We start from the raw sequence: 42,580 nt of genomic DNA on the forward strand, positions 1-42,580 counted from the left end.
CATAAAATCGTTGATGGCAAAAACATTAGAATTTACATTGAAATTTCCTTTTAAATTTTGTTCAGTAAACAAAAAGCCCATTAGGTTTTCAATATTTCCCGAAGCTGTAATATCTGTCTGCCCCGTGGTAAGTTTTAATTCAGGTACGCGAACATTACCCTGATTAAAATTCAATCTCGCATTAGCGATCTTTACCTCGTTAGGAATTTCTGGCGATTTATAACTGAAATTTCTAATGCTTGCCGTACCGCTACTTTTTACATTTTGATATTGTTCTTTTTCAATAGAATTCATATCAAATTGCGTGGTAACATCGGCGGTTAAGATTCCATTGAGATCTTGTTCCAGTTCCAGCGGATAAGCCTGGTCTAGGTTCGCTAAGTTTAAAGTCCCCTGCAGCGCCATATCAACTAACATATTTCCCATTAGGTTTTTTATGCTTCCGTTGGTGGCAAACCTGTCCTGGTCTATTCTAAAGGTTACATTATCAAAAGTGAGGTAAGTATCTTCAAGTATCCCGGTCTCGTTTAATATCTGGAGATCTATGTTGATGTCCTGAACACTTTTTGGTAGATCTGGATATTTAAAGGAGGCATTATCTGAGCTCACTTTAATATCCATTTTTGGAATATAGGTTTCGTCTACAATTCCCTGAATTTTCCCATTAACAATGAAATCTCCACTAGTTTCTACATTTTCAATGTTTTTTGCGTAGGTCGCAGGAATTACCGCTAAAAAGTTTTTAAAGTCTGAAGAAGGCGTTTGGAAACTTAGATCTATCTCGTTATTATCTTCATTCACCTGCACAAACCCTTCAAATGTTAACGGCAACTGATTGATAATTGCTTCGTTCTCAAGGAAAGTATAACGCATATTTTCCAGATCCATCTGGATCACGGCATCAAGGGAAACCTTGTTTCGGTTCAGGTAATTTGTTCCATCGTAATCTAGAGAAACCAGGGCGTTAGATTTAGTGTCCAGTTCGCTTTCAGCTAAAGAAAAATCTCCGGTTCCTTCGTGATGCAACTCTTCTACATCCAGTAACAGTTTCTGGCCTTCGTCTAAATATTTTACCCGGGAATTATTGATCTCGTAATGTTTAAGATCGAAACTAAATCCCGTGGAAGCGGAGTCGGAAGCTACAGCGGTAGTATCTTCAACTGCAATATCGTAATTGGCATTGCCAAGAGAGTCCACTTTAATATTTAGATAAGTGTTGTTGACTTTTATATTGTCTAAAATTTTAGGTTCATCGGCACCTTTAAATAATTCTTTAATAGACATTTCCAGTTGCGCTTCCTCCCCAATCGCAAGCGTATCGCCTTTAAAAGGTTCATTATTGATCACGCTGAAATTCTCAATTACCACCGTAGCTTGCGGGAAACTCCTAAAAAAGCTAAGGCTTATGTCGCTAAATTCAACCTGTGCATCCACACTCTCATTGGCCGTTTTTCGAACATAATCTTTTATTTGTGATTCAAACAAAAATGGAGCGGCAACCAGTATTACTACAATTACCAGCAATACAATTCCAATTATTTTTAATGCTTTTTTCATTTCTTAAAAATTTTTATTCCAATTTTAGATTAAACACAAGCTCCAAATTTTATCCTGTGAATTACCAATCTTTGGGTCCAGCAGCATGTTGGTTTCATTTCTATATTATTTAATTCAAACCAATTAAGCTGGTTTATTTAAATTAATCATATTTTAATTCTTCGCCTTGCTTCAATTTAAATCGCTTTCTAAAAGCAAAGACCGAAGCGTAGAGCAGCGGAGTATCCAGCGCGGCAACGATTACTTTAAATAAAAATCCGCTAAGTAAAAGTGCGCCAAATAAGTCCCATTCAATTTTATTAAAACTACAGAGCAAAAACAAGACCGAAAACGTATCTACAAACTGCGAGAGAAAGGTAGAAAAGTTATTCCGGAGCCATAAATGTTTTCCTTTGGTCAATCTTTTCCAAAAATGGAATAAGTGAATATCTATATACTGTGCCAATAAATAGGCAACCATTGAGGCAAAAACGGCAATAGTGGTAGCGCCAAAAACCTGTGTAAACAAAGCGTCGCCTATGGGAGACCATTCGGTAGCGGGCACGGCATCTGCAGTGTAAATTATCAACAAAGAAAAGAACGAAGCAAAAATTCCCGTGGTTACTACCTGGTTGGCTTTTTTCTTACCGTAAATCTCGCTAATAATATCGGTGATCAAAAAAGTAACCGGATACGGTAAAATTCCAACAGAAATTTCAAATGTATAGAGCCCAAAAAAATCCCAGCTAAAGAATTTCTGAAATATTAGGTTCGAAACAACCAATGAGGCGATAAAAAGCCCGGCCAATATTAAATATACGCGCTGTGCCGCAAGTTTGTCTTTCAGTAAAAGTTTAGCCAAATTTATTTTTTAAGTCTTCCTACAAAATTAGGGGTATGTGATTTTGTTTTACTTAATTTGCTGTGAAATTTACAGGATAAGCTTTAATAATTTTTCTTCAGTTAGTTTGAATTCCCCAAAAATAGTACATATCGCCCTGGGAAGCAATGTGGGCAACCGCTTTGAGCTTCTGCAAAATGCACTGCATAAATTATATTTAGAAATTGGCGAGGTGCAACAGGTATCGCAGGTTTATGAAACGCCCGCCTGGGGTTTTGAGGGCAATGCTTTTTTAAACGCCTGTATTGCCGTTTCTACCAGATTTTCTGCGGAAGAAATTCTTCGGAAATTATTAAAGATTGAAGCTGATGCCGGTCGAGTTCGCTCTGATGCTAAAAATTACCAAAACCGAAGCCTGGATCTGGATATTCTTCTTTTTGAAGATGAAATTTTAGAAACCTCAGATTTGATAGTGCCGCATCCTGCAATGCAAAACCGAAAATTTGTGTTGTTACCTTTGGCCGATATCGCTGCTAAGGAGCATCATCCTATTTTTCAAGTTTCTATTGAAAAATTACTGAAGCGGGTTGAGGACAATTCAGAAATAAAAGCGATTCCTGAAAAGCTAGAGATTCCTAAAAAAGCATTCAATTTAAATAACCTGAATTATATCGCGGTTGAAGGAAATATTGGTGCCGGGAAAACCAGCTTTTCTACCATGGTTTCCGAAGATTTTAATGCAAAACTCATTTTAGAAAGGTTTAAAGACAATCCGTTTTTACCAAAATTCTACGAGAACAAAGAGCGATATGCTTTTCCCTTGGAAATGTCTTTTCTGGCCGATCGCTATCAGCAACTTTCAGACGATTTAGCGCAATATGATCTTTTTAAAGATTTTGTGATCTCAGATTACGATGTTTTTAAGTCGCTTATTTTTGCTAAAATCACGCTGCTTGAAGACGAATATGCTTTATATCACAAGCTTTTTCATTTAATGTACAAGGAATTGGTAAAGCCAGATCTTTACATTTATCTCTACCAAAATACAGATCGACTATTGGAGAATATCAAGGCTCGCGGTCGTGATTACGAGCAGAATATTCAGCCAGATTATTTAGTGGAAATCAATAAAAGTTACCTGAATTTTATAAAGACCCAAACCAATATGAAGGTGCAGATTGTAGATATTTCCGGGAAAGACTTTGTAAATAACCGCCTGGATTATTTGTCGATTTTAGAAGAGATCAAAGCCTAATGATTTCCTAGAAGTAGGAAGTTCCTCTAGTGAGCCATATAAGATTGCTCACGATTATTGGTGGTTATTTTAGAAAATAGATCCCATAAAACCACGCCTACACTAACCGCAATATTTAGCGAATGTTTACTACCTAATTGCGGGATTTCAATAATTCCATCACTCGCCGAAACTACTTTTTGTTGTACTCCTTTTACCTCGTTACCAAAAACCACGGCGATTTTTTCACCCGGTTGGGCTTTAAAATCATTTAGCATCACCGAGCCTTCAGCTTGTTCAATTGAAAATACTTTTGTTTTCTCTCGTTGAAGTTTTTCCACTACCTCCAGCGTGTTTTCCGTATATTCCCAGTCTACGGTTTCAGTTGCGCCTAAAGCGGTTTTCTGAATATCTTTATGAGGTGGTTGTGCGGTAATTCCGCAGAGATAAATCTTTTCGATTAAAAAAGCATCGGCACTACGAAAAACCGAACCAATATTATTTAAGCTTCTAATATTGTCTAGAATCAGAATAATAGGTGTCTTCTCAGCTTTCTTGAATTCCTCAATAGATTTTCGGTCCAGTTCGCTGTTTTTTAATTTTCGGTTTTCCATAGCGGCAAAATTAATAAGAATGCGAGGAAATAAATTAATTTAAATCTAAAAAGACTGGAGTTGATAAGCAGGGATTTTTAATTCGAATCTTTCGTAATTACGGGTTTCATAGGTTATTTACATTTTAGTTTTATATTAGTAAATGATAAAATATTCCTCTAGTATGATATATAAAACTACTTCCCTGCTACTTTTTTTCTTCCTGTCTGTCACTCTTGCAGCCCAGGATATTAATAAAGAAGATACCCGTTTACTTTCAAAACCCGCGATGAGTGATTCTCAAATCGCTTTTATTTATGCCGAAGATCTTTGGGTGGCAAATAAAGATGGCTCTTCACCAAGAAGACTTACAGTAGATGATGGGATTGAATCCAATCCTGTTTTTTCACCAGACGGAAGTTTAATAGCTTTTAATGCAGAATATGATGGAAATACCGATGTATATGTGGTTCCTGCTAATGGTGGCGTGCCTGAGCGCCTTAGTTGGCACCCCGGGAGCGACCTGGTTCGTGGTTTTACACCAGATGGTTCTGCTGTACTATTTGGTTCTCAGCGTAGTGTTTTTACAAATAGATATATGAAACTCTTTGAGGTTTCAGTAAAGGGTGGCCAGGTTAAAGAACTGGAGATTCCAAATGCCTTTTGGGCAGATTATTCAGACGATGGAAAATACATTGCTTATACGCCACTTTTCGAAGCTTTTAATCAATGGAAATATTATCGTGGTGGTACTGCTTCTCGAATTTGGATCTTTGATACCAATGACCATTCTGTTACAGAAATTTCGAAACCGGAAGGTGGAAGCAACGATACCAGGCCTCAATGGCTGGGTGATAAAGTTTATTTCAGGAGTGACAGGAATGGAGAATTCAATTTGTACAGTTATGATATGAATTCCAAAGAGATTACTCAACTTACCAATTTTAAAGATTTCCCGGTTTTAGATCTTTCCGCAGGAAATGATGAAATCATTTTTGAGCAAGCCGGATACCTGCATACCTATAATCCGGAAACTAATACTACTGAAAAAATAGAGGTTGGGATCGCGACAGATCTTCTTGAACTGCGCCCAAGGTTTGTAAAGGGTGATGAATATATTCGTACCGCCTCCGTTTCGCCTACCGGTGCAAGGGTGGTAATGGATTTTAGAGGGGAAATAGTAACGGTGCCCGCTGAAAAAGGCGATGTGGTTAATATAACTGAAACCCCGGGGGTGCACGAACAAGACCCTGTATGGTCTCCAAATGGAAAATTCATCGCGTATGTTAGCGATGAAAGCGGAGAATATGCACTGCACGTTCAGGATCAAAGCGAACAAAAAGAGGCTAAAAAATTTAAACTTGAGGGTGCAGGTTTTTATGCTTATCCAAAGTGGTCGCCAGATAGTAAGAAAATAAGTTTTGTAGATAATGGGCGTAATCTTTATGTGTTAAACATAGATTCCGGAAAAGTGACAAAAGTTTCTCAGGATGAACGATATATACCGGGAGTTTTTAGGAACCTTTTTGGTAGTTGGTCTCACGATTCTAATTGGATTAGTTACACCATAGTAACAGGAACCAGCTTTGAACAGGCCTATGTGTATTCGCTTTCAGAAGATAAATCTTATGCAATTTCCGATGGTTTCTCCAGCGTTTCAAGTCCGGTTTTTGATCCAAGCGGAAAATATCTTTATATGTTAGCTTCTACAGATGCCGGGCCGGTGGTGAATTGGTTTGATCAGTCTAACCAGGATATGGAAATGACCAGTTCGATTTACCTGGTGACTTTACAGAAGGATGTAGAATCTCCATTTGCAAGAGAAAACGATGTTGAAAAGATTGAGCAGGCAGAAAAAGAGGAAGAGAAAAAGAAGAAGGCGGAAGAAGAGGATAAAGAAATCAAAGTTCCCGACTTGAAAATTGATTTCGAGGGAATAGAAAACAGGATCGTGGATGTACCGCTTCCTGCCGGCAAGTATGCTAACCTAAGTTCGCCAAAAGAAGGAAATCTCTATTATTTAGCTTATCCTCCTCACGAGCAAAACAAGGGAACTCTAAATCTGTACAATCTTAAAGAAAGGGAGAATAAGAAGATAATGCCTGCCACTTTTTACGAGATATCTGCCAATGGAAAAAAGATACTTTATAAGGCAGAAGAAAAATGGGGTCTCGTTGAAATTGATAAAATTGAAGAAAAGCGAACGCTTAATACCGGTGATATTCAGGTTAAAATTGATCCCGTAGCAGAATGGCCAAATATTTTTGATGAGGCCTGGCGAGTTAATCGAGACTACTTTTATGATCCCGGGATGCACGGCGTAGACTGGGATAAAATGAAAGAAAAATATCAGCCTTTTATAGGAGATGTTACTTCCCGAAGCGACCTCTACCGGGTGATGGAATGGATGTTTAGTGAACTTGGAGTTGGGCATCACAGGTTTTCCGGTAGAGGTGACAGGCTTCATTCTAAAGAATCTGTAAAAGGAGGTCTCTTGGGAGCAGATTTCAGTATAGAAGATGACAGGTATAGGTTTGAGAAAATCTATGGCGGGCTCAATTGGAACCCTAATTTGCGTTCTCCCCTTACCGAACCCGGAGTAGATGTGAAAGAAGGCGATTATCTATTGGCAGTAGATGGAGAAGAGCTAGAGGCTAGTGATAATATCTATAAGTTATTTGAAAATACGGCCGGGAAAATAGTGATGCTCACCGTGGGTCCTAATCCTAATATGAAGAATTCAAGAAAAATTAAAGTAACTCCGGTTGAAAATGAAATTGCTTTAAGAAACCGCGATTGGATAGAAGGCAATATTCAAAAAGTTCACGAAGCTACCGATGGCCGGGTTGCCTATGTTTATGTGCCAAATACTGCCACGGAGGGACATGAGTACTTCAAACGCTACTTCTTTCCGCAGGCGAACAAGCAGGCGATTATTGTAGATGAACGTTTTAATGGCGGTGGCCAACTGGCAGATTATGTTATAGATATTCTTAAAAAACCAGAGCAGGCACACTGGAGGTTTCGCTATGGAAAAGATCTAAAATCGCCAAGTGCTTCTATACAGGGGCCAAAAGTGATGATTACTGATGAAACTTCAGGTTCCGGTGGGGATTATCTGCCGTGGATGTTTAGAAAATTTGATCTTGGAACTATCGTTGGAAAAACTACCTGGGGCGGCCTGGTAGGCGTATTGGGTTATCCTGAATTTATAGATGGCGGCTCTGTTACCGCACCTAATGTTGCTTTTTATACCGAAGAAGGTTTTAGTGTAGAAAACGAAGGAGTAGCACCAGATGTTGAGGTGGAACAATGGCCGGAAGAAGTTCTTGAAGGAAGAGACCCTCAACTGGAAAAAGCCATTGAGATTGTGCTGAAACAGCTGGAGGCTAATCCGCCGGCAGAAGTGCCTTCCCCGGTATATCCTGATAAAACTGATAACTAATATTCTTTCGACTTAATTTAAATTTAGAAAGCGGGAATTTGAATTACCAGGTGCGCGTCTAAAAGTCTTATAAAAATGAATAAACTCACTTATTTCTTATTGCTAGCAATTACCCTGTCATCTTGCAAGAATAAGGAAGTCAAAGCCTACGATCTTGTTATTTATAATGCTCAAATTATAGATGTAGAGAGTGAAAGTCTAAGCAAAGGACAATCAATTTTTATTTCAGATGGTGAAATTGTTGAGGTTCGTGAAAGTATTGAGAATGAGAAATTTGTTGCCGATCGATTAATTGATGCCGAAGGAAAGTTTGTAATACCGGGACTATGGGATAACCACGTTCATTTTAGAGGGGGTGATACTTTGGTAGAAGAAAACAAAGACCTTCTACCACTTTTTTTAGCATACGGAATTACCACTGTACGCGATGCCGGTGGTGATATCACTCCGAGTGTAATGGAATGGAAAGATCAAATTGCTAATAGTGAATTAGATGGTCCCAGGATTTTTAGTTCGGGGCCCAAGCTGGATGGTGATAAACCGGCCTGGCCTGGGTCTATAAAAGTTTCAAATTCGAGCGATATTGGAGCTGCCTTAGATTCCCTGGAGAAATTAGATGTAGATTACGTAAAGACCTATGATGGAAATCTTTCCGCAGAAAATTATTACAATATCATTAAAGAAACTGAAAAACGTGGCCTAAAAATCACCGGCCATATGCCCATGAGCGCCGATTTCATGAAAGCGGTTTCGTTAGGTCTTGATGGTGCCGAGCATATGTATTATCCACTGAAAGCCTGTTCTCCTGCCGCCGACAGTCTTACTAAACCCGATCTTGGCTACGGAATGATAGAACCATTAATAGATACCTACGATCCCGAACTTGCAGCAGAGGTTTTTGCTAAAATGAGTCAAGAAAATGTATACGTAACCCCCACACTTTATATAGGTAAAACCTTGGCGGAAATTTTGGAAGTAGATCACAGGCAGGATTCATTGTTAAACTATATTGGTCCCGGAATTCAAAAAACCTACCAAGGTAGAATAGAAGGAGCAAAAAGAGCAAAAGCATCCGGTAGTAAGATGAGGGAAAAAATGGAAGAAATAAGTGTGCGAATGATTGAGCCAATGGAGAATGCGGGCGTTAAGCTTTTAGCAGGTTCAGATTGTGGGGCATTTAATTCTTATGTCTATCCCGGCGAATCTTTGCACGGGGAATTAAATGCCCTTTCTAAAGCAGGTTTAAGTAATGCCCAGGTATTAAAAAGCTCTATAATTAACGGCCCCGAATTTCTGGATCTTGGAGATAAATATGGAAGTGTGGAAGAAGGAAAAATAGCCGATCTCTTGCTTTTGGAAAATAATCCTCTTGAAAATTTGCAGAACCTAAAGGAAATCACAGCGGTAATAAAAAGCGGAAAGGTGTTTACCCGTGAAGATTTGGGAAAAATGCTTCAGGATATTCAATAATAGTTTCAGCTGCCCAATTTAGCATAGTTAATTAGTTAGGATATATTATTTTCGAAATTCAATTTTCAAGTATAAATAAGGGAAAAACCCCAGTTCGCAAATCATACAATCGCTTATCTTTAATAGGATAAAAATGGAATGTTATGATACAGGGTGGTCTTATAGGTTTGGTGTTTTTGCTTAGGATTAGCTTTAGCGATGATATAAGAGTGGTAGATATGGTTGTGAATAGCTATACCGAAGAATGTGTGGGAGAAAGGGAAGGAAATTGCTTACTCGTGCAGGAAGGAGACCATATAGGTACAGATAACTGGAGCCTTTTTTATTATGAGGACAGCATAGAAGGCTTTGATTATGAGCCCGGTTATATTTATCATTTAAAAGTGAAGAAGAAGAAAATAAAAAATCCGCCTATGGATGGTTCTTCAATTTCATATCGACTGGTAAGGATAATGTCTAAGGAAAAGGTTTAAATTGAAGATCTTCAGGGTTTCTTCTTTTTTATTACTACCATCTTTTTCAAATCTTAGCTAACTTGCAAAGAAAAAATAATTCTTGCCCAGATCTAAAAAGTCATTAGAAGCCAATAAAGTCAGTTTTAAAGGAAGTTTTGCATCCTTAAAATTTGTACCTAGATTTTTTAAGGAAATCAGGAAAGTAAACCCTTTGCTGTTTTACGCTAATGTATTGGCAAGGACCATTAACGCCATTTTACCGGTTGTTATCCTTATTGTAGGAAAATTGATTATTGATGAGGTGGTTTTACAAATTGCGGCCGAAGAAAAAGACCTTGATAGGTTATGGTTACTGGTAGCAGCAGAATTCGGTCTGGCTATTTTATCAGATCTAATGAGTAGGGCGATTAGTTTGACTGATGGTTTGTTGGGAGACCAATATAGCATAGATACTTCGGTTCGAATTATTAAGAAAACTTCAGAATTAAACCTTGATCAGTTAGAAGATTCTGAGTTTTATGATAAACTGGAACGAGCCCGGCAGCAAACCACCGGTAGGGTTGGGTTAATGTCTAATATTCTTACCCAGGCTGAGGATTTGGTGGTAATTTTCACTTTACTTGCTGGGGTAGTCGCCTTTGAACCCTGGCTAATAATTTTACTGGTGGTTTCCGTAGTTCCTACAATAATAAATGAAATCAAATTTAGTGGCACCAGTTATTCCCTGGCCAGAAGTTGGACCCAAGAACGTCGGGAACTGGATTATTTGCGCTATGTAGGCGCTAGTGATGTAACGGCAAAAGAGGTAAAACTCTTCGGACTTTCAGATTACCTGGCAAACCGATTTAAAAACCTTTCCGACACTTATTATTTAATGAGTAAAAAACTGGCAAAACAGCGCGCCGGTTGGGGTTCAGTTTTCAACGTGATTGGTACAGGAGCCTATTATGGTGCTTATCTTTTAATCGTTTTTAGAACCGTAGCGGGAATTTTTACACTTGGTGATCTTACTTTCCTATCGGGTTCTTTTAACAGACTTCGATCTAAATTGCAGGGCTTTTTTACCCGCTTTACCGCAATTACCGAAAGTGCACTCTACCTTCAGGATTATTTTGAATTTCTGGACCTTAAATATTCCGATGAAACTTCGGAAGAAAAATTACCGCTTCCAAAGAAAATTAAAAAAGGATTTGAATTTAAAAATGTCGGATTCAAATATCCTAAATCTGAAGCCTGGGTGGTTAGAAACATCAATTTTGAATTAAAAGCAGGAGAAAAACTGGCCTTTGTAGGAGAAAACGGCGCTGGGAAAACCACGCTGATAAAATTATTACTTCGGTTTTATGAACCTACTGAAGGTGAGATTCTACTCGATGATATTCCGGTTAAAGAATATAATCAATCCCAATATCAACAATACTTCGGGGTGATTTTTCAGGATTTTGTAAAGTTTGAATTAACGCTTCGTGAAAATATTGCCATGGGCGAAATTGAAGAAATCGGTAATCAAAATCGAATTGACAGCGCTGCGCAAAAAAGTCTGGCGAACGAGGTAATTTCTGATATGCCGCGAGGTTACGATCAGCAATTGGGGAAACGCTTTAAGCAGGGAAAAGATCTTTCGGGTGGGCAGTGGCAAAAAATTGCGATTGCCCGTGCCTATATGAAAGATGCAGAGGTTTTAATTTTAGACGAACCGACTTCGGCGCTAGATGCCCGCGCTGAAACCGAAGCTTTTGACCGATTTATTAAGCTTACTGAGGGGAAAACTGCGGTAATTATTTCGCATCGTTTCAGCACAGTAAGAATAGCCGATAGAATTATGGTTTTAAAAAACGGTGCCGTACTGGAAATTGGAACGCATCAAGAATTGATGCAAAATGATATGCTGTATGCCGAATTGTTCAACCTACAGGCGCAGGGATATCAATAAGAGATCTTTAAACAATGAGCTTAAATCATTACGCAATTTTTACACCCGATTTTTCTCTACTGGGAAAATGGCTACCGCAACTTTTGAAAGGAAATTCTCCAGAAGAATTAAAGGAATTGCAGGGAAAGAAAGGCCTGCTTTTTTCTGAATCGATTTTAAATAAATTTATTGAGGAAGATTATAAACACGGGAACTCTGCCTTGATTTTTAATGAAAATCGTTCCTTACGAACTTTTTCCAGTGGGGAGAAACGAAAAGCTTTGCTGCAATATTTACTTAGTCAGGAGCCTGATTTTCTGGTTTTAGACAATCCTTTTGATAGTCTTGATAAAACATCGGTATCTGATTTAAAATTGACCTTGCAGCATATTTCTAAAACAACTGTTATCATTCAGATTTTTAATCGAAAAGAAGATTTACTGCCTTTTGTAGATTTAATATTGAAAGTCGAAAACGAACAAGTTGTCGAAAGCTTTGAGGTTTCAGAATTCCAGGGGAATAATGAAAGCAATTTTTCAGAAGTAAATATTCCTCCAGCACCAGTAAAATTCCAGGACGTGCCAAATATATTGGTGAAAATGAAAAATGTCTCGGTTTCTTATGGGGGTAAACCGGTTTTAGAAAATATTAGCTGGGAAATTAAAAAAGGAGATTTTTGGCAACTTACTGGGCCCAATGGTGCAGGGAAAACTACTTTGCTTTCTATGATTTACGGCGATAATCCCAAAGCCTATGGCGTAGACTTATACTTATTCGGAAACAAAAAAGGCAGTGGTGTAAGTGTATGGGAGATTAAAAAGAAAATCGGGTATTTCTCGCCTGCGCTTACCGAACTTTTTCACCGAAGAAATACTGTTTTGGAGATGCTAATTTCAGGTTTGGTAGATAGCGTTGGTTTGTACCAAAAACCTGGAGATGCAGATATCAGGTTGGCTAAAGAATGGTTAAAAATCCTGAATTTGGAAGATAAATCAGCTAAGATTTTTACAGAATTATCTGAACTTCATAAAAGAATGGTTCTTATTGGCAGGGCGATGATTAAGCATCCGCCTTTACTTATTTTAGACGAACCCACAACCTCGCTAGACGATAAAAGTGCGCTGCAAATCACTTCGCTCATTAATTTAATCGTCAGGGAAAGTCCTACCGCGGTGATTTTTGTTTCGCATAGAAAAGAGAAAGGTCTGGAACCAAAGGCTATTTACCATCTAATTCCATCAGAAAATGGATCTAAAGGGGAAATACTTGTAGAATAATTGTGGAAAAAATTGAATAACTTCCAGAGATAATTTTCCTTTAAAATATGGGATTCTGTACTTTAGCGGGAAATAAAATTTAAAATTTTGGCAGCCAAGAAATCCCCTAAAGTTACCCCGTTAATGAAGCAGTACAATGCTATTAAAGCAAAGTATCCAGATGCTTTGCTCTTGTTTCGTGTGGGTGATTTCTATGAGACTTTTGGTGAAGACGCGGTAAAAACAGCTAGGATTTTAAATATTATTTGCACCAATAGGAACAATGGCAGCGAGCGTACCGAGCTTGCCGGATTTCCACATCATTCTTTAAACACCTATTTGCCAAAATTAGTAAAAGCCGGAGAACGGGTGGCCATTTGCGATCAATTAGAAGATCCTAAAATGACCAAAAACATTGTAAAACGTGGTGTGACCGAATTGGTGACTCCGGGTGTGGCTTTAAGCGATGAGGTGCTTCAGAGTAAATCGAATAATTTTTTATGCGCTATTCACTTCGGAAAGAAAATCTTTGGAGTTTCGTTTTTAGATGTTTCTACCGGTGAATTTTTAACGGCGCAAGGAAATTCAGAATATATAGATAAATTACTTCAGAATTTTAGCCCTAGTGAAGTCTTGATTCCGAAGAAAAATAAGAAGGATTTTAAGCAGATCTTCGGCGAAGATTTCCATACGTTCTACCAGGAAGACTGGGTGTTTAAACAGGATTTTGCTTACGAAACTTTAAATGAACATTTTCAGACCAAATCTTTAAAAGGTTTTGGAATCGAGCATTTGGAAGAAGGAATTATTGCTTCCGGTGCTATTTTACATTATTTAGCCGAAACCCAGCATCGAAAACTTCAGCATATAACCTCAGTAAACAGAATTGCAGAAGAGGAATATGTATGGATGGACCGGTTTACGATTAGGAACCTGGAGTTATATCATTCTAACGCCGCAAATGCGGTGACCTTATTGGATGTGATTGATAAAACTATTTCGCCGATGGGTGGAAGGCTTTTAAAGAGATGGCTTGCATTGCCTTTAAAGAATGCCGAGAAAGTAAAAAAGCGCCACGAAGTAGTTGGTTTTTTACTCGAAAATCCTTCAGTTTTAGCTGAAATTCAGCAAAACATTAAAAAGATAAGTGACCTGGAAAGGCTTATTTCTAAAGTTGCTACAGGGAAGGTAACTCCACGAGAGGTAATTCAGCTTAATCATTCTTTACAAGCCATAATTCCTATAAAAGAGCTCGCGCTGAAAAGTAAGAATGAAGCCATTAAAGTGATTGGCGATAATTTACACTCTTGCGAGGTTTTGCGAAGTAAAATTACTGAAAGTTTACACGAAGATGCACCGGTAAATATTTTAAAGGGGAATTGTATTGCTGAAGGTTTTTCGGAAGAACTGGATGAGCTTAGAAAAATAGCTTTTTCAGGAAAAGATTACCTCGATAATATGCTGAAACGCGAAACCCAAAATACCGGGATTTCTTCTTTGAAAATTGGTAGTAACAATGTTTACGGTTATTATATTGAAGTGCGCAACACGCATAAAGATAAAGTTCCCGATAGCTGGATTAGAAAGCAAACCCTGGTAAATGCCGAGCGGTATATTACCGAAGAATTAAAAGAATATGAAGCAAAGATCTTAGGAGCTGAAGAAAAGATCTTGCAGCTGGAACAGCAGCTTTTTAACAAGCTGGTAATTTGGATGAACGATTATATTCAGCCTGTGCAGCAAAACGCCCAACTTATTGCGCAGTTAGATTGCTTGTGCTCTTTTGCTGAGCAAGCTAAAGCTGAAAATTATTGCAAACCTGAAATTGAAGAACATCACGATTTAAATATTGAGGAAGGCCGGCACCCGGTTATTGAAAAGCAATTGCCTATTGGCGAATCTTATGTGACCAATAATGTTACTTTAGATCGCGAAAATCAGCAGGTAATTATGATCACCGGGCCAAATATGAGTGGTAAGTCGGCTATTTTAAGGCAAACCGCGCTTATTGTTTTAATGGCGCAAATGGGAAGTTTTGTACCTGCAAAAGCGGCAAATATAGGTTTGGTAGATAAAATTTTTACCCGGGTTGGCGCCAGCGATAATATTTCTATGGGTGAGTCTACTTTTATGGTAGAAATGAATGAGACCGCCAGTATTCTTAATAATATTTCTGACAGAAGTTTGGTGCTTCTAGACGAAATTGGCCGTGGTACCAGCACCTATGATGGTATTTCTATTGCCTGGGCTATAAGCGAATATTTGCACGAACATCCCGCGAAACCGAAAACACTTTTCGCTACGCATTACCACGAGCTTAATGAAATGTGCGATACTTTTGAGCGGATCAAAAATTTTAATGTTTCGGTAAAAGAATTGAAAGATAATGTGCTTTTTCTTCGGAAACTGGTGCCGGGAGGTAGTGAGCATAGCTTTGGGATTCACGTAGCCAAAATGGCCGGAATGCCACAGCAGGTTTTACACCGCGCAAATAAAATTCTGAAGAAACTGGAGAAATCCCATAAAATGGAAGATTCCAGTGAGCTTTTAAAGAAATCGGCCGAGGAAGAGATGCAGCTAAGTTTTTTCAATCTGGATGATCCTATTTTACAGGAATTAAAAGAGGAGGTCTTACATATAGATATTGATACGCTTACTCCCGTAGAGGCATTAATGAAGCTTAATGAGATTAAAAGGACACTGGTTGGTAAAGAAAAGGCTAAAGCCAAAGCTTAGGTAGTTTCCAGTCTTCGTTTATGGGTTTTAAGTAAAAAATAGGGGAATATATTATTAAGTATTGGTAAACAATGAGTTGTAGTTTGTAAACTTTCGACAAGAATTACTGAAGAAATTTTTTATTTCAAATTTTCCTTATTTTTTATAAAAAGCCTTTGACATTATAAGATTTATATTAAATTTGCATCCGCAATACGCTATTGCAGCCACGTTAAACGTGGAAGTTCTTTTAAACACGCGAAAATAGCTCAGTTGGTAGAGCGCCACCTTGCCAAGGTGGAGGTCGCGGGTTCGAATCCCGTTTTTCGCTCATACATAAAATTACCACGCTCGGGTGGTGGAATTGGTAGACACGTTGGACTTAAAATCCAATGGACAATGTGTCCGTACGGGTTCAAGTCCCGTCCCGAGTACTTAAAGCCTTGTTAATCTGTTGATTTTCAAGGCTTTTTTGTTTTATTCGTGATAGTTTCCCGACATCTTCCCGACATTTCATAATTTCCTTAGACTATAATTTTCTTTAAGGTTGTTTGGGGTATTTTGCTAAATTCCTGAAAACATCAAATTGTACCTAAGTCAAATAAGAGTAATAAAAACTTTGCTAATAAAAAATTTAAATTAAAACTAAGAGATCTCATAACCCGAAGGTCACTGGTTCGAGTCCAGTTCCCGCTACTAGCAATGACAAGGCTTTACAGAAATGTAAGGCCTTTTTTTATGGACTGGGTACAACATAGGTACAACATTTTTGGAAAGCCAAATTTGAATAGAAAATAATGTTAATTAACATTATTTGGGGATATTTCCTATCTCATTCGAAGTGTAACTTAGTAATTTGAAGGATTTGTATAATTCTCTATTTCATTAAATAGCTTATTAAAAAACAATGTTCTAATTCTTCAGTATAAGATCTTGGTAATTTTTTAATTGAAATTATTATCAAATTATGTGATAAACCTTTTGAAATCTGTTCCTATTCTTTTTGCACAATCTGTGCATTGATTTTTTTTTATCTTTGTAGTGTGAAAATTATCGCTGTCATATTATCTCTATATATATTCGGGCTTAACTTATTAGCCTGTAATGATAGTGACACTTCACAAGTGATTTCTGATTCAGAAGTAACAGTGGTTGCTACGCAGAATTTAGATATCGACTATTCACATGATAAAGTAGCAGATTTATGCCCTCCTTTTTGTAGTTGCCATTGCTGCCATGTGCATACAGTAGATTTCGGTTCTTCAAATTTCAAGGCTTTGATTATTGAAATTCCATCAAAAGCCTTTGTCCATTTTGACAGCTCAGTGGAAGAACCTATTCTTTCCTTTTTAGATCCTCCAAAAGTTTAATTCAGTTTTTTTAAAGGATAATTATATCCTTTTTTGACCAAATCCTGGTTCTCATACTAGATCCTTGGTCCTATTGATAGATTTTGTTAGGCACAAAATTATTATCAAGAATTTTAACTGAATTAAATTTTTATTTATATGATTAATAAGATAATCGCATTTTCCATTAATAATAAATTTATTATTGGACTACTTACCTTAGCGCTGATAGGGACGGGTATTTGGTCCATGATGACCGTCAACCTGGGATCGGTGCCAGATATTACTAACAATCAGGTTCAGGTGATCACCCAGTCGCCAAATCTTGCCACAGAAGATATTGAACAATTTGTAACCTATCCCGTAGAACTTTCGATGGGTAATTTACCTGGAGTTACAGAGATTCGCTCTATTTCACGGTTTGGACTTTCGGTAGTTACTATTGTTTTTAAAGATGATATGGGAACTTATCTCCCTCGTCAACTAGTACAGGAAAAACTTAATGAATTGGGAGAAACCATTCCCGATAAATTTGGAAGTCCTGCTATGGGACCTATTTCAACCGGATTGGGTCAAATTTATGAGTATACCATAAAGCCAAAGGAGGGATACGAAACTGAATATTCTCCCATGGAACTACGAACTATTCAGGACTGGATAATCAAGCGACAACTTACCTTGCTGGAAGGTGTGGTGGAAGTAAATTCTTTTGGAGGCTCCATAAAACAATATGAGGTAGCAATCAATCCTGAGAAATTAAACAGTATGGGTATAAGTATCTCTGAGGTTTATGAGGCGCTGGCCCGAAACAATGTGAATACCGGTGGAGCTTATATTGAGAAAAATAAAATGTCAAATTTTATTAGAGGTGAAGGTTTAATCCGTTCACTGGAGGATATAAGGAAAATTGCTATTACTACCGAAAATTCTATTCCGATAACTATTGGAGATGTTGCGGAAGATGTTCAGTTTGGAAATCAGGTACGCTACGGAGCTTTCACTCAAGACGGAGAGGAAGCCGTAGGCGGGATAATAATGATGTTAAAAGGCGCCAATCCCAATGCCGTAATTCAGGATGTTAAAGATAGGATGGCAGAAGTTGAAAAGTCACTTCCTGAAGGTTTGACCATAGAGCCAATTATTGATCGGAGTGAATTAATAGCACGAACAACCGATACTGTTAAAACAAATTTACTGGAAGGTGCATTGATAGTGATTTTTGCCCTGGTATTGTTATTAGGTAGTCTAAGAGGTGGACTTATTACTGCTACCACTATTCCCTTATCACTGCTTTTTGCTTTTATTTTAATGAAACAATTCAATGTCTGGGCCAATCTAATGAGTTTGGGCGCTATTGACTTTGGAATCATTATAGACGGTGCAGTGATTATCATCGAGGGAACCGTGTATGAAATACAAAAACGGATAAGATCTGGCAAGGTGAAATTCAATCAGGCTAAAATGGATGAAGTAGCCTATGATGCTGGGAGCACGATGATGAGTTCCGCATTTTTTGGACAGATTATAATTCTTATTGTATTCACGCCTATACTTTTTCTTACGGGGGTAGAAGGTAAAATGTTTAAGCCGATGGCGTACACTTTCGGTTTTGCCATGATAGGTGCTATTTTCTTATGCCTTACCTATGTCCCTATGATGTCTGCCCTATTTATGAAACCCATTCAGAATAAAAAGAACTGGTTTGGAAGGTTTGAACGCTGGCTGGAAAGGATAAGTGATAAGATAATTGGTGGAATACAAAGGGTATATATGCCTTTACTGAAAGGGGCATTAAAACTGAAGCTCATTGTTGTAGGTGCTGCTGCTGTTCTACTTGTATTAGCCGGTTTCCTTTTTTCCAGAATGGGAGGAGAATTTGTGCCTCAACTGGATGAAGGGGATATTGCAATGCAGGCTTTAATCAGACCAGGAAGTTCATTAACAGAGTCTATTGAAGTTTCCAAAAAAATAGAAAATATCCTTCTAGAAAATTTTCCTGAAATTAAAACAGCAACAGCAAGAATTGGAGTAGCGGACATCCCAACAGATCCAATGCCGATGGATATCGCAGATATGTACCTGATTCTTGAAAAAGATAAGGATAATTGGACAACCGCTGAAACTAAAGAAGGACTTATAGCGCAAATCAAGGAAAAACTCAATAAAGAACTTACTGGGGTAAACCTTGTGTTTACGCAACCTGTAGAATTAAGGTTCAACGAATTATTAGAGGGGGTTAGAGAAGATATTGCGGTTAAACTATATGGAGAGGACCTGGGGGTGTTGTCGGAAAAGGTACAGGAAATGGCTAATATTATCCAGACCGTACCTGGAGCAGGAGATGTTAATCCTGAACGAACATCTGGGCTGCCACAAATGACCGTGAAATTTAACCGTGATAAAATTGCTCAATATGGCCTGGATATCCAAAAAGCAAATGATTATATAAGTACTGCTTTTGCGGGAGGAACCGCAGGAGTCATTTTTGAAGGAGAAAAGCGATTCGATTTAGTAGTAAGATTTGATGAAGAACATAGAAAGAATATTGATGACTTGCGTGGAATGTATATCGATCTTCCCGACGGAACTCAGGTACCGATAAAAGAAATAGCAGATATCGAATATGTTCCGGGCCCTATGCAAATTTCGAGAGATGATACCTACAGAAGAACCTATGTGGGTGTAAATGCCCGGGGAAGGGATGTAGAGTCAGTCGTTAATGATATTCAGCAAAGATTAGATGAAGAATTAGAATTACCTCCCGGGTATTATATAACTTATGGGGGGGAATTCGAAAATCTTCAGAGTGCTAAGGACCGCTTGATAATTGTTGTACCCATTGCCCTTTTCTTGATATTTGTTCTTCTATATTTTGCCCTAAAATCGTTTTCCCAATCTGTCATGATCTATATAGCCATACCCCTCGCTGCCATTGGAGGTGTTTTTGCCCTTTGGTTGCGGGGAATGCCATTCAGTATTTCTGCTGGGGTAGGTTTTATTGTATTATTCGGGGTTGCAGTTTTAAACGGGCTGGTACTAATAAATAGATTCAATTCTTTAAAAGAAGAAGGAGTAACCAGTATAAAAGATAGAATTTTTACAGGAACCAAAGAACGAATACGACCTATTATGTTAACAGCAACAACAGATATTTTCGGTTTTTTACCAATGGCATTTTCCACATCAGCCGGTGCAGAAGTTCAACAACCACTTGCTACGGTGGTTATAGGTGGGATGCTTACAGCTACACTGCTTACGCTGGTTGTATTACCAGTACTATATACCCTTGTAGAAAGAAAACGAGAGAAAAAAGAACAGAATAAACTAGGTTCTTCCAATTCGCGATCTTTAGCTACGATTTTGATAATTGGCTTAGTTTTAGGCGGAACCTTTTCTGTAAATGCACAATCTGATGCAATGTCATCTGAATATTCACAACAGGATTCTTTACAAACAATTAGTTTGGAGGATGCAAAAGAAATGGCAATCAAAAATTTTCCACAGCTCCAAGCTGCCCAGCTCGAAATTGAAAGTGAGGAAGTATTGCGCAAAACCGCCTTTGATTTTGGAAACACCCAAATCTTTACAGGAAAAGAAGAAGTAGGAAATGGCTCTGATGGGATCTATACCCAAATTGGCGTCCAACAACAAGGCATCGATATTTTCGGAATAGTGCCCCGGTTAAAACTACAGAAAGAAAGGGTGGCACTTGCTGAAAATGCCTTAGAGCTATCTACTATTGAAATTGAACGTGAAGTAAGCAGGGCCTGGACATCTGTTTATACAAGTAAAAAGAGGTATCAGGTATATAAGAAAATGGATTCTATTTTCGAAGATATTGAAAGGGCGGCTAGAATCAGGTATGAGACAGAAGCTACCTCTAAACTGGAATATCTTGCCACCTCAAATCAGGGGAATGAGGTGAAAATACAGTTAGAACAAGCTTATCGAGATTACCTGAAATCAATACAGCGCTTAAACCTATGGTTTGTTAGTGACACAATTTACGATGTACCAGATTTGCCTGCTGAAGCATTGGATGAACCTTTAAACTTTCTGGTAGAGTCTCTTGAAAATCATCCCTTACTACAGGTTTCAGAACAAAGAATTGACGTGGCAAAAGCGGTTACCAGAGAACGAAAATCTGAATTTTTGCCCAAATTTCAGGGTCAATACGGTAGGCAGGAAATAGCCGGGCAATCGGGTTTCTTTCAATATCAAATAGGAATTCAAATTCCACTGTTTTTTGGGCCGGAATTAGGCCGTACCCAGGAAGCACAAGTGAATCGAAAGATTGCAGAGCAAAACTTTTACCAGGATAAACTCGAACTGGAAATCGCCTATAAAAATATGCGGGAAGACTACATCAAATGGAGAAACTCATGGAATTATTATAGGGATGAAGCGCTTCCTTTAGCACAGGAACAACAGGATGGGTCGGTATTAGCATTTAAGGAAGGTGCTATAGATTACGTAACCTTCCTTCAAAATATAAGAGATGCCATTAGAATCGAAGTAAATGCCTGGAGTGCTTTTAACGATTATCTCGACAGCCGTTACCAACTGGAATATTACCTTAAGAATTCAAATTAAAAATTAAAATAAGAAAATCGATATGAATACAAGATCAATAAATATTTTAATGCTTGCCTTAACGCTCAGCATATTCTTTGGATGTAAAGAAAATCCTGAGGAAGGGGATGACGCTTCCAGTGAAACTGCAACTACTAATACCGAAGAAGGTGAAAATCACGGTGAGGAAGGAGATGAAGAACACGGTGAAGAAGAAGGCGGGATGCGTTCAGTACATCTTTCAGAGATGAAATTCAATAGTTTGGGCATCAAAGTAGATACCTTACCTAAAAAAGCTTTGTCCGGTATTGTGGAAGCCAATGGCCAGTTAGAAGTGCCGCCACAATATGAAGCTACCGTTACGGCAATTTTAGGCGGTAATATAACTTCTATAAAGGTTATTGAGGGGGATAAGGTAAATAAAGGTCAGGTGTTGGCTTATCTTTCTCACCCAAATTTAACCAGAATGCAGTCTGATTATATTAATGCATATAGTAGGATGCAATTTTTGGAAAAGGAATTTGAAAGACAGAAACGTTTATATGAAGCAGAGGTAGGATCTGGAAAAACTTTTCAACAGACCCAATCCGATTACCAGTCTGTACAAGGTGAAGTACGGGGGTACGAATCACAATTACGCCAGTTAAACCTAAATGCTTCCCAGGTTAGAGACGGTGAATTATATGAATATATTCCGGTAGTAAGCCCAATTGGAGGTTATATAGAAAAAGTACTGGTGCAGATAGGACAGTATGTGGAGCCGCAAACCAGCATGTTTATGGTAGTTGATAATGAACATGTTCATGCCGATCTAATGGTTTTTGAAAAAGATATTTATAAGGTGAAAGAAGGCCAAAAGATTGCGTTTACACTGGAATCGGTTCCAGGCAGTAATTTAACCGGGGAAATTTATTCAGTGGGGAAACAATTTGAACAAAACCCCAAAGCGGTACATGTGCATGCAGAAATCGATAATAAAGAAGATTTTCTAATTCCGGGGATGTATATAAACGGAAAAATCAGGACGGGTGAAGAAGCTGTTCCTGCCTTACCGGAAGAAGCAATAATTGAAGAAGAAGGAAATCCCTACATCTTTACGGCCCAAAAACACCAGGAAGATGGTGAAACCGAGTGGGAATTGAAACCGGTGCAGGTAAGAACGGGAATAACTGAAGATGGTTGGGTTGAAATTAAACTGCTGGAGCCTCTGCCTGAAGGTACTTTGGTTGCTTATAATAATGCCTATTATCTGGTCTCTGAAATGCAGAAAAGCCAGACTTCCCATGGTCATTAAATTAAAAAAAATAGATGGATGGACTCTCTGTTAAATGTTTGTCTTGATTAAAATTCCAGAGGGTTCATCCTTAATACTAAATTAAAACCACAGTAATGAAAGAAATAAAAGCATTTATAAAGCCAAAACGGGTTCAAATAGTGATAGAATCCCTTAGCGAAAGCGGATTCAAAAGTATGACGCTGTCTCAGGGGGAAGGTACCGGAGCATTTAAAGCAAAAGGCGCATCACCTTCTTTAGATTTCCGTGTAACCGACAGCCCGGTGGTAAAGTTAGAACTGGTATGTCAAAATGAAGAAGCACAATCGGCTATCAATATCATCCTGGAAAACGGGAAAACACCGGATCCAGGTGATGGCATCATTTATTTGTCTGACATTGAAGATGCTTTCAAGATAAAAACCGGGGAATCCTTAAAGCGTTAAATTTTCTAAACCCTTTTACGCCCAATGGAAAAAATAGTAAAAAAGTTAGAAAGCAAAGGCATCCGCCCTACGGCAATGCGCCTGATGACCTATAAACGGTTGGCACAATTGAATGTGGCCATTAGTTTAGGCGACCTTGGGAAAGATTTCGAAAGCTCGGAAAGGAGTACGCTTTTCCGTACTATGAAGACATTTGAAGAAAAAGGAATTGTGCATCAAATTGAGGATGGCACCGGCATCATTAAATATGCCCTGTGTGAAGACAATTGTGAATGCGAGGTGGGTAACGACCTTCACTTACATTTTCATTGCAATAGTTGCGGGGAAACCGTGTGCCTTACAGAACATAAAATCCCTCAGATAAATCTGCCCGAAGGTTACGTGGCAGAGGATATTAATCTGGTGGCTAAGGGAGTCTGTGAGAAATGTAGCAATGACTTGGATTAAGTTTTTTGATTTAAAAAATTGGAACAATGATGAAAATTTATAAAAAAGAAAACAAGGTATATATGGTAGCTCAAAATAGATTGGATGCTACCGATTATGACAATTTGATATCTCAATTAAAAAACCATATACAGGCAAACCATAAAGTATACTGGTATATTGAAATGGAAAATTTTGAGGGGTGGACTGCAAGTGCGTATTGGAAGGGCATTGAACTGAAACTTCCGAATGAAGAACGCGTTAAAAAGGTTGCATTGGTGGGAATTACAAAATGGCAGGAACAGTTTACCGAAGTTTTGATACCCTTTACAAAGGCACATATTAAATTCTTTAGCCTTGAAGAAAAACATTTGGCCAAGGAATGGATGGAGAAAGGAAATCATTAAAAAAGTTAAATAAATTTAAACAGAAAGATTATGATGGACAACTGGAATTTTGGGGGAATGCACTGGATATGGTGGGGGCTTTGGATAATCCTCATCTTTTGGATATTCTTAATTCCTTATCCCACCCCGGGACAAAATAGACGGAAGGATAAGGCTATGGAAGCCCTGAGAGAACGATACGCCCGGGGCGAGATAAGCGATGAGGAATTTGAACAAAAGAAGAAAGTCCTTCAGGATAAGAAGAAGTAGTTATAAGGCACAGGCATCGAAAGCGATGGCACCTATGGCTTATAAAAGAAGGTAAAAATGAAAAAACGCAAAGTATTTGTTTTTATATTCATTGGATTAGCCCTTGGCTTATTTATAATACAGCCCCTGGTTATTTCACTCCACATGTATGACATGCAGGGAGGTAATGGCGAATGGTGGAAATCTCTGCTTGCTTCATATCAGCAGGAAGTTAGTTCATGGGATTTGGATCAAGCCATCATCAAATTGCTATTTGGACTGCTGGGCATTGCCTTGTCGCTTATGTTTATGGTCAGGCAAAGAATATTTCAATTGACCGGAAGAAGAGATAAGCTGGAGGAGATCAGGGAGCTGATTGCGGCAGGAGAAAACCAGCAAGTAGAATTTAAATCTACCTTGAGATGGGATTTGAGGCAGTTTAAACCGAATAAGGCTTTGGAGGACGTAATAGCAAAAACAATTGCCGGGTTTATGAACACCCAAGAAGGGCATTTAATTATCGGAATTGATGATGAAGGTAGTATTCTGGGGCTGGAACAGGATTGCGGTACTTTAAAAAAACCTGGCAAGGACGGGTTTGAGCAATATATAATGCAATTGGTGTCCCTCAAGTTCGGCACTCATTTTTGCCCTTTGGTTAAAGTGGCCTTTTACCAATTCGAAGAAAAGGATATCTGTTATGTAAGGGTTCACAAATCACAAAAACCTGTGTATTTGAATTTGGGCGATCGTTCGCATTTCTTTATCAGAACCGGGAACGGAACCCGCGAGTTGGATATGCCTGAGGCTCTGGAGTATTTGGAGATACACTTAAATTAATATAAACCCTATAAAATTGAAAAAATGATATAGGTATTGGACATAGAAAAAGAAAACTTGATTGCTGCTAAAATCAATGGTAGAATCACGAAGAAGGATATAAAAAACCCATCCGCTAATCCACAATATCATCGAAAAAAGTCATAAAATTTGTAGGCGAAAAAAATAGCAGGAATGGGTCGTTAAAGCTACTCATTTCTTTACCGGTTCAGAAGTCAAATATTTTGACCTTCAGGATAAGGAACAAGCAAAAAACTGGATACAAATAACTAAGGATATGAAAAAACTAAAAATCAAAATTCCCGTAATCCTTCCACAGGTACCTAATGAAAAAGACGCTTGTGTGGAAAGGCTAATTAAGGAACTGGAAGCCGAAAATGGCCTTGAAAAAGTCCACATAGCGGATGATCAGGAAGATACGGTGCCACAATTGTGCTTTCATTACGATCCGGATATAATTTCTATTGACCGCATTCAATCATTGGCAGAAAGAACCGGGGCTGAAATTACCGCGAAATATGGACATTTGCTTATAGAGGTTGAGGGGATTAGACATACCCGGCATGCAAGGACTATAGAAAAGAGTCTGTTGAATATCAATGGTGTTTTGGAAGCTTCCGCCAATGCCGGAGGAATGATCCGTTTAGAATATGATAAACGGGAAACAAGTTTTGATGAGATAACTACAAAGCTCGAAAAAGAAAACCTACAAGTTAAAAAAAGCTCCTCTGCTGAGAATAAGGGCTTTAAATCTGCCGAAAAGAATCCTCAAAATTTAAATAAAGAAAAGGTAAGGGATATAGAAGAACAAAAGCATAAAGATACTGATCTCCAGAATCATAGAGAAGCGGATAGCCACGGGGCCGGGGAAGAACATTCCCACGCCCACGGAGGTATTTTTGGGAAAAACACCGAACTTATTTTTGCTATTATTTGTGGTGCTCTTTTGGGTATTGGTTTTGGTTTGTCCTACGTAACATCAATACCGGAATGGGTCAGCTTATCCCTATACATAGGTGCCTACTTTTTTGGAGGTTACTTTACAGCAAAAGAAGCCATACAGACCGTAGCCAAAGGTGGATTTGAAATTGATTTTCTCATGTTGGTCGCAGCTATAGGAGCAGCTATTCTTGGGGAATGGGCTGAAGGAGCTTTGTTATTATTTCTCTTTAGCCTGGGGCATGCCTTGGAGCATTATGCAATGAACAAAGCACGAAAATCTATAGCTGCACTGGCAGAACTGGCGCCAAAAACAGCTTTGGTTAAGAAAAATGGTAAAACGGAAGAAGTTGGTATCGAAAAACTCAATATTGGGGATATCATTGTGGTGAAACCAAATAGTAAAATATCTGCAGATGGCGTAGTGGTAGATGGGCAGAGTAGTGTTAACCAGGCTCCAATAACCGGGGAGAGTGTACCGGTAGATAAAGTTCCCGTAGAAGATGTTGAGAAGGATTACTCAGAGGTAGATGATATTAAAGATGAAAACCGCGTTTTTGCCGGAACGATCAATGGGAACAATACTTTGGAGATTAAAGTTATCAAAGCAGCCAAAGATTCAACGCTTTCCCGATTGGTGAAACTGGTTAACGAAGCTCAGACTCAAAAATCGCCTACCCAGTTGCTCACCGATAAATTTGAAAAATATTTTGTGCCGTCCGTCCTTATTTTGGTCGGGATTCTTTTGTTTGCTTTTTTAGTTATTGACGAACCCTTTAGCGCCAGCTTTTACAGGGCGATGGCCGTATTAGTAGCTGCAAGTCCCTGTGCGTTGGCAATCTCGACCCCAAGTGCTGTATTAAGTGGAGTGGCCAGAGCTGCCCGTGGCGGGGTATTAATTAAAGGAGGGCGCCCTCTGGAGGACCTGGGGGTTATTACCGCCCTAGCCTTTGATAAAACCGGAACTCTAACGGAAGGAAAGCCAAAACTTACCCAAGTGGTGCCACTTGGGGATATTTCAGACAATGAACTTCTCAAAATAGCAGTAGCCGTGGAAGGTCTTAGTGATCACCCCCTGGCCAAAGCTGTAGTTCGTGATGGAAAAGAGCGTCTGGAAGGCGAGGAAATCCCAAATGCCTCTAATTTAGAGGCAGTTCTGGGTAAAGGGATTAAAGCATCATTTGGCAATGATAAAATCTATATAGGTAACCTCGACCTGTACGAAGGGCTTGATGAGAGTACACCTTCCGAAAAAATAGCTACGAAAGTGCGTGGTCTTGAAGGTGGTGGAAATACAACAATGCTTATACGAAAAAATGAAGAATATATAGGCATCATTGCATTAATGGATACCCCTCGTGAAGCCGCCAAGGGAACCCTTAAAAAATTAAAAGAAATAGGAATTAAACGAATGATCATGCTTACTGGTGATAACCAGAAGGTAGCAGACGCAGTAGCAGAAGAAATAGGATTGACCGATGCCTGGGGTAGTTTATTACCGGAAGAAAAAGTGGATGCTATAAAAGAATTAAAAGAAAAGGAATCCAAGGTGGCAATGGTGGGCGATGGCGTTAATGATGCCCCTGCCATGGCAAACAGCACTGTAGGAATAGCTATGGGTGCTGCGGGAAGTGATGTAGCCCTGGAAACGGCGGATATTGCGCTAATGGCCGATAAGTTGGAAACCCTGCCCTTTGCCATAGGTTTAAGCAGGAAGGCAAAGGCGATTATCAGGCAAAACCTTTGGGTTAGCCTTGGTATTGTGGCCCTGCTTATACCTTCAACCATATTCGGCTTGGCAAATATTGGAGTGGCGGTAGTAATCCATGAAGGTTCGACGCTTCTGGTGGTTTTTAATGCGTTAAGGCTTTTGGCTTATAAAAAAGATTAGATCCGGACTTAGACTGTTTTTCGAAAGAATATAAAATGACAAAAACGGAAAAAAAATTATCGTCAAAAGGGATACGTCCCACTGAAATGAGGTTGAAAATTTACAAATACCTCAAAAGGAAAACTTATGCAGTAAGTTTAAATGAAATGCAAAAAGTCTTTATCAATAAAAATATCAAAACAGCCAATAAGACCACTTTCTACAGGGCGATAAAGCTCTTTGAGAAAAAAAGCATGGTGCACCAAATTGACGATGGAACTGCTTTTGCAAAATATGCGATTTCCGATGAAAACGCCAAAGGTAAACACAGTACAGATTTACATATGCACTTTCATTGTACCAATTGTAAGAAAACAATCTGTTTACCAAATAAAATATCGGAAGAGAGTTTGCCAAACCAGTATGAGGTGAACGATGTGAACCTAGTTTTAAAAGGGATATGTAAAAACTGTAGTAAAAAATAATAGGTGGGAGTGCCTTAAGCCTGAATCCCAGCCCCCAATGGTCAAGCTTAAGGTTTTTTCCACCGTAACTAACTTAAAAAAATGTGAATATGGAAAAATTTGATGTAACTATAATAGGATCTGGCCCGGGCGGGTATGTAAGTGCGATCCGTTGCGCCCAATTAGGATTAAAAGTAGCCATTATTGAAAGGTACAACACGCTTGGCGGCACCTGCCTTAACGTGGGCTGTATCCCGTCAAAAGCCTGGTTGGAAGCCTCTGAGCATTATTACAAACTCAAGCATCAATTCGAAAATTTTGGGATTGATGTTAAAGAGGCCAATGTCGATATCCTGAAAATGAACCAAAGGGTTCAGGATGTGGTACAGGAAATCATCAATGGTGTTGATTATCTGATGAAAAAGAACAAGGTTGCCGTCTATCAAGGCCACGGCACCATCAAGGACAAAAACACGATTGAGATTAAGGGCGGGGACAAAACGGAAACCATAACAACCGATAAAATCATCATTGCCACAGGGTCCAAACCCGCTTCACTGCCCAATATTAAAATAGACAAAAAGCGTATCATCTCTTCCACCGAAGCCCTTGCCCTACAGGAAATCCCCAAGCACTTAATGGTCGTTGGGGGTGGCGTTATCGGTGTTGAGATAGGTTCCGTATTCGCCCGCCTGGGTTCAAAGGTTTCCATAGTAGAATATTTTGATAGCCTTATCGCCACTATGGACGGCGCACTGGGACATCAATTGCACCGTTCCCTTAGAAAACAGGGAATTGATTTTTATTTGGAACATAAGGTGACAAACGCAACGGCAACTGAGGATAAAGTAGAATTGAAAGCGGAAAATCTTTCCGATAAAGAAGAAATGAGTTTAGATGGCGATTACTGTCTTATGGCCATTGGCCGAAAACCATACACCGCCAGTTTAGGGCTTGAAAATATAGGAGTGGAAACCAATGAGAAAGGACAGATAACGGTAGATAAAAACCTTGAAACCAATGTCAAGGGTGTGTATGCCATTGGGGATGTAATCCGGGGGGCAATGCTTGCCCATAAAGCCAGTGAAGAAGGCGTTTTTGTAGCCGAAAGCATAGCAGGTCAAAAGCCACATATCAATTATTCCCTTATCCCAAATATCGTGTACACCCAGCCTGAGGTCGCCGGTGTAGGCTTGACGGAAGAAGAACTGAAGAAGACCAATAGAAGTATAAAAACGGGCTCTTTTCCCTATAAGGCAAACGCACGGGCGAAGATAAGTATGGATACGGATGGTTTTATCAAGGTAATCGCAGATAAGGAAACCGATGAGATATTGGGCGTGCATATGATAGGCCCTCGCATAGCAGACAGTTATACCGAAGCGGTGGTAGCGATGGAATTTAGGGCGGCTGCCGAGGATATTGCAAGAATGTCACACGGTCACCCCACATTTTCCGAGACCTTTAAGGAGGCCTGTCTGGCAGCTACCGAAGACAGGGCGTTGCATATTTAAAGTTGACCTAACAGTAAGTTCTTAAAAATTAAGACGCTACTGAGCTTTTTGAAATATTAAGGTTTAAGTAATGAACTCAAAAAACAGATAAGATAAAATGGGGCAATCAGTTCGAAATCAATCCACTATTGGGTATATCAGGGAAACGGCAACAAAGTTCCTCGACAGGGAAACAGCTGGGGGGATTTTTTTAATAATTGCTACTATAGTTGCCCTTCTTTTAGCTAATTCAAAGTGGGCAGGTGCCTATCATCATTTTCTTGGCGATGAATTGCTTTTTGAATTTTCCGAGCATCTTAGTTTTGGGCTAACAATTGAAGAATGGATCAATGATGGCCTAATGGCAATTTTCTTTTTGGTTGCCGGCCTTGAATTGAAGAGGGAGGTTATGGTGGGGGAATTATCTTCAATTAAAAAAGCCTCAGCCCCATTGTTGGCAGCTTTAGGTGGCATGGCAGTTCCGGCCCTCATTTTTATTAGCCTAAATTTAGGCACTGAAAATATAAAGGGTTGGGGCATCCCTATGGCTACCGATATCGCATATTCACTAGGGATTATTGGCCTACTGGGAAAAAATGTCCCCAGGCAGTTAAAAACATTTTTAATAGCCCTCGCTATTGCTGACGATATAGGTGCCATATTGGTGATAGCATTGTTTTATAGCAACGAGTTGAGCTGGATATACCTTGGATCGGGCATGGGGGCATTTGGGTTATTATTATTAATGAATTGGACTGGGATCAAAAATTTGATTTGGTATATTATTATTGGGATCATCTTATGGTATTGCTTCCTTAATTCGGGGATCCATCCAACTATTGCGGGAGTACTTTTTGCCATTACCATTCCAATAGTGCCCAAATTAGACAGTAAAATATTAAAAGAAAGGACCGCCACAAACGTTACTAATCTTGAGAAAACAGAGCTGGAAAAATTAAATCCTCTTCAGGATAAAAAACAACAAATAATTTTAAAAGCTATTAAAACAGATACTGAGAATTCAAGGCCTCCTTTGCTCAAACTGGAAAATTCCCTTGTTGATTTCAATGCTTTCTTTATCATTCCAATTTTTGCAGTCGCGAATGCGGGAGTAAAGCTCGATGTAAATTTAATTGAGGTTGTTTCCGGTTCTTTAGGGCTGGGGATCCTTTTGGGATTAGCTATTGGGAAAGTAACAGGGATTGGTATTTTTACATTGATCGGGCAAAAACTTGGAGTTTCCGAATTACATATTACACTAAACTGGAAACATATAATTGGAATTGGTATGATCGCGGGAATTGGCTTTACCATGTCCCTTTTTATTACCAATCTCGCATTTAATGATCAGGAATTGATTAAAATTTCGAAAATAAGCATTTTGATAGCTTCATTACTTGCAGCTATTGGCGGTGCGGTAATTCTCTTATTAACTTCCAATAAAGGAAGGAAAAATATAGTTAAGTGATATGGGAGAAATGAACAAAAGTACTTTTATAGTAAGTCAAATGGACTGTCCTTCAGAAGAACAGATGATCCGGATGAAATTGGAATCTTATGCTCAAGTGAAATATTTGGATTTTGATATACCCAATCGAAAACTTGAAGTATATCACCTTGAAGGGAATGAGGAAATCAAAGCCTCGATTTCAGAATTAAAATTAGGTGATAAATTTATGGGGACCGAAGAAGCCGAGCCTCCCGTAATAGAAGACCAATCCAAACAGAAAACAATCCTTTGGTGGGTCCTGGGGATAAATTTCGGCTTTTTCATTATCGAAATGACCACGGGGTGGATTTCTTCTTCTATGGGCCTAATTGCAGATTCTTTGGATATGCTGGCAGATTCGATAGTATATGCGCTAAGTTTATTTGCAGTAGGTGGTGCCATTTCCAGAAAAAAGAAGGTGGCAAAATTCAGCGGCTACTTTCAAATTGCATTGGCAACACTTGGTTTTGCAGAGGTATTAAGAAGGTTTTTTACAAGTAGTGAAACACCAATGTTCGAATGGATGATCATAGTTTCCATTTTAGCCTTACTGGGGAACCTTATTTCGCTCTGGTTGATAAATAAGGCCAAAAGTAAGGAGGCGCATATGCAGGCCAGTGCTATTTTTACGTCCAATGATATCATCGTAAACGGCGGGGTGATACTGGCCGGGGTGCTGGTCTATTTTCTGGATAGCAAATGGCCCGATTTGGTAATTGGCGGCATCGTTTTCACGTTTGTAATGCGGGGCGCCATAAGAATTTTAAAATTATCTAAATAATGCAAATATATGTTGCACAAGACGTTGGGCAAGAATAAGGAAATTATGAATAAAAGTAGTGTAGCATTATTAATTTTACTGTTGTTGGTAATAGACCAGGCCATAAAGATTTATGTGAAGACCCATTTTTATTATGGCGAGGAATATTTTGTGTTTGGCCTGGATTGGTTTCGCTTACATTTTTTGGAGAATGCCGGCATGGCCTGGGGCTTTAAATTTGGCGAAGGTTATCTGGCCAAATTTGTTTTAATACTATTTCGCTTCGTAGCCGTTATTTGGGGGACCTTTTATATCAAAAAGATGATACGTGAAGGATATGCAAAAGTCTTTATAATCTGTGCCGCATTTATATACGCAGGTGCATTGGGCAATTTGATTGACGGTGCATTTTACGGACTGATTTTTGAAAAAAGTGATCCCGCACTTCGCAATATTGCAGAAATATTCTCCTCAGGCGGTGGTTATGCCGGATTTTTAAATGGCAATGTGGTGGATATGTGGTACTTCCCTATTATTGATACAAGGCTTCCGGAATGGCTGCCATTATGGGGAGGTAATGAATTTACTTTTTTCGACCCTGTATTCAATACCGCAGATGTTTGGATTAGCACGGGAGTGATTTTACTCCTGATCTTTCAAAGCCAACAAAAAAAAGACCAGAAAATATCGGATAAGAAAAAGTTGAAATATACTGAAAGTAACAGGACAATTATAAAAATCGATTAGTTATGAACGCTTGGCTTTGGGTAGTAGTATTGGGATTGGCAGCTTGGGCTGCCCATTGGGGTGCTGATCAACTCCTTACCCCTTTAAAGATGCTGCGCAAACAATGGGGGCTTACTGCTTCTGCAGGGGCAGCTTTCCTGGCTATTGTAACAGCGAGCCCTGAAGTGGCGATAAATATTACGAGCGCCGCCCGTGGGGTATCTGATATCGGGTTGGGGAATTTGCTTGGTTCCAATATCATTTCCATTCCGCTCATGGTAACCATTGCATACTTTGCTTCCAGAAGAAAGTTTAAAAACAATAAGGAGCATCAAAAACATTTGGATGCCAACCTGCTGGCCCTGAACAAACGTTCCGTCTCGGTATTATCTATCCCCTATCTGGTAATTATCGGGTTGGTGGCTATATTAACGCTTCCCAAAGCCTGGCGTGGATTACAACCCATTGATGGGTGGATCATGCTGGCTGCCTATGCGGCTTTTTTAACGCATGCCATTATAAAAGGCAGGGAAAAGGGTCAGAAGGTAGAATGGGATAAAAAGAAAATATGGCTTTCGGTTGCAGGGGCCCTGGCCATAGCCGTGGGGGCTTTTTTTATTGTAAAAGCTACCGAAAATATTGTTTCGGCACTGAATATTTCCGAAATTGTTGGAGGGTTGTTTATCACCGGAATTATGACTACCGCCCCTGAAATATTCAAAACATGGAGTGTGGTAAAGGGAGGTGAAGTGACTGCGGGTACCACCAGTGTGATTGCAGATAATGCCGTTACCATGACAGTGGCATTTTTCCCCCTGGCACTGGTAACGACCCCAATCGAAGATTTCCAGTTGTTTTGGGTCAACCTGGCTTTTGTAGGACTGATGCCGCTTTTATATTCAGTATTTGTCCATCAAAGCAAGGAACTTCACGGGTTCAGCAGATGGCAGATATTCGTTTTCGATGCAGCGTATATTGTATATCTTTTAACTATGGTGTTTTTTGTTCTAAAACTATTTTAAAAAATGAAGGAGGATTTATTTAAGGATTACCAGGAGAGGCTTAATGTGCTGGATGAAAATATTAGAGCAGTAGCATTAAAATATGCAAGGGATTTCTATTTGAACAAAAATTGTTCAAAAGAAGAGGCTATTGAGCGTGGCATCGTAAAGGCAGAGATGGAAAAAAGGAATTTAGATAGAAATGGATAATATATTACTAATAGTATTATGGCAGAATTAAAAAAATCTCTGGGTACTCTTCGCCTTACTTTTTATGGTGTAGGTACCATTGTTGGTGCTGGAATATATACTGTAATTGGTGCAGCCGCTGGACAGGCGGGAACAGACCTTTGGTTGAGTTTTATTTTTGCCGCCATTGCGGCCAGTGTCTCGGCAATGTCGTATGCAGAGCTGTCCTCTACCTATCCTAATGCCGGTGCAGAATTCATTTTTGTACGGAAAGCTTTTCCAAAAATCGACATTCCATCTTTTCTAACAGGTTGGACGATTGCATTTCACAGTTCGGCCACCATCGCCGCGGTGCTACTTGCTTTTTCAGGGTATTTCAATACGTTTTTTAACATCCCTTCCTTACTGGTTAGCTATGCTGTGCTACTGATTCTTGCATTTATAAGCATTACGGGCATCAAAAAATCATCTACCGCCAATATCATTATGGTCAGTATTCAGCTATTGGGATTGTTTATTCTTATTGCGGTCGGACTTTTGGAAACAGGACCACCAAAATCAGAATTTTTTAAAGTGGAGTCCTTTTCCGGCACCCTGGCAGCGACTGCTACCTTATTTTTTGTTTATACCGGCTTTGAGCATATGGCAGCATTGGGTTCCGAGGTAAAAAATCCGGGCAAGACGATTCCGAGGGCATTTTTATTGACAATGGTGTTTACCACAATTATATACCTACTAATATCTTTTACGGTACTCAATATAAGTGACCCCGCAGAAATAGCAAAGGTAAATTCCCCATTGTCGCTGGCCGCTTCAAATTTAAATTCCTGGTTGCCCGTAGCCCTGGCAGTTGCGGCACTTTTTGCTACGGCTAATGCGGCTTTTAGTGGCATTATTTCCATTAGCAGGTTGCTTTTCGGTATGGCAAGCGTGGGCGAGCTTCCAAAATTTATGACCAAGACCAATGCACAGAAAGTACCCTGGGTAACTACACTGGTGGTTATGGCTGCGGTAGCGGCATTTTTGTTATTGGGAGATATTAAAATTGTCGCAGGAATGTCCTCTTTAGGGGCGTTACTCGTTTTTGTAGCTGTGAATATTGCACTCATCGTTTTGCGTTATAAAGCACCTGACAAAGAAAGACCTTTTAAAGTTCCCCTTTCCATAGGGAAAGTACCTATCCTACCCATTTTGGCCATAATTATTAGCCTGTCTCTGGTAGTTCAGTTTAACTGGCAGGTGTATGTTGCTTTTGTGGGAGCAATTATAGTGGGCATCGTGCTGGATTATTTTTTGGACAAAAAGTCAAAGAATGAGATGGATCCCGAAAAAGAAAAAGAACTGTTCAACCATTAAAATGAAGCTATGGAATGGACCTTTGAAGAATTTAAAACCAGTTTGGATGGCCTCCATCCTGCAGTGAAGCAAAAAGCCCTGGAAATTGCTAAAAGTCTGGTTATAGAAAAGAATTATACTAAGGGAAATGCCATAAAAGAAGGAATTATGAAAGCTGAAGAATGGTTTTACGATTTAGGCGGTTAATAATTAATAAAAATAGATATGTTACAAATTATAGAGATTTCAGGAGATAATATTATTGCAACCAGAGCATCGGGAGATTTATCCGAAATGGATATTGAGAAGGTACATCCCATTATTCATGCTATTTTGGACAAAGGATTAAACGTACGCTGGTATTTTGAAATGGAGAATTTTACCGGCTGGGATTTTCCAGGCCTGTGGGAAGATCTAAAAATGGATACTGCCCACGCAAAAGATTATGAAAAAATCGCCATGGTAGGTGATAAAAAATGGCAGGACTGGATTACAAAGTTCATGAAACCTTTTACCAATGCTGAAGTAAAATATTTTGACTTAGAGGAAAAGGAGATTGCCAAAAAGTGGATTAAACAATAAAGCTTTTATTTAAACAATTAATTGAAAAACTGAATGTATAATTAAAATTAAAAAACCATGAAAATAATAGTTCCGATTGATTTTAGTCAAAGTTCCAAAATTGGAGTTGAGTATGCCATAAAGGTGGCCGAATCTTTAAATTCAGAAATTATCTTTGTTCATGCCTATTCTGAAGGTTATCAATATGCCGGATACGGGGCTATAGTTTATCCGGTTCCCGACAACTTTAGTTCTTATCAGAAATTGTACAAAGAAAAAATGCTGGAATTTCTCGAAAATTTTCCACGTCTGGCGACAATAAAATATAAGAGTATGGTAGCCCCAGGAAGACCTTCAGATATAATTTATCAATTAGCAACAGAAGAAAAAGCAGGTTTGATAATTATGGGGACAGAAGGTGCAGGTGAGGTAGAAGGTTACCTTGCAGGAACTACCAGTGAAAAAGTGAGCAAGGATGTACCCTGCCCTGTGCTGGTTGTACCTGAAGATTTAGAAACTTTTGGTTTAAAAAGAATTTGTCTGGCGCTGGATTCAGATAATCTGAAACCTGATAGGGAACTAAAGGTTCTGGCTGATCTATTAAAGGCATTTAACGCGCGCCTTTTTATATTTCATTTTGCTAAAAGTAAAGATGAAGTTATTAAAGAACAGGAGATAAAAAACTATTATGAGGAGTTTTTTAATCTACAGAATATTTCTGTTCACCTTTTTTCCGAAGGGAAAACTGAAGATAAAATAACCGGTTTTTTGAAAGATAATGCCATAGATATTTTGGCGCTACTTTACAGGAAACATGCCTTTATAGAAAAACTAACTGAACTGGGGCTGAGACGGAAAATGATTTTCAAATCAGAAGTTCCTGTACTTATTTTAAAATGATAGTAGGATTGAAAACAAATCTGCATTTTTAAGTTTATGAAGTCACTATTTTTTAGAAATTAACTGAATTCCTGAGCTTCATACCTTCAGTAAGACCACAGAATTATTTGTGAAATATTCCTATGGTATCCTAGGTGCCCTAAATTAAGGCAATTGTAAGACTACAGTACAATGAATTTTTATCTAATTAGAGGGAATAAACCCTTTTTAAAGCGATAAGTTTGCAATTTACCCAAAAGAAAGTGTAGAAGAAAAATGTCAAAATATAGGAGAAATAGAAGAAAGAAGAAGGGTCAAAAATCTTCCCGGAATAAAATAACTAAAAAAGAAAAGCTTTTTGGAATTTTTTCATTAATCCTTTTGGTCATTGCATCATTTTTATTGTATTTTTTTGTCTTAAAAGACTTTATTCATAAGCCCTGATTATTTAAAAATGTTTACCTACCAACTTTTTCTTAATCTAATGATTCTATGGAATTCATTATTTTTCTTTTTAAAAGTTGAAGTTTTAAGAGGCGTAGAAAATTGACCTTTTGTAAACAAAATACTTCAATTAAAAACCGATTCCCTGTAATATAAGGAATCGGGAGTTCTCTGGTATTTCAATTCAAGTACTTCTAAAGGAGGGGCGACCAGAATTATACTCATATTATTGAGAACCTTCATAATACTCCTAATAGGTAGGCTGTCTCATAGGAGTAAATACAAAGCTTCCAAGTTAGAAACTTTAAACGTACAAACGAGGTTTTCGCCGTTGGTAAATCTTTTAAGAAGCTTAATACTATATATTCCTACAACTTTAAAAATATATTCTTAAGATAATAACTTTCAATATTTAGATTATTAAAAAATAAATTTTAGATTTGTCTAAATAATATTTTAGGTAATGAAAATAGAATGGTTAAGTCTAATTATTTTTATCGCTTTTTTTACATCCTGTGAAAAATTAGCTGATGAATATGGTCCTGTTCCTCCAAAGGAAAATGAACTTCTTGATGGCCCTGTAGAAGGATTATCAGTTGAAGAGCAGATTCAGTTCTTGAATGGGGATATAGCGTTCAATGATGAAGTATTTACCGCAGAAACTGGACTCGGCCCCGTTTTCGTAGGTACTAGCTGTGTTAGTTGTCATTCTGGGGATGGTAAAGGTCACCCGTTTAATCAATTTATAAGATTCGGTCAAAGTGATACTTTAGGAAATCCTTTTGCAGACTTTGGGGATGGTAAAAATCAATTACAGAATAAAGCAATTCAGGGGTTTCAGCCTGAAAAGCTACCTCCAGGAGCACCCTTCACAACCTTGGTTGCGCCTGCGGTCACAGGATTAGGTTTTTTGGATGCTGTTCCAGATGAAAGTATACTTTCTCTAGCCGATCCTTATGATGAGAATGGCGACGGAATAAGTGGTAGAGCTCATTTCGCATATCCTCCTGAATATGTTCAAATTCGGCCAAATAGTATTTCACGTGGAGGTAAATATATTTTTAGGTTTGGTAAAAAGGCAATTAGTTATGACTTATTGCATCAAACAGTAGGTGCGTATAATCAAGATATAGGTATTACATCAATCCTGTCCTAAACGTTTTTAGGATGGAATAAATTTACTGTTTTCCCTGACTTTAAGCCTACTTTTGTCCTTTTTCAAAATAGAACCCCCTGTACAATCTTTGGATTTGGCGGGGAATGGTCCTGAAAAGGATGATCGAGCCATTTTTGCAATTCTACTTTTACAAATAAGTTTAATCTTATAAAAGCCACCAGGTTGGATAAATACCATTGATGTTTGGCCATTGCCTTTAGTGCTTTTAGGATAAGTATGGTAATCAATGCTGTCCATATTTGGATCATTACTGCGTTTTGGCTGGTTCCTATGAAAGATTTTATATGCAGTAGCTGTTTTATTTCTCGAAAGAAAATCTCCACCTCCCATCTGGCCTTATAAAGTTCGCTTATGGTGTTTGCTGTCCAAGACATTTGATTGGTAATTAATTCGATCTGCTGTTTGTTTATCTCATCATATACAGCTATTCTCCTGAGCCTTTTGGAATACTTCTCAGCGGATTTTGTTCCAGTAAGTTCTATGATTTCATCTATGAGGATATGCCCATGCCTGTTGTCGGGTAGTTCTTTTTCCTTAATAGGCTTGTATTGAATGTTTTCTTTATGCCTTACCACAAAAAACACCTCACTGCTGTCCCAGACATTTAGTAGGGAAAAATCATTGTAGAACCTATCGGCTACAATAACGCTCCTTTTAAGTAATGGGATATCATAGGCGCCTTTGTTGTCAGCGGTTTTGCCATTGGTAATGTTTACATAAGCGGGCAGGTTCCCATCATAGTCTAGTAACGTATGCATTTTGATGGCTCCCTTGGCCGTCTTATATTTTGCCCAGTCAAATAAGCTTAGGCATAAACTTACGGTAGTGGAATCCAGCAGGAATATTTTCGATTTAATTTTAAATTTTACACGTTTCGAGTAAGCCTGCTGTCCCAAACTTTTAATCAGTGCATAATAATACTCCCTAAAAAGTTCCCAGTCCCGCCTCTGGTTCTGATAACTTATAGTTGATTTTGAAGGTGCTTTTTGTACGCCCAGGTGATTCAGGTTTCCGGTAGCCGACCGCAACCCATTGCTGATGTCCCGCACAGACTGACTTTTGGCAAATTGACAGAACAGCATCGAAACTAAATGAGTCCAGCTATTAAAGCCCTTTTGATGCTTATCAGTCTCTTTTTGCTTTACAATCTTATTAAAAACTGAACGATCAAGCTTAGAGATAATTTGAGAAAACAAAGTTATATTTGTCATAAGAGAAAGGTTTTGGTTTTGTTGTGCACCTCAAAGATAACTTTGAGTTACAAAACAACCTTTCTCTTTTTTTAAACGTTTAGGACGCTATTGGTTTTATATTTATAAAATTGAGTTTATCCCGGTTTTCTTTTAATTAAATGGCTATTTTAAACGGGATAGAAGGAGTTGGCAGCAAGCTATGAAAGAAAAACACTCATTAGAAACATACGATAAGTTAGCGATAGGTGGAATTTTTTACTTAGAAGAATCTATTAGATACTTAAATACGGCATTAAAGAATGATTTTGCATCGATTCTATTTAGTAACGCTTTAAAGGATCTTGAACCAAATGAATCTGATAAAAATATAATAGAAAAAGTAAAATTACCAGATAATCATATAGATGTCTTACAATCAGAAATTCCAGATATCTTAACTAATGAAACTACCGATTATATGGTAAAAGAATGGGAGAATGCCAGAAAATTAGCAGAAAGTAAAAAACATAAATTTGATCAAGATCACAGAATTGAATCTATTGAAATATTAGGACATTTAAATAATTATGGTTTTTTCTTAGAAACATTAATAAACAGACATCTACTATATTTAAATCAAACAGGTATCATAGATAATTTTAGTTATAGAAGAATTTCGGTAGCAAAGGTAATGGAGAGATTAATTTACATATTTAAAGATGATCTACGAAATAATACGGTTCAGCTAAATGAGATTCAAAATCTTTTTAGACTTAGAAATAAAACAGTTCATTTCACACCAGATAATGCTCAATCTTTAAAGCCAAAAATTTCGGAATTAAATCAGATTTGGAATCAAACTACAATTCTACTTAAAAAACTAGAAAAAATTGAAAATTTTAATGAAGAAAAATTCAGTGATATATTAGATTATTATATCAAGGGAATTAAGAATACTTGGTGCTAAATAACCAGCTGCCAATAACTAAGCGTTCGTGTGGCCGGTACGGCCCAACATGAACGCACTGTTGACTAAACCGGTTCTTTGCCGGTCAGCCATATATGGGGATTAGTTTGTTTTTAGGAGGTAAGATTTGATAGGTAGGCCATCTAAATCTCTATGCAAGATGTCGGCTTTTGGCTATTGACCTAAGTCAAGCTGCTTTTTACTTTGTTCTTTTACTGGTACTTACAGGATTTAATGCCATTTTGATCGTTTTAGGCCATAGATTTCCGGTTACGTCCGGAAGGATCGTTTTTTTATACTCATTTATTTGATTGTTTTCTTAGTTTTTCCATCCAGTATCCAGGTGGGCCTCGTGCCATAAAAGTAGTAAGTGTTACCAATTTCCCTTTCTTGCACACTGGGCAAAGCTGGTGTTGTAGTGGTTTGCGCTCTTTGAGTTGCACCCGTCCCAGGCTTTGCTGTAGCTGGATAAGGGTGAATTTTTTATGGTAGGAACTCAAGATTCCATAATGCCGGATGCGAACAAAGCCTTTGGGAAGTATGTGAAGTGCGAACCGCCTGATGAACTCTGCATCAGATAAACGTAATAAGGATTTTCTTCCCCCGTGGCGGTAGTCCTTTACAGAAAATGTAACGCTTTTATTATCCAGGTTTTTTATCCGATGGTTACTGATGGCGATCTTATGGGTATAACGGCCAAGGTATTCCACTACCTGGGCGGGACCTAAAAATGGGCGTTTGCAATAAACTACCCAATCATTTTTAAAAAGGCTTTCGTAGAAGTCTTTGGTTTGTGGCTCCAGTTCCTTGCGGAGGGAAGCCACAAACCGGGCCCTAAAAACCTTGCTCATAGCCTTAACCGGGAACAGGTATTTTCCATTGCTTTTTGCAGATCTCCATTTGCCACTTTGGGTAATACCACCGCCGGGAACAATGCAATGCAGGTGTGGGTGCAAAGAAAGGTTTTGCCCCCAGGTGTGCAGGATGGCAATCATTCCAGGTTTGGCACCCAAGAATTTATGGTTGGATGCAAAATCCTGGATCACCTGCCAGGTTATTTTAAACAGTAGGGCATATATATTTTTAGGCTCATACAGGCATAGGCGGTTGAGGGCTGATGGCAGGGTAAAGACCACGTGGAAGTAGGGAACATTAAGAAGTTCTTCTTCCCGCGCCTGGATCCACTGTTCTTTTTTATGCCCCTGGCACTTGGGACAATGGCGGTTCCGGCAACTATTGTAACTAAGGTGAAGCCTATGGCAGGAAGGATTGTTACAGCGGTCAATATGGCCACCCAGGGCAGCAGTGCGGCATTTGCGCAAGGCGTGCAGGGTTCTTGTCTGCCAGCTGTTGTAACAATATTTGGATAAAGATTCCGTGTTCCTTTCCAGAACCTGGGCCACCTCATAGGCAGCAGGTTTCACAGCTACTTCTTGTATAGTCGGTCCAACGGACTGAAGGGCTTCTGCCTACCGAGTTGTGCCACGTGCAAGTAGGTGAGGGTGGTTTGGATATCTGCGTGTCCCAGTAAATCTTTTACACTGATAATGTCCAATCCCATCTCCAAAAGGTGGGTGGCATAACTGTGCCGCAGGCTGTGGGTAGTGATATTTTTCTGGATCCCGCTGTGTTTACGGGCTTCCCGAACGATCCATTGCACCCCCATTGCCGATAACTGGGCTGGGTTTCCTTTCCTGTCGTAGCCATTAAAACACCAGGTGGTAGGATTATCTGAAGCGATATATTTTTTTAAACCACGGATCTGCATCTGGGACAAAGGAACATAACGGTCTTTTCTTCCTTTGCCCTGGCGGATGTGGAGCATCTTCCGATCAAAATCCAGGTCTTTGAGCTGAAGGCTGCGAAGTTCAAAGCAGCGAAGGCCACAGCCATAGAGCATTGCTAGTACCAGCCGGTGTTTGAGCAGTTTGGGAGTTTTAAGCAATTGCTTTACCTCACTACGGCTTAATACCACTGGAAGTTTGTGGGGACGTTCAATAGAGGGAAGCATTACCCGCATTTCCTTCATCCCGGAGATTCGATAGGCATAGCGAAGACCATAGACCGTATGCTTGAAGAAACTGTCGGATGGTGTTTTGTGCTGGGACTTTAGAAG

At 38.8% G+C, this 42,580-nt stretch carries 35 protein-coding genes and 2 tRNA genes (1 of these 37 running past the window's edge); 31 read left to right on the plus strand and 6 right to left on the minus strand.

Translation table 11 applies throughout. The features are described from left to right. Positions 1-1,557: the 5' portion of an AsmA-like C-terminal region-containing protein gene (locus BM084_RS08610; protein ID WP_075324871.1), read on the minus strand. Its footprint begins 1,137 nt before the window's first position; the window shows 1,557 of its 2,694 coding nt (coding positions 1-1,557); the start codon lies at positions 1,555-1,557; its stop codon lies beyond the left edge, outside the window. Positions 1,558-1,699: 142 nt separating this feature from the next. After that, a complete protein-coding gene (locus BM084_RS08615) occupies positions 1,700-2,398 on the minus strand; it encodes a queuosine precursor transporter (protein WP_075324870.1) in 699 nt (232 codons plus the stop codon). A gap of 106 nt (positions 2,399-2,504) precedes the next feature. On the opposite strand from BM084_RS08615, the gene folK reads away from it, so the two are divergent. Continuing rightward, positions 2,505-3,632 (plus strand): 2-amino-4-hydroxy-6-hydroxymethyldihydropteridine diphosphokinase, encoded by a 1,128-nt coding sequence (gene folK / locus BM084_RS08620; protein ID WP_093304312.1) that lies wholly within the window; start codon positions 2,505-2,507, stop codon positions 3,630-3,632. A 26-nt stretch (positions 3,633-3,658) separates the two neighbouring features. Here the strand turns inward: folK and BM084_RS08625 are convergent, their stop codons facing one another. Beyond that, the gene (locus BM084_RS08625) at positions 3,659-4,225 is read right to left on the minus strand and encodes an RNA methyltransferase (protein ID WP_075324868.1); all 567 of its coding nucleotides are present in this window, start codon (positions 4,223-4,225) and stop codon (positions 3,659-3,661) included. 163 nt (positions 4,226-4,388) lie between these two features. Here BM084_RS08625 and BM084_RS08630 point away from each other — a divergent pair, with 163 nt between their 5' ends. From BM084_RS08630 to BM084_RS08765, 29 genes are all read left to right on the plus strand, one after another. Beyond that, positions 4,389-7,649: a S41 family peptidase gene (locus tag BM084_RS08630; protein ID WP_218152242.1), complete on the plus strand. Its 3,261-nt coding sequence runs from the start codon at positions 4,389-4,391 to the stop codon at positions 7,647-7,649. A 75-nt stretch (positions 7,650-7,724) separates the two neighbouring features. Further along, complete coding sequence (locus BM084_RS08635; protein WP_093304315.1) at positions 7,725-9,119, plus strand: amidohydrolase family protein; 1,395 nt, start codon at positions 7,725-7,727, stop codon at positions 9,117-9,119. Positions 9,120-9,262: 143 nt separating this feature from the next. After that, on the plus strand, positions 9,263-9,592 hold the full coding sequence (locus BM084_RS08640) for a DUF4377 domain-containing protein (RefSeq protein WP_093304319.1): 330 nt from the start codon (positions 9,263-9,265) through the stop codon (positions 9,590-9,592). Positions 9,593-9,674: 82 nt separating this feature from the next. Beyond that, a complete protein-coding gene (locus BM084_RS08645; protein WP_093304322.1) occupies positions 9,675-11,507 on the plus strand; it encodes an ABC transporter ATP-binding protein in 1,833 nt (610 codons plus the stop codon). 14 nt (positions 11,508-11,521) lie between these two features. After that, positions 11,522-12,763, plus strand: a complete 1,242-nt coding sequence (locus tag BM084_RS08650; protein ID WP_075324863.1) for an ATP-binding cassette domain-containing protein — start codon at positions 11,522-11,524, stop codon at positions 12,761-12,763. 123 nt (positions 12,764-12,886) lie between these two features. Further along, positions 12,887-15,478, plus strand: a complete 2,592-nt coding sequence (gene mutS, locus BM084_RS08655) for a DNA mismatch repair protein MutS (RefSeq protein ID WP_093304325.1) — start codon at positions 12,887-12,889, stop codon at positions 15,476-15,478. Between the two features lie 237 nt (positions 15,479-15,715). Then, positions 15,716-15,788 (plus strand) — tRNA-Gly (locus tag BM084_RS08660). 18 nt (positions 15,789-15,806) lie between these two features. Further along, positions 15,807-15,891: transfer RNA gene (locus tag BM084_RS08665), tRNA-Leu, on the plus strand. Positions 15,892-16,500: 609 nt separating this feature from the next. Then, positions 16,501-16,827, plus strand: a complete 327-nt coding sequence (locus BM084_RS08670; protein ID WP_225573949.1) for a DUF6660 family protein — start codon at positions 16,501-16,503, stop codon at positions 16,825-16,827. A 138-nt stretch (positions 16,828-16,965) separates the two neighbouring features. Continuing rightward, positions 16,966-21,399, plus strand: a complete 4,434-nt coding sequence (locus tag BM084_RS08675) for a CusA/CzcA family heavy metal efflux RND transporter (protein ID WP_075325750.1) — start codon at positions 16,966-16,968, stop codon at positions 21,397-21,399. Positions 21,400-21,421: 22 nt separating this feature from the next. Further along, positions 21,422-22,672: an efflux RND transporter periplasmic adaptor subunit gene (locus tag BM084_RS08680; protein ID WP_173636774.1), complete on the plus strand. Its 1,251-nt coding sequence runs from the start codon at positions 21,422-21,424 to the stop codon at positions 22,670-22,672. Positions 22,673-22,767: 95 nt separating this feature from the next. Beyond that, positions 22,768-23,097, plus strand: a complete 330-nt coding sequence (locus BM084_RS08685; protein WP_057482983.1) for a P-II family nitrogen regulator — start codon at positions 22,768-22,770, stop codon at positions 23,095-23,097. Between the two features lie 24 nt (positions 23,098-23,121). After that, positions 23,122-23,544: a Fur family transcriptional regulator gene (locus tag BM084_RS08690; RefSeq protein ID WP_057482984.1), complete on the plus strand. Its 423-nt coding sequence runs from the start codon at positions 23,122-23,124 to the stop codon at positions 23,542-23,544. Positions 23,545-23,570: 26 nt separating this feature from the next. After that, positions 23,571-23,930: a SpoIIAA family protein gene (locus BM084_RS08695; RefSeq protein WP_057482985.1), complete on the plus strand. Its 360-nt coding sequence runs from the start codon at positions 23,571-23,573 to the stop codon at positions 23,928-23,930. A gap of 30 nt (positions 23,931-23,960) precedes the next feature. Further along, positions 23,961-24,179 carry an SHOCT domain-containing protein gene (locus tag BM084_RS08700; protein WP_008615618.1) on the plus strand — a complete coding sequence of 73 codons (219 nt, stop codon included), beginning with the start codon at positions 23,961-23,963 and terminating at the stop codon, positions 24,177-24,179. Positions 24,180-24,236: 57 nt separating this feature from the next. Continuing rightward, complete coding sequence (locus BM084_RS08705) at positions 24,237-24,998, plus strand: AlbA family DNA-binding domain-containing protein (protein WP_057482986.1); 762 nt, start codon at positions 24,237-24,239, stop codon at positions 24,996-24,998. 277 nt (positions 24,999-25,275) lie between these two features. Further along, positions 25,276-27,828 carry a heavy metal translocating P-type ATPase gene (locus BM084_RS08710; protein ID WP_057482987.1) on the plus strand — a complete coding sequence of 851 codons (2,553 nt, stop codon included), beginning with the start codon at positions 25,276-25,278 and terminating at the stop codon, positions 27,826-27,828. A 35-nt stretch (positions 27,829-27,863) separates the two neighbouring features. Further along, positions 27,864-28,292, plus strand: coding sequence for a Fur family transcriptional regulator (locus BM084_RS08715; RefSeq protein WP_057482988.1), 429 nt, complete (start codon positions 27,864-27,866; stop codon positions 28,290-28,292). A gap of 89 nt (positions 28,293-28,381) precedes the next feature. Continuing rightward, the gene (lpdA, locus tag BM084_RS08720) at positions 28,382-29,785 is read left to right on the plus strand and encodes a dihydrolipoyl dehydrogenase (protein ID WP_057482989.1); all 1,404 of its coding nucleotides are present in this window, start codon (positions 28,382-28,384) and stop codon (positions 29,783-29,785) included. Positions 29,786-29,882: 97 nt separating this feature from the next. Continuing rightward, on the plus strand, positions 29,883-31,232 hold the full coding sequence (gene nhaA / locus BM084_RS08725) for a Na+/H+ antiporter NhaA (RefSeq protein WP_057482990.1): 1,350 nt from the start codon (positions 29,883-29,885) through the stop codon (positions 31,230-31,232). Between the two features lie 10 nt (positions 31,233-31,242). Next, positions 31,243-32,034: a cation efflux transmembrane domain-containing protein gene (locus tag BM084_RS08730; protein ID WP_217806691.1), complete on the plus strand. Its 792-nt coding sequence runs from the start codon at positions 31,243-31,245 to the stop codon at positions 32,032-32,034. A 45-nt stretch (positions 32,035-32,079) separates the two neighbouring features. After that, on the plus strand, positions 32,080-32,760 hold the full coding sequence (locus tag BM084_RS08735) for a lipoprotein signal peptidase (protein ID WP_041579156.1): 681 nt from the start codon (positions 32,080-32,082) through the stop codon (positions 32,758-32,760). Positions 32,761-32,762: 2 nt separating this feature from the next. Beyond that, a complete protein-coding gene (locus tag BM084_RS08740; protein WP_013073444.1) occupies positions 32,763-33,761 on the plus strand; it encodes a sodium:calcium antiporter in 999 nt (332 codons plus the stop codon). Between the two features lie 3 nt (positions 33,762-33,764). Next, positions 33,765-33,950: a hypothetical protein gene (locus BM084_RS08745; RefSeq protein WP_013073443.1), complete on the plus strand. Its 186-nt coding sequence runs from the start codon at positions 33,765-33,767 to the stop codon at positions 33,948-33,950. Between the two features lie 18 nt (positions 33,951-33,968). Further along, positions 33,969-35,285, plus strand: coding sequence for an APC family permease (locus BM084_RS08750; protein WP_013073442.1), 1,317 nt, complete (start codon positions 33,969-33,971; stop codon positions 35,283-35,285). 9 nt (positions 35,286-35,294) lie between these two features. After that, on the plus strand, positions 35,295-35,471 hold the full coding sequence (locus tag BM084_RS19160) for a hypothetical protein (RefSeq protein WP_013073441.1): 177 nt from the start codon (positions 35,295-35,297) through the stop codon (positions 35,469-35,471). Between the two features lie 18 nt (positions 35,472-35,489). Continuing rightward, positions 35,490-35,846 (plus strand): SpoIIAA family protein, encoded by a 357-nt coding sequence (locus tag BM084_RS08755; protein WP_008615606.1) that lies wholly within the window; start codon positions 35,490-35,492, stop codon positions 35,844-35,846. A 57-nt stretch (positions 35,847-35,903) separates the two neighbouring features. Next, positions 35,904-36,725 carry a universal stress protein gene (locus BM084_RS08760; protein ID WP_013073440.1) on the plus strand — a complete coding sequence of 274 codons (822 nt, stop codon included), beginning with the start codon at positions 35,904-35,906 and terminating at the stop codon, positions 36,723-36,725. 886 nt (positions 36,726-37,611) lie between these two features. Continuing rightward, positions 37,612-38,304: a di-heme oxidoredictase family protein gene (locus tag BM084_RS08765; RefSeq protein ID WP_245764360.1), complete on the plus strand. Its 693-nt coding sequence runs from the start codon at positions 37,612-37,614 to the stop codon at positions 38,302-38,304. 62 nt (positions 38,305-38,366) lie between these two features. Here BM084_RS08765 and BM084_RS08770 read toward each other — a convergent pair whose 3' ends face one another. Beyond that, positions 38,367-39,536: an IS4 family transposase gene (locus tag BM084_RS08770; protein ID WP_093304329.1), complete on the minus strand. Its 1,170-nt coding sequence runs from the start codon at positions 39,534-39,536 to the stop codon at positions 38,367-38,369. A 181-nt stretch (positions 39,537-39,717) separates the two neighbouring features. Here BM084_RS08770 and BM084_RS08775 point away from each other — a divergent pair, with 181 nt between their 5' ends. Next, the gene (locus tag BM084_RS08775; protein ID WP_093304332.1) at positions 39,718-40,464 is read left to right on the plus strand and encodes a hypothetical protein; all 747 of its coding nucleotides are present in this window, start codon (positions 39,718-39,720) and stop codon (positions 40,462-40,464) included. Between the two features lie 299 nt (positions 40,465-40,763). Here the strand turns inward: BM084_RS08775 and BM084_RS08780 are convergent, their stop codons facing one another. Beyond that, on the minus strand, positions 40,764-41,888 hold the full coding sequence (locus BM084_RS08780; protein ID WP_449415955.1) for an IS91 family transposase: 1,125 nt from the start codon (positions 41,886-41,888) through the stop codon (positions 40,764-40,766). A gap of 2 nt (positions 41,889-41,890) precedes the next feature. Continuing rightward, positions 41,891-42,580: tyrosine-type recombinase/integrase (locus BM084_RS08785; protein WP_245764361.1), on the minus strand; the 690-nt coding region annotated here is incomplete at its 5' end.

Origin of the sequence: Salegentibacter agarivorans (assembly GCF_900113135.1) — a bacterium.
GTDB lineage: Bacteria > Bacteroidota > Bacteroidia > Flavobacteriales > Flavobacteriaceae > Salegentibacter > Salegentibacter agarivorans.

Excerpts from the sequence above, each read along its gene's own strand:
- BM084_RS08625 (WP_075324868.1), bottom strand. The coding sequence starts at position 4,225 with ATGGAAAACCGAAAATTAAAAAACAGCGAACTGGACCGAAAATCTATT.
- BM084_RS08630 (WP_218152242.1), top strand. The coding sequence starts at position 4,389 with ATGATATATAAAACTACTTCCCTGCTACTTTTTTTCTTCCTGTCTGTC.
- BM084_RS08635 (WP_093304315.1), top strand. The coding sequence starts at position 7,725 with ATGAATAAACTCACTTATTTCTTATTGCTAGCAATTACCCTGTCATCT.
- BM084_RS08640 (WP_093304319.1), top strand. The coding sequence starts at position 9,263 with ATGATACAGGGTGGTCTTATAGGTTTGGTGTTTTTGCTTAGGATTAGC.
- BM084_RS08650 (WP_075324863.1), top strand. The coding sequence starts at position 11,522 with ATGAGCTTAAATCATTACGCAATTTTTACACCCGATTTTTCTCTACTG.
- mutS (WP_093304325.1), top strand. The coding sequence starts at position 12,887 with ATGAAGCAGTACAATGCTATTAAAGCAAAGTATCCAGATGCTTTGCTC.
- BM084_RS08675 (WP_075325750.1), top strand. The coding sequence starts at position 16,966 with ATGATTAATAAGATAATCGCATTTTCCATTAATAATAAATTTATTATT.
- BM084_RS08680 (WP_173636774.1), top strand. The coding sequence starts at position 21,422 with ATGAATACAAGATCAATAAATATTTTAATGCTTGCCTTAACGCTCAGC.
- BM084_RS08685 (WP_057482983.1), top strand. The coding sequence starts at position 22,768 with ATGAAAGAAATAAAAGCATTTATAAAGCCAAAACGGGTTCAAATAGTG.
- BM084_RS08690 (WP_057482984.1), top strand. The coding sequence starts at position 23,122 with ATGGAAAAAATAGTAAAAAAGTTAGAAAGCAAAGGCATCCGCCCTACG.
- BM084_RS08695 (WP_057482985.1), top strand. The coding sequence starts at position 23,571 with ATGATGAAAATTTATAAAAAAGAAAACAAGGTATATATGGTAGCTCAA.
- BM084_RS08700 (WP_008615618.1), top strand. The coding sequence starts at position 23,961 with ATGATGGACAACTGGAATTTTGGGGGAATGCACTGGATATGGTGGGGG.
- BM084_RS08705 (WP_057482986.1), top strand. The coding sequence starts at position 24,237 with ATGAAAAAACGCAAAGTATTTGTTTTTATATTCATTGGATTAGCCCTT.
- BM084_RS08710 (WP_057482987.1), top strand. The coding sequence starts at position 25,276 with ATGAAAAAACTAAAAATCAAAATTCCCGTAATCCTTCCACAGGTACCT.
- BM084_RS08715 (WP_057482988.1), top strand. The coding sequence starts at position 27,864 with ATGACAAAAACGGAAAAAAAATTATCGTCAAAAGGGATACGTCCCACT.
- lpdA (WP_057482989.1), top strand. The coding sequence starts at position 28,382 with ATGGAAAAATTTGATGTAACTATAATAGGATCTGGCCCGGGCGGGTAT.
- nhaA (WP_057482990.1), top strand. The coding sequence starts at position 29,883 with ATGGGGCAATCAGTTCGAAATCAATCCACTATTGGGTATATCAGGGAA.
- BM084_RS08730 (WP_217806691.1), top strand. The coding sequence starts at position 31,243 with ATGAACAAAAGTACTTTTATAGTAAGTCAAATGGACTGTCCTTCAGAA.
- BM084_RS08735 (WP_041579156.1), top strand. The coding sequence starts at position 32,080 with ATGAATAAAAGTAGTGTAGCATTATTAATTTTACTGTTGTTGGTAATA.
- BM084_RS08740 (WP_013073444.1), top strand. The coding sequence starts at position 32,763 with ATGAACGCTTGGCTTTGGGTAGTAGTATTGGGATTGGCAGCTTGGGCT.
- BM084_RS08745 (WP_013073443.1), top strand. The coding sequence starts at position 33,765 with ATGAAGGAGGATTTATTTAAGGATTACCAGGAGAGGCTTAATGTGCTG.
- BM084_RS08750 (WP_013073442.1), top strand. The coding sequence starts at position 33,969 with ATGGCAGAATTAAAAAAATCTCTGGGTACTCTTCGCCTTACTTTTTAT.
- BM084_RS19160 (WP_013073441.1), top strand. The coding sequence starts at position 35,295 with ATGGAATGGACCTTTGAAGAATTTAAAACCAGTTTGGATGGCCTCCAT.
- BM084_RS08755 (WP_008615606.1), top strand. The coding sequence starts at position 35,490 with ATGTTACAAATTATAGAGATTTCAGGAGATAATATTATTGCAACCAGA.
- BM084_RS08760 (WP_013073440.1), top strand. The coding sequence starts at position 35,904 with ATGAAAATAATAGTTCCGATTGATTTTAGTCAAAGTTCCAAAATTGGA.
- BM084_RS08765 (WP_245764360.1), top strand. The coding sequence starts at position 37,612 with ATGAAAATAGAATGGTTAAGTCTAATTATTTTTATCGCTTTTTTTACA.
- BM084_RS08770 (WP_093304329.1), bottom strand. The coding sequence starts at position 39,536 with ATGACAAATATAACTTTGTTTTCTCAAATTATCTCTAAGCTTGATCGT.
- BM084_RS08775 (WP_093304332.1), top strand. The coding sequence starts at position 39,718 with ATGAAAGAAAAACACTCATTAGAAACATACGATAAGTTAGCGATAGGT.